The organism is Vibrio sp. 070316B, from assembly GCF_013114115.1.
Lineage (GTDB): Bacteria > Pseudomonadota > Gammaproteobacteria > Enterobacterales > Vibrionaceae > Vibrio > Vibrio chagasii_B.
This window is the reverse complement of sequence record NZ_VTYC01000006.1, coordinates 1-57,671: the sequence shown is the minus strand read 5'-3', so window position 1 is coordinate 57,671 and position 57,671 is coordinate 1. Positions and strand designations below refer to the sequence as shown.

The window sequence follows — 57,671 nt, the reverse complement described above, 5'->3', positions numbered from 1 at the left end:
TTCGTGTTACTGGAAAACCAAGTTTGGCACTTAACTTTGGTTTTGTGGGTATGGCGGTACACGCACTGAATATCATTTATCAAAGTGGTGGTGTGGTGGACTCGACGCAGGCCTATTGGGTGCCTTTGTTAGTGGTTGCTTTCTTTTTATCAGGAACCCGCATTGTCGCTTTGGTGTGGAGTGGACTGGTGATTGGGGTCTCCTTAGTGATGACGTCCGCTCATTTAAACGGGTTCATATTTCCGCAGTTAGTGCTTACTCCAGAAGCGTTGGTTGTTGAAACATGGTCAGGTGTGATTATGCCGCTGGTGGTGATCTGTATTGCCCAAGCATTTACAGCAAAGCAAAAAGAAGTGGCTATCGAGATGGCAGAAGAAGCCATTTCAGAGAGTCAGCAGGTCGCCAACAAAGCGACACAAAGTGAAGGACGTTTGTCAGTTGTGCTTGACCAAGCTAATTCAAACTCTGAAAGCCTACAGGACGTTTCTGTCCATTTAGAGCAACAGTCACAAGACTTACATGCGCAAGTCGAAGTGTTGAACATCAATTGCGAATCTCAGGCGAGTGCTGCCGAGGAGATGAGCCAGCAACTGCATCAAATGACGCAAGGTATCGCAGAGTCGAATTCGTTTGTCGGTGAGCTCAAAGAGCGCAGTGAAGCCGTTGGTACTAAAGCGCAAAAGAGTTCTGAATCTCTTGAGGCCTCGACCGGAGCCATCAGTCAAATCATACAAAGTAACCAAGAGATCATGAAAGTCGCTGACTTAATTACTTCGGTAGCAGAGCAAACCAATTTACTCGCGCTGAATGCCGCAATAGAAGCGGCTCGCGCAGGTGAGCAGGGCAGAGGCTTTGCTGTGGTAGCTGACCAGGTAAGGGAGCTGTCAGCAAAAAGTAGTCATTCAGCTATCGAGATCCGAAGCTTGTTGGATCGCAGTAAAGTGGAAGTGGAGCATGGCAGAGCGATCATCGAAACCACGGCCAATGAAATGAACAGCATTATTTCAGAGGTTCAGACTATCTCTACTGATGTGAACCAGTTAACCGATATTATGGCAATGCAGATGGACTCACTGAAAGAGCTGGATCTTGCGAGCTCAGAAGTGGCACAGAGCGTTGCGGAAACAAAATCGGTATCAGGTTTAGTGGCTAATTATGGTTCTGAACTGACAGGACATGTTACCTCTGTCAAAGATCTAGTCGAAAGCCTAAATAACGTGGTCTCCCAAGCTAAACAAGCGTAAATAAATCCCTCCAAAAAACATAAAGAACTGGATAAGCATCCAGTTCTTTTATATTCTGTCCCTCAAACTAAATTCCATCAAGAGAGCGAACTGTGATCGGACGTCTACGCGGTACATTAATAGAAAAACAGCCACCAGAATTATTGATTGAAGTCAGTGGTGTTGGTTACGAAGTACAAATGCCAATGAGCTGTTTTTATGAACTACCAAACGTAGGCGAAGAGGCAATTATCTACACGCATTTTGTAGTACGTGAAGATGCTCAGCTACTTTATGGCTTCAACACGGTTAAAGAGCGGGCGTTATTCCGTGAAGTCATCAAAGCAAACGGTGTGGGCCCTAAACTTGGCCTTGGTATTCTTTCCGGTATGACGGCGAGCCAGTTTGTTCAGAGTGTTGAGCGTGAAGACATTTCTACGCTAGTGAAGCTACCGGGTGTTGGTAAGAAAACCGCTGAACGTCTAGTTGTTGAGATGAAAGACCGACTAAAAGGTTGGGGTGCTGGTGACCTGTTTACGCCTGCGACTGACGCGGCGCCAATTGACTCTATGCCAACCGTTCACGATGCTGAAGAAGAAGCGGTAAGTGCACTGCTTGCATTGGGCTATAAGCCGACTCAAGCTTCTAAGGTGGTTTCTCAAGTGGCTAAAGAAGGTATGACGAGCGAACAGTTGATTCGTGATGCCTTGAAGTCGATGGTTTAATAAAAATCGACGCTGACGATGTAAGCTCAGTTATTGCATCGTGTTTATCTCTAGCGACTACTATCTCGTTAGAATATGCTTAGTATTCATTAGCTCGAATATTAGATAACGGCTAAGCAAGAATTAAAGAAAACAGAGTTAACACTCTCAAATTGGAACTCTCTATGATTGAAGCAGATCGCCTCATTGCTCCTGACAATCCGGTCTTTAAAGATGAAGATGTTATCGACCGTGCAATACGACCAAAGGCGTTAGCCGACTATCAAGGTCAGGACCACGTTCGTGACCAGATGGAGATTTTCATCAAAGCGGCGCAATTGCGTAATGAAGCACTTGATCATCTGTTGATATTTGGTCCTCCAGGCTTGGGTAAAACCACATTGGCGAATATTGTAGCCAATGAGATGGATGTAAACATTCGCACCACTTCTGGGCCGGTGTTAGAGAAAGCCGGCGACTTAGCGGCGCTGCTGACCAACCTTGAAGAAAATGATGTCCTATTCATTGATGAGATCCACCGCTTAAGCCCTGTGGTTGAAGAGGTGTTGTATCCAGCTATGGAAGATTACCAGTTGGACATCATGATTGGTGAAGGCCCTGCGGCGCGCTCTATCAAGATTGACTTGCCACCGTTCACTCTGATTGGTGCAACGACGCGTGCTGGTTCACTGACCTCTCCACTGCGTGACCGATTTGGTATTACTCAACGTCTCGAGTATTACAAAGTAGAAGACTTGCAAAACATCGTACAGCGCAGCGCTGACTGCCTTGGCCTTTCGATGGAAGCAGAAGGGGCGTTGGAAGTGGCTCGCCGAGCTCGTGGTACACCACGTATTGCAAACCGTTTACTGCGCCGCGTCCGTGATTATGCGGAAGTAAAAGGGGACGGACATATTTGCCCTGAGGTCGCAGACAGCGCACTGAACATGTTAGATGTTGATGCCAAAGGTTTTGACTATATGGACAGAAAGCTTCTATTGGCAATTATGGAGAAGTTTGGTGGCGGCCCAGTTGGTATCGACAATATGGCTGCAGCAATTGGTGAAGAGAAAGACACCATTGAAGATGTATTGGAGCCTTATCTAATACAGCAAGGTTATCTACAAAGAACACCAAGGGGCCGAATCGCGACTGATAGAGCCTATTTACACTTTGGGATAGACCTACCGTCTAATCGCTAAATTATTCATTTTTAAAGATCCCAGTTGCATAAGCGCTGGGATTTTTTGCATTTTACTGAATAACAACTCTTTGCGCGAGTCGCTATAAAGCTCAAATAGGGCTAATCAAAAATGAAAACTTTGATTTCAGCTTTGATTTGGCTAACAAAAATTGAAATAAGTTGTCATATTTCTTGTTAATACTTTATGGGTAGTTGTGACTTGAATGTTGATGGTGTGCTGAGGTTTTGTCACAGGTATCATGCACTGTTATTAAGACAAGCCGAATTGGTGTGATTTTAATCATATTTGTACAAAATTAACCCTATTTTGCACGAATAAATTTGATACAAATCAACGCAGGGTTCTCCCATAAACCTTTTGAAACATACTGATTTTACCAGTAATATTAGCGCCAGCTATATTAGCTCATGCTTAACAATAATCTAACTATAACGGTACGTTTTTGCTACAAATTTCAAGTTGTAATAACAATTCTACAAATTGTTTTAACATGGATTTTTGAGGTGAATAATCACACAAGTGTCATTCAGCCGACACAAAGGAGTTACCATGATTGATGTTGTTGATCTGTCGCGATTGCAGTTTGCATTTACAGCGATGTATCACTTCCTATTTGTTCCACTGACTTTAGGTATGGCATTTCTACTTGCCATCATGGAGTCTGTTTATGTAATGACTGGCAAGCAAATTTACAAGGACATGACCAAGTTCTGGGGTAAATTGTTTGGTATTAACTTTGCTCTTGGTGTAGCGACAGGCTTAACCATGGAGTTCCAGTTTGGTACTAACTGGTCTTACTATTCTCACTATGTTGGCGACATCTTTGGTGCTCCGCTAGCTATCGAAGCGCTTGTTGCATTCTTCCTAGAGTCTACTTTTGTTGGCCTTTTCTTCTTCGGTTGGGACAGACTGTCAAAGCGTCAACACTTAGCGGTAACTTGGTTAGTAGCACTTGGCTCTAACTTCTCTGCGCTTTGGATCTTGGTAGCAAACGGCTGGATGCAAAACCCAGTGGGTGCGGAATTTAACTTTGAAACCATGCGTATGGAAATGGTGAGCTTCGCTGAAGTTGTACTAAACCCGGTAGCGCAAGTTAAATTCGTACACACAGTAGCGTCTGGTTACACAACGGGTGCGATGTTCATCCTTGGTATCAGCTCATACTACATTCTTAAAGGTCGTGACCTTGCCTTTGCTCGTCGTTCTTTCGCGATTGCAGCATCTTTCGGTATGGCGGCGATCTTGTCAGTAATCGTACTAGGTGATGAATCTGGTTACGAGCTTGGTGAAGTTCAGAAAGTGAAGCTAGCTGCAGTAGAGGCAGAGTGGCACACGGAAGAAGCACCTGCAGCATTTACTGTTTTTGGTATTCCTAACCAAGAAACAATGGATACTGACTACGCAATAAAGATCCCTTACGTAATGGGTATCATTGCAACGCGTTCTCTTGATAAAGAAGTAACGGGTCTACGTGACCTACGTGATGACCACGTTGATCGTATCCGTACTGGTATGTACGCTTACGAGCTTCTAGAAAAATTACGTGCAGGCGATAAGTCTGAAGAAAACATGGCAGCGTTCGACGAAGTGAAAGGTGACCTAGGTTACGGTCTACTTCTTAAGCGCTACACAGACAACGTTGTTGATGCAACAGAAGACCAAATCCAAATGGCTGCGGATGATTCTATCCCAACAGTTTGGCCTCTATTCTGGTCATTCCGTCTGATGGTTGCTTGTGGCTTCATCATGCTGTTTGTATTCGGTGCGGCGTTTGTTCAAACGTGTCGTCAGAAGATCGAACAGAAACCATGGGTACTTAAAGCAGCACTATTCTCAATCCCACTACCTTGGATTGCGATTGAAGCAGGTTGGTTCGTTGCTGAATTTGGTCGTCAACCATGGGCGGTTGGTGAAATCCTACCGGTTAACGTTGCTGCATCAGCACTAACTATTGAACAGCTATGGACTTCTCTATTCGCTATCTTGGCACTGTACACAGTGTTCCTGATTGCAGAAGTTTACCTAATGCTGAAATTCGCACGTAAAGGTCCAAGTAGCTTGAAGACAGGCCGTTACCACTTCGAACAAAACGATAACTCTGTTGAAGACAAAGTTAGCCGTTCAGTTGAAGTATAAGTGAGGGAATATTAATGTTTGATTACGAAAGCTTACGACTTATTTGGTGGATCCTAATCGGTGTATTGCTGGTAGGTTTCGCAGTAACTGATGGCTTTGATATGGGTGTTGCAGCACTTTCACCGGTTATCGGTAAGAGTGACACTGAACGTCGTATCATGCTGAACACCATTGCCCCTCACTGGGATGGTAACCAAGTTTGGTTAATCACGGCTGGTGGTGCACTGTTCGCCGCTTGGCCACTGGTTTACGCAACGTCTTTCTCTGGCTTCTACTTTGCTATGTACGTGACTCTAGCAGCGCTTTGGCTACGTCCACTGGCTCTAGATTACCGTTCTAAGATTGAAGAGCCAAAATGGCGTAAAGCGTGGGACTACGCACTTTGCTTTAGTGGCACAGTTCCGCCAATCATCTTTGGTGTAGCATTTGGTAACCTTCTACAAGGTGTTCCATTTGACCTGAACGACCTAATGATGTCTAAGTACCACGGTACATTCTTCGCTCTGCTAAACCCGTTTGCATTGCTATGTGGTGTATTGGCTCTGATGTTGTTCGTGACGCAAGGCGCAACATGGCTACAAATGAAGACAACAGAAGCGCTGCACGCTCGTGCTCGTAACGTTGCTCAGATCACAGGCCTGATCTCAATTGTTCTATTTGTTATTGGTGGCTTCTGGGTTCAATCTATCGAAGGCTATGTAATTACAAGTACGATTGACACGTTCGCAGACTCTAACCCGCTAAACAAAGAAGTATCACTTCAAGTTGGCGCGTGGATGACAAACTTCGAGACGTACCCAGCAATGTGGGCAGCACCGATTCTTGGTGTGGTTATGCCACTGTTCGCTGTGATTGCATCTCGTCTTGAGCGCGGTGGTTTTGCTTTCTTATTCTCGAGCCTATCTAACGCTGGTGTTATCTTAACGGCTGGTTTTGCAATGTTCCCATTCGTAATGCCATCAAGCCTGAACCCTGACCATAGTTTGACTATGTGGGATTCAACAGCGAGTGAGCTGACACTTGGTCTAATGACTGCAGTTGCGGCGGTAATGGTTCCTGTGATTCTTGGCTACACAACTTGGACATACTACAAAATGTTCGGTCGCCTAGATAAGAAACACATCGAAGATAACGACGTTTCAGCTTACTAAGCTAGAAGTGAAATAACTTAGGAGAAATTTTATGTGGTATTTCGCATGGATTTTGGGTGTACTTCTAGCATGTGCATTCGGCATCATCAATGCTCTATGGCTTGAGCATTCTGAAATGATGGACAAAGACAGTGAGTAATCTCGCAGAACAAGTCGCTAAGCTGCATCGACCAATGGACAAGACTCTCTTAAGAGCTTTGTCCCTAATATTGGGTTTCATGCATGTTGGTTTAGTGATGTGGGATCCTGAAGCGTATGCAGCAAGCATCGGTGGATTTAACGCGATCATCGGGCCTATGTTTATTTGGGCAGTATGCTCAAGCATGGTTTACGGTGTTGGGTTTAAACCGAGAGCTTGGATGTGGCAACTACTGTTTAGCCCATACGTTTCACTCACCATTCTGCTCTACCTAACGGTGCTACGCCTTCTATAAAATAGGTGTGGTTTAGGTTCTCATTGAACGTGAGCCTTTGTACTTGTTGGGTTTTTAGTCAAAAAGAGGTCATCTTATACAGATGGCCTTTTTTTTCGTCTATTAAATCAAAAAATTCACAGCCATATACTATTAATGATAAGGAGTTAGGTTATAGTGATGTCTTTATCGATTTTTGGTTTGTGGTATCAATTTGCAGGGATTATCTAAGCCGTTTACGTGGCCAGTAACCGTATATTACGAAGACACCGACGCAGGTGGCGTGGTGTACCACTCGAATTATCTCAAGTTCTTCGAGCGTGCTCGAACTGAGATGCTGCGCTCAATTGGCGTTTCTCAACAAGTATTATTAGAACAAAACATCGGTTTTGTAGTCCGACATATGGATATTGATTTCATTCAAGGCGCACGTCTTGATGATTCTTTACAAGTCATTACAAATATTTACGAGTTAAAGCGAGCTACCTTGGTCTTCTGTCAAGAGATCGTAAATCCTGATGGCAAAGCATTGTGTAAAGCAATGGTTAAGGTAGCATGTATCGACAATCAAAAAATGAAACCCAAGGCAATGCCAACATTTATTCTTACGGAGCTAACGAATAGTGACTGCTGAAATCTCAATCTTAGGCCTAATTCTAGAAGCTAGTTTACTAGTGAAAATGGTCATGCTGACCCTTATGGGCATGTCTGTCGTTTCTTGGGCGATGATCATCAAGAGAAGTAAGGTACTATCTCAAGCTTCTAAACAAGCAGAAGTCTTCGAAGATAAATTCTGGTCTGGTGTTGATCTGGCTAAGTTGTACCAAGAGAGCAACAAGCGCAAAGACGAGCTTTCTGGAACAGAAGAAATTTTTTATGCAGGCTTTACTGAATTTGCTCGCCTTCGTAAATCAAACGCAACGTCTCCTGACTTCATCATGGAAGGCACTGGTCGTGCAATGCGCGTAGCAGTGGCTCGTGAAGTGGATGAGTTAGAAACCAACTTACCTTTCTTAGCAACCGTTGGCTCAATTAGCCCATACATCGGCCTGTTCGGTACCGTTTGGGGTATTATGCACTCATTCATCGCGTTAGGTGAAGTAAAGCAAGCAACACTCGCTATGGTAGCACCAGGTATTGCAGAAGCGCTTATCGCAACAGCGATGGGTCTATTTGCGGCGATTCCAGCTGTAATGGCATACAACCGCTTTAGTAGCAGTGTTGGTAAGCTAGAACATAACTACGCGACTTTCTCTGAAGAGTTCCACAGCATTCTTCACCGTCAAGCGATGGCTGGCAGGGAATAATAGATGGCTGGATACCAACCTAAAAAACGTAAAATGACAGCTGAGATTAACGTTGTACCTTATATCGACGTTATGCTCGTACTGCTGATCATTTTTATGGTGACGTCACCGTTTGTTACTCAAGGTGTAGATGTTGAACTGCCTCAGGCTTCAACCGCTAAGTCAGCGCAAGATTTATTAGGCGACGACAATGCGAGTTTCATTATCGTTGAAGTGAACAAAGATGGTGAGCTTGGCCTAAGCGTCAACGACGAAGAGGTGCAGCGTGGCTTGTCATTGGAAGACATTATCGTTCGAGTAAAAGCTGAACTGTCTTTGAAACCGAATTCTCCAGTGGCGGTGGGCGGCGATGCTGCTACTCCTTACGCTGAAGTGGTTTTGTTACTTGATGAATTAAGCCGTGCAGGTGTGCCAAAGGTTGGCCTTTTAACGGATATAAGGGAATAGCTCCGTAGCATTCATGAAAGCGAATAATAAAAAATCCAATAGTTTCAAAAAGCCGCTTCTAATTTCACTTGGGCTGCACGTTGTCTTATTCGTTGCTCTCATTTGGGGAGCGGACTTTACTATGTCTGAACCAAAACCTACGGGGCAGATGGTTCAGGCTGTCGTTATCGACCCTCAATTGGTTCGTCAACAAGCTCAACAAATCCGTCAACAACGTGAAGCGGCGAGTAAGAAAGAGCAAGAGCGCCTAGACAAGCTTCGACGCGAAAGTGAAAGGCTAGAAAAGAATCGTAAGGCTGAAGAAGAAAACATCCGTAAGCTAAAAGAGCAACAAGCGAAGGATGCGAAAGCCGCACGAGAAGCAGAAAAGCGACGTGTCGAAAACGAGAAAAAACGCAAAGCTGAACAAGCGCGTTTAGAGCAAGAGAAGAAGAAAGCTGCTAAAGCAGAAGCTGACCGCAAGTTAAAAGAGGCGGCTCTAGTGAAAGCCGAGAATGAGCGTAAAGCGAAAGAAGCAGCGATTGCAAAAGCGGAACAAGAACGCGTGGCAAAAGAAAAAGCCGCACAAGAGGCCGCTGAAAAAGCTCGTAAAGAAAAAGAAGCCGCTGAACGTGCTGAGAAGCAGCGTATAGCGAAAGAGAAAGAAGCCGCCGCTGCAGCTGAGAAAGCGCGTAAAGCAAAAGAGGCGGCAGCTAGAGCTGAGAAGGAGCGCAAACAGCAAGAAGCTGCACTGAACGACATCTTTGCAGGGCTTGAAACTGAAGCGACTCAAAACTCTTCAGCAAGACAACAATTTATTAGTGATGAAGCGCAGCGTTACGGTGCAATTTACACCCAATTGATTCAACAAAACCTATTGTTAGAAGACAGCTACCGAGGTCGCTCATGCCGAGTCAACCTCAAGCTTATTCCAACAGGATCAAACGCTATCTTGGGTAGCCTAAGCATATTGGATGGCGATAGCCGCTTATGTGCAGCAACCAAGCGTGCGGTGGCACAGGTACAATCTTACCCACTGCCTAAAGACCCAGACATTGTGAAGTCACTAAAAGACATTAATTTAACGGTATCACCAGAGTAAAAGGACGAACTTGTGTTAAAGAAACTATTACTGAGTTTTGTTTTTGTAATAGCGACAAGCAGCCAGTTTGCACATGCAGCACTGGAGCTAGTTATTACAGACGGTATTAACTCTGCACGACCTATTGCTATCGTACCTTTCCGCTGGGAAGGTGCTGAACCACTACCACACGATGTGTCAGCGGTTATCGCTTCTGACTTACAGCGTAGTGGTAAATTCAGCCCAGTTGCGACAAGCAAAATGCCTCAAACGCCTTACAGTGAAACAGAGGTAAACTTTGACGCTTGGACAAACCTAGGTGTTGATTCACTATTAACAGGTAGCATCACGAAGAACGCCGAAGGGCAGTACGTGGTGAATTACCAACTGATCGATATTGTTCGTGGTCAGCTGACGAAAGGACAAAGCCGAGCGTTAAGCGATGAAGGTCAATTGGTGCTTTCTAAAGATCACGTGTTGTTCAACAAGAAAGCGACCGTACCAGGTAAGCGCTTAAGAGAGTACGCACACCGTATCTCTGACTTGGTTTATGAAGAGCTAACAGGTGAAAAAGGCGCGTTTCTAACACGTATCTCTTACGTTGTTGTGAATGACAAAGACAAATACCCGTACCAGCTTCGCGTAGCAGACTACGATGGTTTCAATGAGCGCCTAGTACTTCGCTCTAAGCAGCCTCTAATGTCGCCGGCATGGTCACCAGACGGTAAAAAGCTTGCGTACGTAAGCTTCCAGAACGGCCAAGCTGAAATCTTCATCATGAATATTTACACGGGTGAGCGTGAGAAGGTGACGTCATACCCACGTCATAATGGTGCGCCAAGATTCTCTCCTGACGGTAAAAAGCTAGCGCTAGTATTGTCGAAAACGGGCAGTCTTCAGGTGTACACACTTGACCTCGCAACCCGTAAACTGACTCAAATTACCCGCGGCCGTTCGAATAATACCGAACCATTCTGGCATCCAGATGGCAAGTCTCTTATTTTTACGTCTGATCGTGGTGGTAAACCTCAGATATATAATGTAAATTTGTCCAATAATTCGACTTCTCGTATTACTTGGCAAGGTAGCCAAAACTTAGGTGGCCAGATTACCCCTGACGGACGATTCCTGATAATGGTAAATCGCAGCAACTCAGGTTTTAACTTGGCTAAACAAGATTTGGAAACCGGTGCGGTTCAAGTACTAACAAAAACATTGTTAGATGAATCTCCAAGTATTGCGCCAAATGGAGGTATGGTTATCTATAGCTCTATTTACAACAAGACGAACGTACTATCGATGGTGTCTATCGATGGTCGCTTTAAAGCTAGATTACCGGCTACCAACGGACGCGTAAGAGCGCCGGCATGGTCACCGTTCCTCTAGGAAAAGTCACAGATTCTTTTAGCTATTGATAGTGTTAACTATTGTGGCATTAACTATCTATAGCACTTAGTCGGCTGTAGAAACTAAGTTTGATAACGTAAGGAAAAAACGATGCAACTTAATAAAGTTCTTAAAGGCTTGATGATTGCACTACCAGTGATGGCAGTAACGGCATGTAGCTCAACTGATGAAGCAACATCTGCAACTTCTGGTACTGAAAGCAACCAAACAACTTCTGGTTCAGAAGGCAACGTAGATACAACTGTTGTAACGCCAATTGACGCTAACGGTCAACTGTCTGAGCAAGAGCTTAAAGAGCAAGCACTACGTGAAACTCAAACAATCTACTTCGCATTCGATAACTCTACTATCGCTGGCGACTACGAAGAAATGCTAGCAGCTCACGCAGCTTACCTAGTTAAGAACGTAGACATGAAAGTAACTATCGAAGGTCACGCTGATGAGCGCGGTACTCCTGAGTACAACATCGCACTTGGCGAGCGTCGTGCACAAGCTGTAGCAAAATACCTACAAGCTCTAGGTGTTCAAGCTGACCAAATCTCTATCGTAAGCTACGGTGAAGAGAAGCCACTTCTTCTAGGTCAATCTGAAGATGTGTACGCTAAAAACCGTCGCGCAGTACTAGTTTACTAATCTTAGTAAGCTATTTAATTGAGGAATTGCCTCATGTTCAGTAACACAAAGCGAGTTATTTTGCTTTCGTTACTGGCAAGTGCAGCGAACACTGCGTTCGCTGCACCAGCTCCAGTATCCGATCTCAATAGCACCGCAACCAATTCAACTTCTTCTTCCTCTCGATCAGCATCTAACGAATCAGATATTGAGCGTTTAGAGCGCCTGCTTCAAAATCGCAATCTTGTTCAGCTTCAAATGCAACAGCAAATCGACGACATGGCACTGGAAATCAGTGAACTTCGTGGTGAGCTAGAACGCAACAGTTACGATATGAAACAAATGCTAGAGCGCCAACGTGAACTCTTTATCGAGCTTGATCGCGTAAGAGGTGAGGTGAAAGCAGCAGGTACCGCAACAGTAGCAGTAGCCGCGAGCGAAGGCTCTAAAGAAGCTTCTGGTACGTTCAGTACTGATGTCGATGAGCAGACTGCTTATCAAAATGCTGTAGACATGATTCTCAAGCAACGAGACTACACGGGTGCAATTGCTGCATTCCAGAAGTTTCAAAAAGACTTCCCAGATTCTACCTTCACACCTAATTCTCATTACTGGTTAGGTCAGCTTTATTTTGCTAAGAAGCAAGATAAAGAAGCCGTGAAGAGCTTTGCCGCTGTTGTGTCGTACAAAGACTCAAACAAGCGAGCGGACGCACTGGTTAAGCTTGGTGACATAGCAGCGCGCAACAATAATGCGCCGCAAGCTAAGAAATATTACCAACAAGTCGTTACCGAGTACCCAAATAGTGCTTCGGCTAAAGTGGCGCAAACCCACTTATAAAACCAAATGGAGGTGCTAAGGCGCCTCTTTTTTATGCCTGTTTCAATATCTAACTGTACTTGCTTACAACCAATCCTTTTTGATCCTCATCGCTGTCCTGTGTAGAATACTCGGATTCTCGGAAGAAGTTGCGTAGAGCAAGAGCAATGAGTCATATACTAGATAAAATCGATACAGTTTACCCGTTTCCGCCTAAGCCAGTTCCATTGAGCGATGCTCAGAAACAGGCCCACATCGCAAACATCAAAAAACTACTTCAAGAAAAAGATGCAGTTCTAATTGCACACTACTACACAGATCCTGAAATTCAGGCTCTGGCAGAAGAAACTGGTGGTTTCGTTGGCGATTCATTAGAAATGGCTAAATTCGGTAACCGTCACTCAGCAAGCACTTTGATCATCGCAGGTGTTCGTTTCATGGGTGAGTCTGCAAAGATCCTTACTCCTGAAAAACGCATTCTCATGCCAACGCTTGAAGCAGAATGTTCACTTGACCTTGGCTGTCCTGCTGATAAATTCACAGAATTTTGTGATGCTCATCCTGACCACACTGTCGTTGTATACGCGAACACCTCTGCGGCTGTTAAAGCTCGTGCAGATTGGGTGGTGACGTCGAGCATTGCTCTAGAAATCGTTGAAAGCCTAGACGCTGAAGACAAACCAATTATTTGGGGCCCTGACCGCCACTTAGGTTCTTATATCGCGAATCAAACCGGCGCTGACATGTTGCTTTGGCAAGGTGAGTGTATCGTTCATGATGAGTTCTCTGCTGATGCATTGAAGAAAATGAAGTCGGTATACCCTGAAGCTGCAATTCTTGTGCACCCAGAGTCTCCAGCAAGCGTTGTTGAGCTGGCTGATGCCGTTGGTTCTACTAGCCAATTAATCAAGAAAGCGAAAGAGCTGCCTCATCCACAGATGATTGTCGCGACAGACAAAGGCATTTTCTTCAAGATGCAACAACTGGTTCCTGAAAAAGAGCTGATTGAAGCACCAACGGCTGGTGCTGGTGCAACTTGTCGTAGCTGTGCACACTGCCCTTGGATGGCGATGAATGGCCTTGAAGCGATTGAAAATGCGCTTGAGAATGGCGGTGAGCAACACGAAATCTTCGTTTCTGACGAGCTACGTGTTAAATCGCTTATCCCATTGAACCGTATGCTAGATTTCGCAGAGCAGCTAAACATGCAGGTAAAAGGCAACGCTTAAGCGGCTTATTTATCTGACTAAATTAAAAACCAGCCTATAGTGCTGGTTTTTTTGTGCCCAAAGATAAGCTGATAAATATCAATCTTGTGAGCATGTATCTTTTTCTGATGATTCATCTTGTTGATATCGTGTATTTTTTCTAGCATATAAGTAAGATCGAAGGATTCGAGGCTCGAATGATAATCTGGTTACAACTCAAACGTTGGGTCAAAGCAAATATCTTTGTTTTGAATGGAAAAAACTTACTATTCACCTTCTTAGGCTACGTATTTCTGTCATGGTCGAGTTTGTATCTAGCGGGTGAAACAGCTCTAACTGGCTCGTTTACCACGTTCGCCTATTACTTAGTGGTGACCGCTTCAACAGTAGGGTACGGCGACTTATCACCTACGACAGAAGCAGGGCAATGGATCGTTATACTGTTTGTTATTCCGGGTGGACTGAGTCTTTTCGCGGCCTTACTCGGCAAGGTAGCGACAGAAGGTGTTGAATATTGGCGAGCGGGCTTGCTAGGAAAAAGGAGAGTTAGAGTGGACAACCACATTTTGATGCTTGGATGGAATGAGCAAAGAACTATTCACCTCATTCGTATGTTGCAGCACGAAGAAACGGGCAGGCGACCAATTGTGTTATGTACTCGTTCAGATATTGAGAACCCGTTACCCGGCGAAATTAATTTCGTTAAAGTAAACAGCTACACAGATGGCAAAGAGATGGAAAAGACGGGTATTGAGTCAGCCAGTTGTATTCTGATTGATAACCCAGAAGATGATATTACCTTATCTGCCGCTCTTTACTGTGCCAACCGAAATCCAGAAGCACATCTGTTGGTTTACTTTAAAGATGAAGCATTGAGTGACTTGCTACATAAACATTGCCCGAACTCCGAATGTATTCCGGCAGTAGGCGCAGAGATGCTTGCAAAAGCTGCTGTTGATCCCGGTTCCAGTGCACTGCACCAAGAACTACTCAGCTCGACACGTGGCATGACACAGTATTCGACTTATTACCCTCAAGACGCTGAGCCTGTGACCGTTGCGCCGATTTTCTCTGTGTTTAAAGAGAAGTATCAAGCGACCTTGATTGCGATAGACTCCGGAAATGGTATTGAGCTCAACCCAGAATTGGATCAAGTTGTCAGCAGTGGTACTAAGCTGTTTTATATTGCCGACGAGCGTATTGATGACTTTGATTGGAAAGGCTTTTAAGTAACAAATCTTTTTGATGTGAGCGCTCTTCTATATATTTGGACTTTTTCGTGTTACTTAGCATGCTCGAATTAAAAAAGGCCTCATCGTGAGGCCTTTTGTTGTTTAGTTAAGTGCTTTTGTTGAATACTTTTTTATTGAGCTTCAGCCAGAGCAATACCACGCTGAGTCAGGCCGCAAAGCATTACAGGAACCGCATTGAAGATCTCTTCAAACTGCTCTAAACCTTCAATGCCTTGTTCTGCAAGCGTAGCGATTGAAGTTTCTGGATCGTAAAGCATGCTAAGAGAAAGTAGAACGCCGCCTACAAGCGCGTTGTCTTCGCTATCTTCAGGCATTAGCGTTTCCCAATCATCACGGGCAATCTGCCAGCCTTGAAGTAAGCCTTCACAGAAATCACGAGCAGCAGTGTTAACCACTTCCTCTTCGTCTAATTGACAAGCTTCAGGCCAAGCCCAAGTGCCTTCGATTAATTCTGGACGAGTTTTGTTCCAAAGCGCAATGATCACTTCAATGTAGCTTTCAAGTTGCTCGCCATCAGTGAAAGGAGCAACTTCTTCGCCACCCCAAAGGAACGGTAGCCACTCATGCGGGGTTAACACATTAGGCGCTGCAGCCATTGCAGTGACAAAGCCTATGGTTTTGTGTTCTGTGATTAGCTTTCCTTCCAACTCTGGAAGCGCAAGAATATCTTGTAAAGTCAAAGTGAGGTACCGTAAAAGGGAACATATTTGCGCTTATAGTACCAATGAACTTGTGCCAATCAAGCTTCAATCTAAAAAGGCTTGATGTCGTTGATGATAAACACTAGGTTTAACAGAAAAGAAAACAATAAAAGAATTATGCAGATACGGTCGTCCTTAAAGAAAAAAAGCATGGTAGCGCTTGGGTTATACCTTGCAATGTTTATTGCTATTGTCGGTAGTGTGACGTATTACGTCGTAGAATCCCCCGTGCGCGCCAAACTGCAGCAAAACCTCGACCTACGTACGCAATTGCTGTCTTCGTTGATTACAGAGCCACTCAGCAGCTCTCAAGGCTTTGTTGATAGTTTAGTTGGCTTTGCTCAGGCGCATCGTAAAGGCGAAGATGTTATCCCGCTGTTCAAGTCGATGTTAGCCGCGAGTGACGACACAATCGTCAGTGCTGGTATTTGGCCTGAACCTTACACGCTCGATCCTGATAAGTTGCTGAACAGTTACTTCTTCAACAAAGCTGACGATGGCACCATCGACCAACTGTTTTCTTACAACAATCCTAAAAATGCCCCTTATCACGAAGAATACTGGTATACCTCAGTGGTCGATGAACCGCAGGGAACCATCTCATGGAGTGATGTCTACATCGATCCATACACGCACGTTCGAATGATCACGGCGTCTTCGCCTTATTACTACGATGGCACCTTTGCGGGTATCGCGACGGTGGACCTCTCTTTGGAAGAGTTACTGGGTTTTATTAAGAACCATGCAGAAGAGTACAATCTTGGTATTACCTTGAGAGACAAGCTAAACCAAGTCTTGGTTTCTCATAACTTTAATCTCGTTGAAGGGATCTACATTAGTAGCAATCAATTCGGTGAATTTGGCTGGCAAGTCGATGTCGTTAACTCTAAATCGCGGGTAGCAGACGAAGTGTTTCGTCAGGTGATGAGTATCGAGGGAGGTATTGTGCCCTTGTTGCTACTCTGTGTTATGGCGGGTTACTACTTACTTAACCGTTATTTAATCACTCCAATCACTAACATAGCCACTCAGGTTAACAGTTCAAAAGCCGGTGAGGTGATTGACGTTGATTATTCAAGTCATGATGAGATCGGCCACTTAATCAAAACTTTCAATGAGAAGACGGTATATCTCGAAGCAGAAAAAGTGAAAGCGCAAGCATCAACCAATGCAAAGACCGCTTTCCTTGCGACCCTGTCACACGAAATTCGTACCCCAATGAATGGTGTCTTGGGTACTGCACAAATTCTGCTGAAAACCCCGCTCAATGCTGAGCAAGAGAAGCACTTAAAGAGTCTGTATGAATCAGGCGATCACATGATGACCTTGCTGAACGAAATCTTGGACTTTTCAAAGATTGAGCAGGGTCGGTTAGACCTTGATGAGACGCGTTTCCCGCTGGATTCGATCATCGGCAGTATCAACAGTGTTTACTACACATTGTCTTCAGAGAAAGGGCTTCAATTTAAGGTCTATTCGGAAGTGCCTTCCGGTCGTTGGTACTTTTCTGACAAAGCTCGCTTGCGTCAAATCCTATTTAATCTCTTAAATAATGCGGTGAAGTTCACCTCACGCGGTTTTGTTGAGGTTTACCTTAAAGAGATGGTCGAGGGCAGCGATACTTACCTCAGCATCCGAGTTCGTGATACCGGCATCGGTATATCGAAAGAGGCGCAAAAGCGTATTTTTAAACCGTTTGAACAAGCGGAGTCTTCGACGACAAGACGTTTTGGTGGTACAGGGCTTGGCCTAGCCATTGTGAAGAAAATCACTCAACTTATGGATGGCAACATTACCGTCACCAGTGAGGAGGGGATAGGCACTAGCTTTGATGTACGTTTGAAAATTCAACCTTGTCAGCCTGGTGAAATAGAGAGCCTGCCACACAAGAAGTTAGATTATTCTGGTTTGAAGGTGCTGATCGTTGAAGACAATCGAACCAACACGGTAATCATTGAGACCTTTATGAATAGCAAGGGCTTTACTTGCAAGAGCGTTGAAAATGGTGAACTGGCGATACAGGCGCTTGTTGCTGAACGATTTGACCTCGTGTTGATGGATAACCACATGCCAGTCATGGACGGCGTAGAATCAACAACAGCCATTCGAGCGCTAATTGGTGAAGTGTCTTCAGTATTGATATTTGGTTGTACGGCTGATGTCTTTAAAGAGACTCGTGAGCGTATGCTTGGGGCTGGAGTAGATTATATTATCGCTAAGCCGATTGATGAGCGTGAACTTGATGATGCCCTGTTCCGTTACTCTAATAAGTTGTATCAATATCATGAAACCAAAAGCCAGAATGAGAAAGGGCCTTTAGTTAAGCCTTTGAGCTTAAACAGTCTCGATGCGAACCTTCATAAGAATAAGAGCCCAAGCCGCTCACTACCGAAACCTGATCTGCGTAACAAGGACAATACCGAAGAGCTACTCGTGACACTCTATGTCGCGTTAGAAGACAATAATCTAGACCTGATTCAGTCTGCGTTAGAAAGCCTACGTAAGCAGGTCGAACCTATGGACAATGCTGAGCTTTCTTTTCAAGTCGATAAAGCGTTAGAACAGGTTTCTTTGGGCGCTCCGCCGACTCAAGATGTTATCAACATAATTACCGTGAACCTTCCCATGGCATAATTGTTGTTTAATTACGGAAAGTTAATAACGAATCGCCTATATTTTGACCTTTATGTAATTTCCTGGTTGAAGTGACTGGTTTTTAAATGGTTTTTGGTTGTTAATTTACAACTTGATTTTTAATTTGAAATATATGACTACTAATCTTGTGTTTTAATAGCGACATTATCTGGTGGGGTGCGAAAGTGCCTTGTTTATATGTTGCTAAATCACTAAATAGGTAGTGATATATTTTAGGTTTAACGCTCAATGAAGTCTCGTGGTCCATTTTGTATTCGTAACGCAGCGGCGGATACATTTGCTATGGTAGTTTTCTGTTTTATCTCCGGCATGATCGTAGAAGTGTTCATCTCTGGTATGACGTTCGAGCAATCTCTTGCTTCTCGAACGCTGTCGATTCCGGTAAATATTGCCATTGCATGGCCTTATGGCGTGTTCCGTGATTGGTTCTTGCGTAATGGTGCAAAGCTTTCACAAAGCTCGTTGATGAAAAACTTGTCTGATTTGATGGCATACGTTTTATTCCAGTCTCCTGTGTATGCGGGTATTTTGTTGGCAGTGGGGGCTTCAGGCGACCAGATCGTTACGGCTGTCACCAGTAATGCCGTTATCTCGTGCGGCATGGGCGTACTTTACGGCTACTTCCTCGATATGTGTCGTAAGTGGTTTAGAGTTCCAGGCTACTGTCAGCAAGCTTAAGAAAAGCAACAAGCTCAAGAATAGCGATAGCATCAAATTTGGTTTGTTTTTGATCTAATGAGTTAATTTGTAATCGAACAAACTTAAAAAGGCACTTTTTTTGATAATGCCCCTTGACCAAAGCAAGCAGAATCAATAAAGTAGCGCCTCGTTGAGTGACGCGCTCAACACACAATTTGTGGAAGGATGGCTGAGTGGCTTAAGGCGCTCGCCTGGAAAGCGAGTATACGTTTATAGCGTATCTGGGGTTCAAATCCCCATCCTTCCACCACTATTCAAAACCCTAGCAGAAATGCTGGGGTTTTCTCGTTTTTGGGTGCCCAAATTTTTATCCCCTTCTTCTTTTCGAAACATTCCTTTCTCAAATCCTTTTTGTGTTCGTCACTCCCACTGTTTATGTTGAAGCATTTTGATCCAGATTAGCGATTGATGTCACCGATAAACGCTTGATTTATCGCTGTGGATCTACAAGATTAAGAGTAAGCAACATTATGAATAACCTTAACTCTTAGGAATCTACCGCATCATGACAGAAACCCTCGTTTCTCCAATGCTCTCCTTTACTATAGCGATCTCATTACTGTTTATTGGTAAAGGCTTAATCGAGCGCTCTGAAGTATTAAGGAAGTATTCACTACCAGAGCCAGTTATTGGTGGCTTTGTTTGTGCCGCTACCGTCGCTGCGCTTTACTATCTCTTTGAAATCCAGATCACTTTTAGCCTCGATGTCAGAGACTTTCTGCTTCTCTACTTTTTTGCTGGTATTGGGCTACAAGCGGACATCAAGACGCTGGTAAAAGGTGGGCGGCCGCTGTTTATCTTGCTCTGTTTGGCGTCGACTTTTATCGTTCTTCAAAACGCGGTGGGTATGGCTGTCGCATCGGGTTTTGGTATGGATGCGAAAGCGGGCTTGTTGTCAGGCTCAATTAGCTTGATTGGCGGTGTTGGTACAACTCTAGCTTGGGCGCCAATGTTTGTAGAAGAGTTTGGTATTTCTAACGCGCTGGAACTTGGTGTAGCGTCCAACACGGTGGGTTTGATCGCGGCGTGTGTCATTGGTGGCCCGATTGCCAACTACCTTCTCAATAAACATAAAGTGAGCCCTTCAAATGAAGAAGAGGTGACCGTTGGTGCATACCAAGAGAGTGAAACAAAAATTGAGCTTAGTCACTACGGCGTTCTGTGGGCATGGTTGATTTTAAACCTGACGCTCATGCTGGGTTACAGCTTGAGTGAAGTTATCGACTCAATGGGTCTAAAGCTGCCGTTATTCGTGAGCTGTTTAATTGCGGGGATCTTAATCGGAAACGTTGGTCGGGCTTTGTTCAAGAAGCGTCGCACACAAGAAAAAATTGCCCAAGGTCGTAAAGGGTTGGCAATGATCTCTGATATCTGTCTGGGCATGTTTTTAACCATGGCATTGATGGGGCTGCGTATCTGGGACCTTGATGGGTTGTTTGGTTACATCTCAGTGATCATGAGTATCCAGATTCTACTTTCACTGCTGTTTACTATCTTTGTGGTTTATTACTTGATGGGAAGAAACTACGACTCAGTGGTGATATGTTCTGGCTTCGGAGGCATCACTTTAGGCTCGACTGCAACAGCGATTGTAAACATGACAGCCGTGACTCACCGCTATGGTGCAAGTCCACAAGCCTTTATCGTGGTGCCATTGGTATGTGGCTTCTTCGTCGATTTGATCAACGCGCTAGTGATCAGTTTCTTTGTTGGGATGTAGTATTTCTCCCGTCTGTCTTGCTGAATAAAATAAGCCTAGCGTTGAAGCTAGGCTTTTTTCTATCTATGTTTTTCATCTTTATTGGTGTGCTTCGTCTTCGACCAAATGTATGTTCAATTCCGATGGCAGCTGAGTGTTGTTGGTGTAGATGCGGTCAAAATCATTCAGTGACGCTACCTTTAGAGCAGCAAAGCGGCCCCATTTACTGGCATCCGCGACAAGCCAGCTTTCGCGGCTGTTTTTTATGATTGACTTGGATAGGTCAGCCTCAACTTGCTCATGCTCCATAGCGAAATGACTGTCTGTTACTGAGCCACACCCACAGATGCCGATGTCTGCTTCAAAGTCGGAAAAGAAGTGGACCACGCTACTTCCCACCATGTCTTGATGCTCTCGTCGGAACAAGCCACCCGCCAAATACACTTCAATCTGCTCATTTGCCTCAAGGATGCGAGCCACCTGAAGGTTATTAGTGATCACTCTTAGCGCTGGCTTTGCCAATAAGTACTGTGCGATTCGAGTGACGGTGGTACCAATGCCCATCATAACCGTTGAGCCTTCAGGTATCGCATCGGCAACTGCGATAGCAATACTGTCTTTTGTTTCTGACTCAACGCCAGCGCGGAATCGATAACTCGTGTTCGTGAGCGTAGTAGGTAGGCTCACGCCTCCGTGCACTCTACGCGCTAGACCTTGCTCACACAGGTGGTTTACGTCACGGCGAATGGTTTGAGTAGTGACAGAAAACAACTCGGCTAAGTGGTCAATCTGAATATCTTGGTTTGCTTTAAGCGTTGCGAGTATTTCTTTCTGGCGATGGTTCAGTTCCATAGAAGCCCACTAAAATTGGTTTGGTACGTCAGTGATGATGTTATCGACACCTAGGTTGAAATATTTAGCCGCCAATTTTGGATCGTTCAGAGTCCATATTTTAAGAACTGCGCCTGAAGCTTTGATCGCTTTGGCCGTTTTCTCGTCAAGAATTCGGTGGTCGATATGAATGCTGTAAAGGTCGAGTGATTTAAGTGACTCGAGGCTGAAATCGTTCCACACTTCGCAGATAAAACCACGTTTAACCTCTGGCTTCATCTCTTGGCAAAGACTTAGCGCCTCTTTTTTGAAGCTTGAGATGAGCAGTTTTTCAATAGGGAACTGCTTTTGCTCAATCAGTGCGATCACTGTTTCAACTAGAGGCTGAATAGCCTTATCGTCATAAATTTTGATCTCAAGGTTCAGAGTTACGTCAAGTTCTAGACACTTGTCGAACGCTTCACTCAAAGTAGGAATCGTTGTCCCCGCGAATTCGCTACCAAACCAACTACCAGCATCTAAGGTCTTGAGTGTAGTTAAGTCTAAATCGGCGATATTGCCCGTTCCGTTAGTACAACGATTGATTGTCTTGTCATGAAAAACCATAGGGATGCCATCAGCGCTCAACTGGGTATCAATTTCAATCCATTTAGCACCAGCTTTCGCTGCGTGTTCAATACTCACTAACGTATTTTCAGGTGCTAAAGAAGCGGCACCGCGGTGGCCTGTGATCATAATTCAATCTCGATGTTCATTTGAAAACTCAGGAAACAGTAGCTCTACTTTATTACAGATTTATTAACTCTCCACCATATTGCGCTGTTTTAAATGAGAACTAGTTAAAAAGAGTTGGATAGAGTTTGTACAATAGTGAGACCTTATACTCACTATGTTCAAATCACTAAGATAAATGTTCATATGAATGTAATAATTCACTCACATACTCTACGAAAACTTAATAACACCCTCTATATTTAGAAAACGATAGCCACATAAAGGTGATTAAAAATGAAAAAGCTATTAGGTACAGTAATTATGGCGGCAACGCTGCTTGTTGGTTGTGGTGAAGCTGACAAGGCTGGTTCTGAAGCTAAAGACGAGCCGATCAATATCAACATGAGCCTTGTGTTCACTCAAAATGAGCTGCTTACACAAGAGCTAATTAAAGCGACCGACAAAATTCGAGAAAGAACCGATGGCTCGGTAAACATTAAGGTCTTCCCTGGGGGCCAATTACCTGTTTACAAAGATAACTTGGAACAAGTGGTTAACGGTGCAAACTGGATTGCGGTAGAGGATTTGACTTATCTAGGTGATTACGTGCCTGACTTCGCGGCACTGGCAGGTCCAATGCTATACAACACCTACGATGAATACTTAGCGATGATGGACACTGATTTCGTCACTGGCCTTAAAGCTAAAGCGGAAGAGAAGGGCATCAAAGTATTGAACGCAGACTACATGTTTGGCTTCCGCCACATGATCACCAATAAAGACATCGTTAACTCGGATGACATGAAAGGCATGCGTATTCGTGTTCCACAAAGTCAGCTTTTCATTAGCACACTTTCAGCAATGGGCGCAGCTCCAGCTTCTCTTCCATTCCCTGAGACCTATGCAGGTGTTCAACAAGGCGTTGTTGACGGTCTTGAAGGTTCTATCCTGACAATGTACTCAACCAAGATCTACGAAGTGGCTAAGAACATGTCTTTGACTAAGCACTTCCTTGGCACTGTGGGTATCTACATTTCACCAACGCTTTGGGACAAATTTACGCCAGAGCAACAACAGATCATCAACGAAGAGCTAGAGGCTGGTGCTGAATCTAACACTGCTGAGCTAGTTAAACTGGATGTTGAATATACTCAGAAACTTGAAGAGTTAGGTGTTACTTTCAATGAAGTGAATTCTGAAGAGTTCAACCAGTTGACGGCAGATGTGTACAACCAGTTCCCAAGCTGGAGTGAAGGCATACACGCGACGATCATGAAAGAGCTAGAAACGATCCGAGCTGCACAGTAGTTCTGCATAAATTAATTAGTTAATGATTACGGCCTAAATATTCTTAGGCCGTTTTATTCCTGAAATACCCACGTTGTATTAGGTATTTCGCTGGAGAAGTCTTTTGTTTTTATTGAAAAATATTGAAGAAATCCTCGCTTCTATCGCTATTTCGATCACCGTTTTGGTTGTTATCGTTAACGTCGTCTTGCGTTATGGGTTTGGCTTTGTTGTCCCGTGGAGTGAAGAGCTGTCGGTTATTTGCTTCATTTGGGCTGTCTACTTAGGGATTAGCTCCTGTTACAAACACAAGCTTCACATGGGTGTGGATGTGGTGGTTGCCATGTTGCCAGAAAAAGCAAAAATCCCATTTAGATTGTGTGTTTCCGTTTTCCTACTGGCTCTGAACATTTTAATGGCAGTTCTGAGTTATCAATATCTCATGCTATCTAACAAGGTAACGCCGGTCATGGGCGTATCATATTTTGTTATCAATGGCGTGTTGTTGCTTTGTTTCTCATTGATGGCGATCCACACCGTTCGATTTATCGCGAACGATGTCGCTTCTCTAAAGTGCTCTTCTAAGTAGGTACGATTCATGGAAAGCTATCTTCCAATCCTTATTCTGTTTGTTCTGTTTCTTTTGAACATCCCCATCGCGTTTTCTTTGATTGCATCGGCGATGGTTTACTTTCTTTTTATCAATGACTCTATTCCGGTGAGCTTGGTGATGCAGCGCTTTATTAGTTCTGCTGAGTCTTTTCCGTTGTTGGCCATTCCGTTCTTTATCATGGTGGGTTCGGTGATGAACTATGCGGGGATCAGTAAGAGCTTACTCGCCTTTGCCGATTCAATGATTGGTCATAAAACCGGTGGTCTTGCTCAAGTGAATGTGGCATTGAGTACTCTTATGGGGGGTATTTCTGGATCTGCAAACGCGGATGCGGCGATGCAGTCGAAGATTCTCGCTCCCGAGATGACTAAGCGTGGTTATGACTTGCCATTCACCGCCGCTGTAACCGCTGCGTCATCAAGTATCAGCCCTGTGATTCCACCGGGTATTAACCTAATCATTTTTGCTTTATTAGCGAACGTTTCGGTCCATCAAATGTTTATAGCGGGTTACGTTCCCGCATTTTTGATGGCGCTGTCGCTGATGGTGACGATCGCGTTCATCGCGCGTAAACGCCGTTACAAACCGTCACGCTCTGAGCCAGCTTCTGCCAAAGAGCGTTTTCACTACTTCTTGAAAGCGATTCCGGCACTGTTGATCCCATTTGGCATTATTTTAGGCATGCGTTTTGGCTTGTTCACGCCTACTGAAGCGGGCGCGATCGCAGTATTACTTTGCGCGATTATTGGCATCTTCGTTTATCGTCAACTGGGTTTGCGCCATATCCCACTGATCATGCGTGAAACAGTGCAGGGCACCAGTAGTGTTATGTTCATCATTATCGGTGCCATGGTGTTTGGGTATTACATGACGCTAGAGCAGATCCCACACAATGTTGCTTCGGCTTTGATTGAGCTTACCGACAATAAGTTAGTCTTGCTGTTGTTGATTAACGTGCTGCTGTTAGTAGTCGGCATGTTCATCGAAGGTGGCGCTGCAATGATCATACTCACGCCATTGTTGCTGCCTGCTGTGCTTAACCTAGGCGTTAACCCGGTTCACTTCGGTATTATCGTGATTGTGAATATCATGATTGGTGGTGTGACTCCGCCATTTGGCTCGATGATGTTTACGGTTTGCTCGATTTTAAAAGTTCGTATGGTCGACTTCGTAAGAGAAGTGGCTCCGTTGTTGCTAGCACTACTCACGGTTCTGATGTTGCTGACTTTCTCTGAAAGCTTAGTGATGTTTTTGCCGAATTTGCTTTAACACTGTTTAGTGATTGATTATTTAGAGGTGTAGAAATGAATTCGGTATCGAATGAATTGAACCAAAATTGGAAAAAGATAGATTGGGTGTTAACCGATGTGGATGACACCTTAACGTGGCAAGGTCAATTGCCGCCTGAAACCTTGATCGCTTTAAGTAAGCTCCGAGATTCGGGCAAGAAAGTGGTTGCGGTAACGGGGGCTTGTGCAGGTTGGTGTGATCATATTGCTCAGCTGTGGCCTGTTGATGCGGTTCTCGGCGAGAATGGCGCTTTCATTATGGAAAAGAAAAACGGTTATCTGACATTGCGCTCAGATATTCCTTTGCCAGAAGTCAGTGCTAATCAGAGCAAACTGAAACAACAAGTCTTAGCTATTTTGAGTGATTATCCAGAGCTCAGTTTAACGCTCGATCAGTCGTACCGCTTATGTGAAGTTGCGATAGACATAGGTCAGAACCGTCCCAAAGTCGACGATGCGATTATTGAAGAGATAGTCTCTAAGATTCATGCGCTAGGTGCACATGCTACAGCAAGCTCTATTCACATTAATGCTTGGTATGGTGAGCACTCTAAGAAAGCAACATCGACCGCTTTTCTCAAAGAGAAGGGGCTGTCTGACCAAGAAATAGTTGAGCGTAGTTGCTATGTCGGTGACTCGATGAACGATCAATACATGTTTGAAATTTTGCCGAACAGTGTCGGTGTCGCCAATATTCAGTATTACTGGGAACGACTAGAGCATCACCCATCAGTGGTGATGAGCAAACCCGGCGGATACGGTTTCTCAGAGTTTGTCGATAAGCTACTTGCTTTAAAATAGCGACTGGTTATCGGCTTAAAACAGCCGATAGTGAACATCAAACACAGCTCTTTTCTTCGTTGGATTCAGCTGTGTTTTTGTTTTATTAGAGGCGAATAAATACTTCTCCTATATGGCATCTAACGCTCTTCAAGCGCTTGTGTTGGTGACTCAGCCCACAACTTGCAAACTTGTTCTGTCGGTATCTCAATTCCTAGATGGGCAAATGAGAGATTTATGAGAGGCTTGCTTTGTGCCAGTCGAATCACAAGGAAGTTGCATGCATCACTTTAATCTCCGTGCGCTTGAGTATCTGAATGCGTTATCAAAATATGGGTCGCTACGTAAGGCATCTAAGATGATGAACGTTGACCCTGCAGCAATGAGTAGGATGCTGACACAGCTCGAAGCACAAGCAGAAATGAAGGTGTGGGAACGCAATAATCGTCAATCACTGCTGACTGAGGCGGGCAACGAATTATTGAACTATTACCGCTCCATCGTTCGCAGTGAAACGGCGGTGCTGGCTCGCCTAACTAAGCTGAAAAACCTTAAAGGAGGCAATGTCAGCATCGCGATTGGGGAAGGGTTTATCACAAATTTGGTTTCTAAACCTATGCAGACTTTCATGGCTCGTTACCCTGATATCAATTTATCGATTGAAATTGCGGGCGCGTTGGATGCCGTAAAAATGTTGGAAGATCAACAGATTGACTTCGCGATTACCTATGCGTCTGCACCTCACCCTAAACTGCATTCACATGTCGAGCGTAGCCACCCTCTAGAGCTTATCGCTCCAAAAGGGCATGTACTAACGACCCAACCAGCACCAGTGACATTGCAAGATATTAGAGAGGCTTCTATTGCTTTGATCGACAACTCGACAGGTATGGGGAGGTTAGTAAAGCAGGCTGAACAAAACTCTCATCTCACCTTGCAACCTAAGCTTCAAACTAACTCGGTTACCGCACTCACTAACTTTGTTTCGGCAGGCCTAGGTGTAACCTTTATGCCTAAGCTCACCGTGCTTGATGAGATCAAATCGGGACAAATTGAAGTGGTTGCGACTGAGTTAGGCACCTTCTCTAAAGCGACGGTGAAAGTTCAATCTCTTAAAGGCCGAGCACTGTCATTGCAAGCCGAAACCTTTTTAGACTTTCTCATCGAGAACGCCGCATTCTTAAGTCATGATGCTCATAATATCTAGGTCGAGGTACGCTGGTGCACATTTAGGTTAAGCAATTCGATAACTGGTAGGTATTAAAAAGCCAGTGATTGATTCACTGGCTTGTATCTTAATCGTCCTATTTTTTGTAATGATAGAGCCCGGTTAACCACTACTTATTTGGATATTCAATCCAACTAGATCCATCTAATGTTACGTAATATTTGCCATCGACTTCAATTACTGTTGAGCCAGAATTTTGGGCGACGAGGCGTGTTTCTGGCAAGTTTTGAGTTAGTTTCTTTGGACTGAACTGTGTATCACTGTAGATATCTTCCTCTAGAATATTGGATACTAATTGCGAGAGTGCTAGGTAGCTTGAAGGAGCTGTGACATGTATTGTCTCTCCGTCACGTTTGATATTTTCCCCGAAAAGCTTAATGCCTACTGGAGTATGCACGATACCAGGGGCTGGTATTTCTCTCATACCTTGTATTTGCATTCTATCGCCACGCATACCTGCTCCGTGTTCAGGTACTAGAGCAACAACAATATTACGTTTTGATGCTTCAAGCTGTTTGAAAAAATCATAAAGATCGTCAAGCAGGTTTTTCAAACGCTTTTTATAACTGATCATTGACGTACTGGACTTAGAATTTATGATTCGATTGCCATCATGTAGTGAGATCGAGTTATACAACGCTACGACTTTTTCATCACTGCTGTTTAGCCTTTGTTGTAGCCAGTTATCTAGGACTTGTTTGTCTCGGAATATTGAAGAGCCGTCAAATGACTTTTGGTAAGGCTTAAAGCCATCCTGAGGCATGAGTTCTGCTGCTATGTCACCATCCTTTTTAATTAGTTCAAGGAAGCTGTCAAAGACACCGTTATGGTTCATTAATAGGTTTTCTTCGAAGCCTAGGTTTTTGAGATTATCAAACAAGTAACATTGGTTTGAAGGTGCTGATGCGAACAGCTGGCTGTGTTCTTGTTGACCACAACTCGCTCTTAATAGACGAATAACAGCAGGGCCACTGTATGATGTGCCGGCACTAAAGTTGTCGAACATGATGTCGAATTCTTTAAACAGCGGGTGATCTGCTAACCCTGCAATCTCGATGTCGTCCCACGCGACTGAGCAAATACTTAAAAATAGTAGGTCAAAGGGGGCTGATGCTTGGCTGCTTTTACTAAAATCGACAGAACGAGACGCTTCATTCTCGAAAAAATTTGTAGTCATTTTATTCAGGGATTGGTCATTTATTTCAGTTATTTGTGGTTGCGACGGCGTTGGCAGGGTTGACTCATTTTTTTGTGTTAAGTCATTGCTAACAACCTGAACTGAAGGTTCAGGACTGTCTGGTAGGCTGACATAAAGCATCGCGATAACGACAAAGACCGAGATACGTAGAAATCTACTTAGGATGTAGTAACCTGCACATAGCGTAAATAAGCCTAGCAGTGCTTCAACTGAAACAAACCGCCCTATCAGCTCAATAAGATATCCAATCTCAAACTGTGCGAGTTGTCCTACTTGCGCCCAAAGCCTATCCAGCGGCGGAAGGTAAGAGTCATAATGCAGTAACCAAGCAGCTATCACAACCGCGATAAGATGGCGAGCTACATTGATTGGTTTTAGTGTCACGGGAAGTAATATAAATAGTAATAAAGCGAAGTTTTCAATTGGGTGGAAGTCAATCGTCCCTTGAACGAAAAGAGCCACTTTTGCGATAAAATAGATGTTCCACCAACCCAAACTTAGGTTTGAAAGAATGGAATCCTTAAGATGTGGTTTCATTATTTTAGCTTCTTATTTTTAGTGATAGTGGCATCTTGTTCGAAATACCGTGAACGTGTGAAGTGACGTTGATAAACACGTATACTAAATTCCACAGCATCACGAAGAAAGTAACCGAGTAGCCCCCCAATTAAGGCGCTGATAGTTGCCGTGAGTAGAAAGTCATTAATGTTCATATGGTTCCCTTTGAGGCGATAACTTTTTTTATTGCAAATAGGGGGGTGACGTCTGTTACGGGGTGAGTAGCCTCTGAAAAAATCTTTTCTTCTGTCGTTAATTGTGACACTTCAGATGAGATTGTGGCCTGATCTTTTATGATGTATTGCAATTCTGCTTCGATATCATGTTGAGTGTCATAAGTTTGAACCGTATAAAACAGATCGCGAATAGGAAACTCGAAAACGTTACTCAGTGCAACGTTGATGTCGTTGTGGCGGATCGCACTAAAAAGGATATAAAGAGCATTATTACATGCAGTGACAACATCGCCATCCCTACGGATATGGCAGAGACGTAGGCACTCTTCAGCCGTCATTCCAGGTAACAAACTAAGCTTGATTAGCGCAAACCTAACATTGGAGCGTGATGACATAGCAATCAACTCACCACAATAGTCTTTAAACTCAGTGTTTAGCATATAACCTTTATTTCCGAACTTTAGGTCATACTTGAGGAGAGACTCGATATTCTTCGGTAATGGGCGAGTGGATAACTGGCCTTGTATTGCCTCGACTTGTGTCATAAAGCGCATGTGAGGAAGTTGAACAGGACAGATCAAATTAACTCCTGCGCGAAGTAGAAACTTTTCGTCTGTGTATCTTAGGCACTGCTCAGTCTCGCGAATAACTATTTTTAATTGGTTCCCCGCTTTAGCACGTAACCTAAAGCAGTCAATAGCTAACTGCCTAACTTCTTTCTGATTGTTGCAACTAAAGATAACGGTTGAAGCTCTTGGACTATCGAGCATCTTTAGTAGCGTTTGGTTGTCATTCGCTACATGTACGCTTTTGGGAACCTTAACGCCCTCACCCAAAACTTCTTTGCTCACATAGATTCGATCGTTGTCCGCTTTATCTTCGATTATGTCTAGCGAGCTTAGGTTCTGGTTTAAGGTAGCCTCTAATTGACCGTTACTTGAACTCGTAAGAATAAATTCACTATCAGACTTAACACCATGTTTATTGCACCAAAAATCAACAAGGTAGTTATAACTAGACTCATCGATTGGAGTCATAGTTGCAAGCCCTGCGATGTAGCGGTTATTAGTGAGCAATTTTGGTTTTAATATTGACGTTGCAAGGTTGCCGTAAATACATAAATTGATGGATAAGTGCTTTTTATGAGCAATACTTTGTATATTGTATAGAAATTTATCAATTTCTTTGTCATCACAGTGAGCGAGCAAGCTGTCATGAATAAATAAAATATAAGTAGAATGGCTTTTTATATTGATATTGTGAATATCAAGTGACAGTGAAATTGGATTGATTGTTTTTTTCGACTGATGGCTATTAACAAAATACATTTTTTCTAATGATTTTTTTGCTAAGTGATTGATTTTTGATATTGCTTCTTCAGTGAGCCCTGTCAAAAAAGTTTCTTTGTCAGTAAATATTGTAAGTGAAGTGTTATCTTTGTTTTTTAATAAGTTGAATAAGGAATCGATTGCTAGTCTTTTGTGTGTGAATAAATTGACGTATACAGATTCATATTCTCTTTCACTGGTCGTTGCCGGTAGTCCATGAATCGAGTGCATAAAATTCCTTAGTTTCATGTGGTTAAGTTTTTTGATAGCTAGCATATAACACAGAGCATTATGCGTTGAAGCTTTAGAACTGAGTTGTGACAATAAAATGACGCGGATATCTTAATCAAGTTTGATCGAAAATTAAAATAGATATATTATAATTTTTCAGATGACTATGTGTTATACGATAAATCATAGTCAGTTTAAATAAATGTTTCCATGTCATTGATTTTAAATATAGATGTTTCGTAAGTAGTTACAACTTGTCTTTATGTTGCTAATTCCTTATTACCTAAGAAGACACCATTTATTGAACGAAAGTAGTGTGAGTCAAGATTTCATTGCTCATATGTACATCCTATTCATGTTCTGCGCATAGGTTCGTGCGTTAAATAGTTATCAGCGTAATGTATACAGGTTAAAGGAATTGACAGGAACGTCTTTGCCTCTGTGTTTTTGTGCTTTTATTTTGGAAAGATCTAGTGGCTGAACCAGCAAAAGACATTAATTCGATCTACGCTTCATATAATCTAACTCAACATCAGTACATTGAAATGACAGAGAATGAGTCTTATACACAAGCTAAAAGTAAGTGGTTAATATTTCAATCAAAGCAAGTACGCACTACTGATAAATTGGTCGGTAAGAGACAGGCAGGTATAGAAACGGAAGCGATATGAAGCGCCTTCTTTTTGCTAGCTTACGTGGTGGTTGTGGATCTACGACCATCACAGCAAACCTTTCGCAGGCTTTAGTGAAAATCAATAAGCAGGTATTAGCGATAGACGCTTCACCTGAGAACCTTTTAGGGCTCCATTTAGGTCTTCCATATGAAGAGAATGACGGGTGGGCAGTAAGAACGCTGAATCGACTAAACTTGTTTGACGCGGGCTATCAGAGCCCACAAGGTGCTATGTTTCTTCCCTTCGGGAAGTTATCTTTCGACCAGCACTTTGAATTTGAAAAAAACAAAGAGCAACACCTTAACTCGTTAGTAGAAACGACTTTAAATACCCGCGAAGATAAGGGCGAACAGTGGCAATTATTTCATGCAGCGCTATCAGACCTAAACAATCTAGCGGTCCACGGCACTATTGATGCAATAGACATGGTATTTATTGCCGTTACGGCCGATGCCGTTAGCTACAGCGCGCTTCAGTCATGGATTCAAAGCTGTCCTTTCTTCGATGAGTTATTAGAGAGGAATAAACTACGACTTGTCATCAACCATTATCAACCAGAAACCGAAGTTGGTCGTGACTTCATGCTTGTATTGAAGAAAGAATTTGGTTCGATACTAGTGCCAGTATTACTCCACCGTGATACCGCTCTGTTAGATTGTGTTGCTAACCTTACTACGGTTCAGCACTTTTCTCCGTTTAGTCAAGCTGCTAAGGACTTTCAATCCTTGGCTTTTTGGTGTGTTTCAACGTTTTCATCTCATTATTCTCAAGGCTAACTAATGCGTAGCCTGAATTTGATTTTCCAACCTTGGATAGCTGAGCAATTTAAGTCTCAAACGAGAACTTACGAGAAGTACAAGAACTGCAATAGTACAAGAGTTGGCAGGATGCTTTTGTCGATATGGTTTTCTTTCTGTTTTGTTCTTTTGAAACCTAAAATAGCAGGGGTTGCCACATGGAAGCTGCCTCTGTATTTGTACCCACATATAAACTTTGCTGCTCCAAGGCTGTTTGATTCTGTTCGATTTATGGTTCAAACGCTGTGGCTAGCTTTTTTTAAGCAAACCCCTTGTAAATTCTTGTCTAAGAAAGTGGTTAAAATCGTCAATGACACATTTAACTTACTGAAAAATTTATTTTATATACCGTTCTCTCAAATATCTAAATTGGTCGCCTGGCTCGAGAAGGCTGCGGATCAAACCAACGGATCCGAAATACGTGAACGGATGAAAGAAAGCAAATTGGTTATGTTGTTGAACTACATACTACTTTTCTTGGTCGTTTTTATTGCGTTGCTTTGTTTTACTGTCCCTTTTGGCTATCAGGCTCAAACTGTATTTATATTGTTGCTTTGGGGGTTGGCAATGATGGTGCGTCGTATGCCGGGGCGCTTCCCCACTATGTTGCTGATTATTCTTTCAGTGACGGCTTCGTGTCGTTATCTGTGGTGGCGTTACTCATCGACTTTAAATTGGGATGATCCGATTGCTCTTTTTTTGGGGAGTATTTTACTTTTGGCAGAAACTTACTCTTGGATTGTGCTTTTACTCGGCTATTTTCAGAATATATGGCCTTTGAGTCGCAAACCAATCTCTATGCCCAAAGATGAATCGAGTTGGCCAACAATCGATCTGATGATTCCCACTTACAATGAAGATTTGGATGTTGTTAAAGCGACAGTATATGCGTCGCTTGGTGTTGACTGGCCAAAAGATAAATTGAACATTCATATTCTTGACGATGGTAAGCGTGATAGTTTCCGAGACTTTGCGAAAAGTGTCGGAGTTAATTATATCCGTCGCCCGACTAATGAGCATGCCAAAGCGGGCAACATCAATTACGCGTTGAAGCAAACCCATGGTGAATATGTCGCTATTTTCGATTGTGACCATATTCCGACGAGAGCTTTTTTTCAGCTGACCATGGGAATGTTTCTTAAAGATCCCAAGCTTGCGTTGATACAAACGCCGCACCATTTCTTTTCTCCGGACCCGTTTGAGCGCAACTTATCGAATTTTCGAAATGTGCCTAATGAAGGGAGTTTGTTTTATGGCTTGATTCAAGACGGTAATGATCTTTGGGACGCGACTTTTTTCTGTGGTTCTTGTGCTGTACTAAGGCGTGAGCCGTTAGAAGAAGTTGGTGGTATTGCTGTCGAAACGGTGACAGAAGATGCGCATACCTCTCTCAGGATGCACCGCCTTGGTTATCGTTCGGCGTATTTAAAGCAGCCAATTTCAGCAGGCTTAGCGACCGAAACGTTATCGGCACACGTTGGACAACGTATTCGATGGGCTAGAGGTATGGCTCAGATATTCCGGGTAGATAATCCTCTGATAGGGAAAGGGCTTAAGTTGTCACAGCGGCTTTGTTATCTAAACGCGATGATGCACTTTTTATCCGGTATCCCAAGGATTGTGTTTTTAGTAGCTCCACTCGCGTTTTTAATTTTACATTCGTATGTTATTTACGCTCCGGCACTTGCCATTATTCTCTATGTGTTACCGCATATGATACATGCAAGTATGACTAACTCCCGAATGCAGGGTGACCATCGTTACTCATTTTGGGGGGAGGTCTACGAAACAGTGTTAGCTTGGTACATCGCAAGGCCAACGACTGTAGCACTTTTTGCTCCACACAAAGGCACTTTTAATGTTACAGCCAAAGGTGGATTAGTTGAGAATTCTCATTACGACTGGGTGATCTCAAGGCCGTATTTAGTTCTCGTTGCTCTAAATATTTTAGGGGCTGGTGTTGGTTTCTATCGCTTGGGCTGGGGACCAAATGATGAGATTGGTACTGTTATCGTTAACTTGATCTGGACCCTGTACAATTTGTTGATACTGGGTGCAGCGGTTGCTGTAGCGGTTGAGGCGAAGCAAGTACGTAAGGATCACCGAGTCGAAGTATCTATGCCAATTTGGGTTAAGCTTCGTACAGGGCATTTAATTCAGGCAGAAATGAAGGATTTTTCTTTAGGTGGGATTCGAGTCGTGATCAACGATGCTGATGAAAAAACTTGTGAGCGGTTACTTGGTCAATGTTTAGACGTTGTACTCAAACGTGGGGGACAAGAATTCGTTTTCCCTATGACTGTTGCTTATGCATCTAAAGGCATTTTTGGGCTTCGACTGGAGGAGTTGTCTCACCAACAGCAAGTTCAATATGTCCAATGTACATTTGCTCGAGCTGATACATGGGCCAAATGGCAGCAAGGATATCAGTCAGATAAACCTTTATCGAGTATGCGAGCAGTACTCCAGGTTGGTTTTAACGGCTATAAACGCTTATTGAAACACAGTCCTAACTTTATAAGAGTTACCGCGGACTTATTTTTACAGAGCTTCATATTTATTTGGTCGTTAAGACCACGCTATGTCCCAATCAGGACCCAAAGTCATGCTAATCAATAAAACAATAACGGCGTTGACAGCACTTTCTATCGCGTGCTTGTCGAGTAATGTCGCCGCAAACAATACAAGTAAATATCAACCAGAAGAGTCTGCAGAAGCGTTGTTGAGCCGGAGCGAAAGCGCTGAAGTAGTGCAACGTGTCATTCCATTTAGTCAACTGGGCTATAACGGTTCGATTGCGATCCAAGGAAGTGAGGCAAGCGCTTATGTTGGGTTTGGCTCACGTCTTGATGAGGTCGTTTCAAAGGCGACTTTATATTTTGATATCACCCCATCTCCAGCACTTCTATCTTTGGTTTCTCACGTAAAAGTGTATTTGAATAATGAATTGATGGGGGTGACGTCCATTGTTGATGGGCAGCAAGGGCAAAAGCTGAATTTATCGATGCCATTAGATACGCGTTATTTTAGCAATTATAATCAAATACGCTTTGAGCTGATTGGCAACACGAAAACAGATTGCGCAAATCCCAATGATTCGAGTATTTGGGCTGAGATTAGTCAAAGTAGTCGAATTGAAATGTCTGTTCAGAAAACATTGATCAAGAGTGATTTGAGCTTATTGCCAGCCCCATTTTTTGATGTTCGCGATTTTAATAAGTTGGATCTGCCCGTTGTTTTAGGTGACCAATATAGCCTTGACGATATTAAAGCGGCGGGCGTGCTCAGTTCATATTTTGGCGCGTTGGCTGGTTGGCGTGGGGCAAATTTTCCTTTGAGTTTTGATACTTTGCCAGATCGTAATGCAGTAGTTTTTGTTACGAATGACAATAAACCCAACTTTTTACGAGATTTCCCTGATACAGATGGTCCTTATCTACAAGTGATCACTCACCCTACGGATCCTTATGTAAAACTTCTTTTAGTCGTTGGCCGTGATAGCGACGACTTAAACACGGCAGTCCAAGGGTTAGCATTAGGTCATCAAGTCTTGACGGGGCCGATCGCGAAGGTTAACGATGTTAAACAGATCAAACCACGAGTTCCTTATGATTCGCCAAACTGGGTTAGTACAGATCGCCCTGTAGCTTTGTCTGAGCTTGTTGAGCAGAAAAGTGTGCTTCAAGTTGAAGGTCGTACGCCTCCGCCAATTAGTGTCAGCCTACGCTTACCACCGGATCTGTTTACTTGGCAGAGCCGTGGTATACCGATGGATTTAAACTATCGTTACTCTCCGCCAACCGATGATCACTCTGGGTCTCGTTTGACGTTAAGCATTAATGACCAGTTCATTCAAGCCTTTAACTTAACAACAGAAGGGCAGGGTGGCGATTCCAATCGTGTAAGGGTCCCATTGCTTGATGACAGTTTTTTAAGTTCGGGTGATCGAGTAAGAATCCCCGCATTTAAGGTTGGTAGTAAGAACCAAATCGACTTTGAGTTTGGCTTTGCTTCTGTAACTGATGGACAGTGTCAAGTGACACAACCTAGTAAGCAATACGCGGTGGTTGATGGCGATTCAACTATCGATTTTAGCGGTTTCCCTCATTACATTGAAATGCCTAATATGCGTGCATTTGCGACTTCGGGTTTTCCATACACAAGGATGGCAGATCTGTCGGAAACAGCGATTATTTTGCCAAAGGACGCACCAAGAGAAGCATTACAAACTTTTCTCAATATTATGGGGTCTTTAGGCAGCGACTCTGGTTACCCGGGTCTTCAGGTTATGCTAACCGATAATTGGGATAGTGAGTCTTTGGCAGATAAAGACATACTAAGTATTGGTGTTGCTAGTGAGCTTCAACAAGCAGGCTATGCTCCAGAGCAGTTGAATATTGTTATGGAAGCTGGAGAGCGTCAAATCCGATTGCCAAGTAAAAATGAGGAACAACTTGGCATGAACTGGATGAGTCCTTCGAATACAGAGCAAGATGCAACCGACTATGTTTCAGTAGAAGCTCATGGTTCATTCGCCGCAATTTATGGGATGGAATCGCCATTTACAAGCAATCGTAGCTTAGTGTCAATTATGGCAGCACAACCGTCTGATTTTGCTGCTATAGACAGTGCGTTAAGCGATTCAGGTAAAGTCCAACACATGTTTGGTTCGCTTATTACGGTCAGAAATGACGAGGTTGCAAGTTACAATGTAGGTGCCCATTACTACGTTGGCGAGCTACCAGTCTGGCAGTTGATTTGGTATCACTTTTCGAGTCATCCGATTCTTATTGCCTGCTTTGCTGCGTTGATGATGGTTATTGTAACCATCGTGTTATGGCGAGTATTACGTCAAATCGCGGCTCAGCGCTTAGAAAAAACAGAGGGGGATGAACAATGAAGAAGTTAATGTTTTTGTTGTCGCTCTTATTGTCTCCTCAGCTTATGGCTGCGACATGTGAGTGGCCTCAATGGAGCAATTTCAAATCAATATACATTGAGAATGGGAGAGTAATTGATGGCAGTGATGAACGTTTGATCACGACGTCTGAAGGTCAGTCTTATGCTTTGTTTTTTGCGTTGGTAGCTAACGACCAGCAGACATTTGATCAAGTATTGAAATGGACACAAGCGAACCTAGCTGGTGGTGATTTAACGGCTAGGTTACCTGCGTGGTTGTGGGGAAAAAGACTTGATGGGCAGTTTGGCATACTCGATACAAACCCAGCTTCAGATTCTGATTTGTGGATTGCTTATGCGCTGAGTGAAGCAGGACGTTTATGGAATAACTATTACTATCAGTCATTAGGGCATCTTTTAGCCGCTCGTATATTGAGAGAAGAGTCGGTTGATGTAGCAGGTGTTGGGACGACTTTGCTTCCAGCTCCAAAAGGCTTTGATCTTGGTAAAGGTAGCTATCGTTTGAACCCTAGCTACGTTCCTTTACAGTTGATCGCTCGGATGAAAGAGCTCTATCCACAATACTCGTGGGATTCAATGTACCAATCGAGTACTTTGATACTTGGTCAAACATTGACTGCGGGTTTTAGTCCTGATTGGGTAACTTTGAATGGCAAAGGATTTAGTGAAGACAAAGTCACAGGGCCAATTGGGAGCTATAACGCAATTCGAACATACTTGTGGGTCGGTATGCTCAATGAAAAAAATAAAGAGAAAGAACATTTAGTTAAGAAAATGGGGCCGTTTGCTACCGCTATTGAGCGGTTAGGCGCGCCCCCACGTGAGGTCCATACAAAAACAGGTAAGTATTCTCAACCCGGTAGCGCCGGCTTTTCAGCTGCCGCGTTACCTTTACTTGCTTCAATGGATTATTCCAATCTTCTTGAGGCACAGGTTACTCGCGCTCAAAATCAACTGGTGACGAGCAGGAACGATCATTATTACGACAATGTGTTGAGTTTATTTGGTCTTGGTTGGTACAACGAACGCTTCAGATTTGGCGAGTATGGTGAGTTGCAACCGGCATGGGGCAAGCAATGTCAGTAAGGGTAGGTTCTTATTGGTTAGCTCCCGTTATTGTAGCGAGTAGTATTTGTTCTGCTGGCACAGCACTGGCGGTTGGCGTTGATTCGACACCTCTATCTGAGGCGGAACGTGAGTTGGTATATCAACCAGTTCAGTTGGTTCAGCTATCTTCTTCTCTTGAACGAGTTGATTCTGTGGATTGGCTAATCAAACAGCTAAAACTTGCAGACGCAATTGGTCGTGACGATATTGTAGAAAGTACTCTACAAAGGCTGTTTGCTATTGAAAGAGCTAACTTGTCCGGGCTTTATTATCAGGGAACTATGTTCTTGAAACGTAAGCAGCCTGAATTGGCAGAGCAAAGCTACGAACGCTTAAAAGACATTGCTCCTAACGCTCCACAAACCCAGTCTTTGTCTTCGATAATGGCAATTCAAGGTGAAAAGCGAGCTGATTATCAACGAGCAAGGTTATTGGCTAAATCAGGTCGCTATGTAGAAGCCATCGAAGCTTATCGAACTGTTTTTCCTAACGGGATGCCTTCTGCTGCGCTTGAACTTGAGTACTTGCAACTTCAAGCCAACCTAGATGATAACTGGGATAAAGTGAAGGTTGGGCTTGAACGTCTTAATGCTGATTACCCGGGTGTTCCTCAATTTCAGCTTGCATTGGCAAACCATATACGAAAAGTAGACCCGGGTGACCCTTGGATTTTGGATACGTATCGAGAACTGGCGTTGGCTCCTATTGTAGGAACGAGTGCTGCGACTTCTTGGTTAAGAGCTTTAGATCAATTACCTATTTCAAAGCAAGTGACGGAGCAATATGCAGTCCTCGCGAGTTATTACCCTTCAGACTTAGAGATTCAAAAAGCAAATCAATCGGCTAGGAAGCGTTGGATCCAAGAGCAAGAGCTACGTAAAGACCCTACTTACCTTGCAAAGCTAAAAGGGTTAGGGCTGCTTGAACTGGGGAAAACTGAACAAGCAGAGGCGCAGTTGCGTTATGCCATTACCACGCGTCCCAATGACCCGGAGATTTTAGGTGGGATGGGGAAGGTGTACCTGCGAAAGGGGCAACAACAAAAAGCACTTGAATATTTCAAGCAAGCCCAATTATTGGATAAGAATCCAGATACTTCTTCTAAATGGACCACGTTGGTTGAAACGTCTCAGTATTGGGCATATTTAGATCGGGGAGATCACCAGTTAGCTAAAGGAGAACTTGAAGAAGCTGAACGTTTATACCGTAAGGCGATAGCGCTAGATAATACACAGCCATATGCTTTTGTCGCTTTAGGTGCTCTCTTCCTTGAGGAAAAAAAGTACTCGTTGGCAGACAAGGCTTACTCGCAGGCTTTGTCGCTTGATTCGCTGAATGGTTCGGCATTGCGTGGAAGACTTGACGTTGAGGTTTATCAAGGGAATTGGCATGAAGCTAGAGAAGTGGCTAACCAATACTCACCAGCTCAGAAGCTAGTGGTTGAAGAAAAAATTAGTAGTATTGATTCTGAGATTATTCTGAGTCGCTTAAGAGACGCCATTGCTAATAATGATGACAAGGCGATGGCTGAATCTGTCGAAGCGCTAATCAAATTAAATCCGGACTCTCCTTGGCTTAGGTTAGATATTGCAGGCGTTGTGCGTTCTATGGGGAATAAATCTCGTGCAGATCAATTTATGGAAGGTTGGGCGAAAGATACCTCAGATCCTGAGATGAAGTTCGCTTATGCGCTGTACCTTGCACAGAGCTTTAGAGTTGACCAAGCTATTGCTGAACTAGAAAGTGTTCCACTACAAGATATAACCGCCTCCATGCAGCGAAACCTTACCCGCTTAAGGTTAGACTCTGAACTTCAGGGTATAGAAATACGTTACCAGGAATCGCCTAAATCGGTCTCAAAAGAATTACTGAGTCTAGAAGCTCAATATCAAAGTCAGATTCAACCACTATCTCGTATTGCTAGCGCTTGGGTTGATGTTGGTGAAACCGAGGAGGCGGATAGGATTTACAGGAGCATTGATTCGTCTTCATTTCTCTCTACTGATGAGCAGCTTGCTTACGGTGAGTTGATGGTTAGTTTGAATAAATTTGAAGATTTTGATGCTTGGTTTAATGAATTGGCTCCGAGTTTTGATGAGCAAGAGTTTACTGCATCAGAATTTATACAGTTCGACGAACTCAGAACTCGACGTATTTTGTCTGAGGCTGACTTAATGCTAGAAAGTGAAAACTTAGATCGTTCTTTAGCGCTTTACAGTAGAGTACTGTCAGAGCCCGAACCTTACAAAACTCGGGCTGAAATTGGCATGCTGCGTGCTAGTGCTATGAGTGGAGATTTATCTGTCTATGACCAATATCGCCCGATTTTAATCAAAAAGGCTGGCGTGTTATCGGCATCGCAGTTGATGACAACGGCGACTGTATTTAATCAACAAGGTAATGTGCAGGATGCAAATCAGCTCAATGCGTTACTAGATACTAAGGCAGATGCGGGCGCGCTTGAATACCGAGACGGAATGGCAATTGCGATGGAAAATCGCCAGTGGGTACTAGCGGAAGAGAGAGCCTATCAAGCATTGAACAGCGACCGAATAGAAAAAACGAGTCAACAAGGCACTTTAGAAACGCTAACTCCGTCGCTACGAGATTTGTACAATGAAAGTGATGATTATTGGTTAACACGAAATGTAAAATCGGATTTAGATGCGTTACATGATCGTAGTGATGGTCACATTATTGTTGGTTGGGATTACAGTGCTCGGGATGGACAAAATCAATCAAATCAAATACCGATTGAAGCTAGATTGCCTATTGAAGAGTGGGAAGGCCACCTGTTGCTTAGAGCTGATTATGTGTCAATAGATTCAGGTGCCCTTGAGTATTATGACAAATCAACGAATCAAGACGTTACCTCGTTTCAAAATAGCGCATCGGGCATGGCTTTGGGTATTGGTTGGCAAGCTAAGAATTGGAGCGCTGATATAGGCACTACACCTGTCGGCTTTGATCATACGACGTGGGTTGGTGGTGTTAGTGTGAGTGGTGACTTAGGGCAGTTCGGCTGGAGTGCGGTTGCTTCTCGCCGTCCAGAAACAAGTAGCACACTCTCTTATGCGGGCATGTCAGTTCCCAAGTACTCGTTGCCGTCTCCTGAAATGCCTGACCCGGAGGGAATTAAATGGGGAGGTGTTGTAAGAACGGGAGTTAAATTCAATACGAGTTGGGATATTGGAGGGCCTTATGGTTTTTGGAGTAGCCTTCAGTACCATACGCTTACGGGAGAAAGTGTTGAGGATAACAATCGACTTGGTGTTCTTGGTGGGGCTTATTACAAGTTGATTTCTAACGATCACGAGCGTTTGAGTATTGGAACAAACCTGATTTATCTTGGGTATGATAAAAACCTGGGTGAGTACTCGCTTGGCCATGGCGGCTATTATAGTCCCCAAAGTTATCTGTCGGTTTCGTTACCGGTTAATTATTACGGTCGATACGGTAACACTTGGTCATATTTATTAAGCGGGTCTATTTCCAATTCATGGACACAAGAAGATGCCCCTTATTTAAGTGAAAATGGCGTAAGTGATTCCGGTGGAGGCTTTGGGTCATCTTTCCAAGCTGCAGTAGAAAAACGGGTGAGTAAGCGTTGGTATTTAGGGGCTTTGTTAGATTTACAGCGCTCTGAATTTTATACACCAAACCATTTTATGTTGTATGCAAAATATACATTCAATGACCGTTGGCAACCTATTGAGTTTCCTCCTGCAACGCCAATCCTCTACAGTGATTTTTACTAGAAACCAAGACTAAACAATCCCAAAGCGGCTCAAGAGAGTCGCTTTTGTATTTTCTGCAAATAAACCTTCACTGATTATTAAGCTGCTTTATAACCTCTCCAACATCACACTTCTAAACTCATTCTACGGATTTACGATCAAATTGACTTTTTATCAACACAATATGGATTGTTGAGTCAACACTTGCTGAATAAGTTACAAATTATTAACGAAGGTAGTTTGAAACAGGCAGTAATGCTCGGCAGATTTGGTCGGGCGTAGGGGAAGAGAATGGAAGTAATTGTAATTGGCAGCGGTGTGATTGGCTTGACCAGTGCTTGGTATCTGGCGAAAGAGGGCCACTCGGTGACGGTTATCGACCGCCAAGATAGCAGTGGTAAAGAGACCAGTTTTGCGAATGCCGGGCAAATTTCTTACGGTTATTCATCGCCATGGGCGGCGCCGGGTATTCCTTTGAAAGCGATGAAATGGCTCACCCAAGAGCATGCTCCCTTGAAAGTGAAGCCGTCACTTTCCCCTGATTTAGTTTCTTGGGCGACTAAGATGCTCGCCAATTGTAACGAAGCTAAATACGCCGTGAATAAGTCACGGATGTTGAGAGTGGCAAACTACAGCCGAGACTGTCTAACCCACCTTCGAACCAGTGAAAATTTGGCATACGAGGGCAGGCAGAAAGGTACCCTGCAGGTATTCAGAAGCGAGAAACAACTGGATGCGATTCAGCAGGATATGAAGCTACTAACAGAAAGCGGCATCGAGCACTCGTTGTTTGGTGTGGAGCAGTGTCTGTCGGTGGAACCGGGATTAGCTGACGTGAAAGACAAGCTGGTGGGCGGTTTATATTTACCGGATGATGAAACCGGTGATTGTCATCAATTCTGTTTAGCTCTGACTGAGAAAGCCAAGGCGCTAGGCGTTCAGTTCGTGTTTGATACTGAAGTGGTGAGTTTGAATCATCATAACCAAACTATAGAGAGCATTACGACAACTCAAGGTGAATTTAGAGCGGACGCTTATGTGGTGGCTTCGGGAAGCTACTCTCGTGAACTGCTCAAGCAAGTGGATTTATCGATTCCTGTATATCCCGTGAAGGGCTACTCCCTGACATTGCCGATCGTGAGTGCGGACAAGTCACCAACATCAACCGTTATGGATGAAACCTATAAGGTAGCGATGACGCGTTTCGATGACCGAATTCGTATAGCAGGGACGGCAGAGCTTGCTGGTTTCAATTATCTAATTCCTGAAAAGCGCAAAGCGACGATTGATATGGTGATTAAAGACCTGTTCCCGCAGGCTGGGGACTTCTCTAAAGCAGAATACTGGACTGGGTTAAGGCCAATGACGCCAGATGGTACGCCTATCATCGGCAAGACGCCAATCAAGAATCTGTTTACCAATACTGGTCATGGGACGTTGGGCTGGACGATGGCGTGTGGTTCAGGAAAGTTGTTAGCGAGTGTGGTTAGTGGCTCAAATAGCGATATTCAATCAGACGACTTGAGTATTCATCGTTATATGTAAAGGCAAGTTGTTAGTTATATTACCTATGACTTGAAGAAATCGGCATTAGGAGCATAAGCGGATGCTCCTAATGTCGTGATTCTAGGTGCTGGTTTTATGATAATCACGAGATGAATTGAGACTTAAATGACCTTAGCTCTGGCGGTAGTTCCTGATTTACGAGGTTAATAGCTTGACGGTGTTCTAATCCAATGGAGCTCACGACGTCCCCAAAATGTTGGTTAAACAACAAATCAAACTTACCACTGAGCATGTGTTCTTGCAGTTTGTCATCCAGTAATTGAGCTAGTTGTGTTTTGTCTGGGTGGACATAGAAGACCAGTGGGAGAGGGTAATAAAGCACAATACTTTTTTCTATGACTAACCCATCCAGGGAATTGGTATGTTCTTGGTATATGCTTTCTACTTCATTGGCACCGAGTGACACATAATCACATTTATTATCTGAAAGCAGTTTAAGAATCTCTGGTAAGCTTCCTTGCTCTAGTACTCGATATCCATTTGCTCTAAACAGCTCAGCATCAGCCCATGTGGCAGGAATTCCAGCGATAAGTGATTTCAGTTTATTGCTGTTGATATTATGGAATGTGGGTTGATCTTGTTCCCTAATTATTAGGATACGGTGCCCTAGTAAGCCTTTACAAATTGGAGAGTTGAGTTTGATTGTAGGCTTATCCGAAAATTTACGGTTTCCCGCCACCGTGACGAGTACATCATAACTCTTGCGGAATATATTTCCTTCATCCTCAGCCCTTGGAAAGTCAGTATTATCGCTGTGAACGACAATAGGTTCGTTCGGATCCCAATTCAACAAGCTATGAATTAGCTCCAACTCATAGTGCTGTCTTTTACCTGATTTATTGCCATTCCAAAAGTTTAACATAGTTGTCCTAAGGGGGAACTTACATTTCATGACTGGTATGCTGACATAGGTTTGGTAATAGAGAAAGCGCTTTCTTTTGTTTTTGAGAGAATCTTATATAGATACAGTTTATGAATATTGAGAATCGCGACGGAAAGGCCATTTTAAAGAAAGCATATAAGTTCATTGATGGGTGAGAGACTCGACGATTAGCGTAGACGATGGAGGTACCACTGTTGTATTTTAACTTATTGTTTTTAATTTGTTTTTTGTATTGATTAACAATTAATGTGACGAATGGCACTGTTGCGTGTTTCTATTCTCAATCTATTTTAAATTTGTGATCTATGGTTCGTTTCCCCGAAATGTAAGTTGAAGAATCATTCTATCGGATTATTATCCACCTAAAGAAAGCGGTTTCTTGATGCAAGTAACCGATAGTGAATACGAAAACACCCCCTTTTTTTAAAGTTAAAAGAAAGCGCTTTCTTTCTGGTTATTATCATTAAAAGGACAACGTGATGCACAAAAAGACATTGATTGCTTCGCTCGCCATTGGAGCGTTATTCGGAGCCTCTGTACAAGCAGATGAAGTTAAGCAGGGTGGTACACTAACGGTGCCAATTATCAATACTGGCTTTGTTGAAAACTTTAACCCTTATACAACTAAAGACTTACTGCATGGGGTAATGTTTGAGCCATTGGTCGTATTCAACAACATGACAGGTGATGTTGATTATCGCCTGGCTGAGTCGGTTGAGTATTCAACTGACCTGAAAACATTGACGCTTAAGTTACGAGAGAATTTGAAGTGGTCTGATGGTTCAAAGTTAACTGCAGACGACGTTGTTTTTAGCTTTATGTTGACTAAAGAGGCACCAGCTTTTGACCAAAAAGGTATTTGGTCTTCAGGTAACTTAAAAGAAATCAAATCTATTGACGCGCGAACCGTCGTGTTTGAGCTGACGGAAGCGGATTCTACATTTGCTTGGAACTTAGAGCGTTACCATATTGTACCAAAGCATATTTGGTCGAAAGTTGAAGATCTGACAACGTTTACCAACCTTAACCCGGTAGGTAGTGGCCCAATGACGACGGTTAAATACATTAAACCGCAACAGATGGAGCTGTGCCGAAACCCAAATTACTATTTAGAAAATAGACCTTATTTAGATTGCATCAACTTCCGTTCTTACAATGACAACTCTCAGATTCAACCTGCCTTAATCAAAGGTGAGATTGATTGGGGTTCAAATTTTATTGCTGACGTTGAGTCAACATTTGTCGATATGGATAAAGAAAATAACCATTTTTGGTATCCAGCGAATGATGCGATCCACCTTTACGTAAATACCAAAGAAGCGCCATTTGATGACCTAAGAGTACGACAAGCACTTTCTATGGCACTTGATCGTGAAACCATCGTTGATATTGCTGCCTACGGTTATCCGACTGCAAACTTCAATGCTGGTGGCATCGGTGAGCTATACGAAACGCACATTGATAAAAATGTATCTAAGAAATATGGCTATCTAACTAAGTACGATGTTGAAAGAGCAAACGCTTTACTTGATGAAGCGGGCTTAGTTGACAAAAACGGTGATGGATTCCGCGACAAAGCAAACGGGGAAACGGTTGAGTTTGATATTGAGGTTGTAAACGGTTGGACCGACTGGATCCAAGTGGTTCAGATGGTATCTGAATACTTTGAAGAAGTGGGTGTGAAAGCAAACGTTAAGACCGTGGATTGGGCGGTATATGACAGCAATTTGAAAGAAAGCAAATATACCATGTCAATTAACTGGTCAATGGTAGCGACAAACCCAATCTTGGCGTACCAAGAGTACTTCTCAACGTCTCGAATCGGAAAAACTTGGCATGCTGGTCACGGTGTTAATTCACCAGAAATCGACGCATTGATCGACAGCTTTGGCAAAATAGGTGATGCAGTGCAGCAAGAGAAAGTGTTGAGTGAACTTCAGGAGTTTACCGCTGAAAACCTTCCCTTTATCCCTCTATTTTCTAACCCAACTTGGTTCCAATACAGTACTAAACATATTGTTGGTTGGCCAAGTGAAAAAGACCCATACGTACAGCCAGTATGGTACGACGGTGGTAAGAGAGTAATTATTCTCAACAATCTACACCTTAAGTAAGTTATTTTTGAGAGGGCTACAGCTTAGGTTGTAGCCCCTAGGTTAAAAGATTTTTATGTCGTTTTTAATTCGCCGATTTGGCTTCTATTTTACCGCTTTCTTAATCGCTATCTCGTTTAATTTTATGTTGCCTCGTCTAATGCCAGGTGATCCTGTTGATGCTCTTTTCGCTGCTGCTCAAGGTCGAATGGATCCTGCTCAGATGGATGCTGTTCGTGAAATGTACGGTTTTGTTGATGGTAATGTTTTCGAACAGTACTTCGCTTATATGAAAAGCGTATTCACTCTTGATTTGGGACCTTCAGTACTTATGTTTCCTGTAAGTGTCTCAGATGTCCTTGCTATGGCACTGCCGTGGACTATGTTTCTAGCGCTTGGATCGTTGATTGTCGCTCTCATCATTGGTGTCAGTATTGGTACGTATGCATCGTATCGACGTGAAGGGCTATTTGGACAAATTGTTCCGCCAGTTTTGGCATTTATTAGTAATTTCCCGTACATCGTGACCGCATTACTGTTGTTCTATTTCTTTGGTTTAAAACTTGAACTATTGCCTTTGGCATATACCTATGACCCATCGCTAGAGCCAGGTTTTACATGGGAGTTTATTTCCAGTGTGGCCAAACACGCTATGTTGCCTATGGGCTCAATGGTCTTGGTTGGTATCGCAACATGGGTCTTCAATATGCGTAATGCGATGATCAACGTGTTGGGCGAGGATTACGTAACGATGGCTGAGGCCAAAGGCTTGAGTAGTTATCGTGTTATGTTTCGTTATGCTGGTCGAAATGCCATCCTTCCTGTTGCGACCGCTATTGCAATGGCAATCGGGTTCTCATTCGCAGGTTCAATTATGACTGAAGTGGTTTTTAACTACCAAGGTTTGGGGAACATCCTTCTTAAAGGCATCGTTGCTCGTGATTACCCACTTATCCAAGCCATTCTTCTTATCTTGGTGACAGCGGTACTAACCGCTAACTTTATTGCCGACCTCCTATATGTCTGGCTTGACCCTAGAATCTCGAATTGAGGCGCATGATGGATAATTTAATCGATACTCAAAATAAAGCTAACCAGAAGAAAACACAGGTACGTGAACCAAAATGGTCGTGGAAAAATGTAAAGAAAACTCTCGGTAAAGTTTACGCATTTTTCTACGGTAACCCTCCTGCAATTATAGGTACTTTTTTACTTACGATTGTCTTAGCCGGGGCGTTATTTGCGCCTGTATTGTCGACTCACAACCCAGAAAAGCGCGTGGCTCGTCCACATGTTGCACCAAGTTCTGAGCATATTCTGGGTACGACTCGTAGCGGACGTGATGTATATAGCCAGGTTCTATTTGGAGCAAGAAAGTCGCTTACTGTTGCGATCTCCGCGGGTGTAATTGCAATGACTATCGCAGTTTTAGTGGGTGTTTCTTCTGGCTACTTTGGTGGAAAAGTCGATGAACGCTTGAACTTCATTACTAACGTATTTCTTGTTTTTCCACAATTACCTTTGCTGATTGTTCTCGCCGCATTCTTAGGGCAGGTCGGTTCGCTGGTTATTACCGTATTGTTAGGGATAACCTCCTGGCCTTGGGGTGCTAGGGTGATTCGTGCACAGACCATGGCAATTAGAAGCAAAGAGTTCATCATTTCTGCAGAGGTGATGGGGGAATCAAAAATCCGCATTATTTTAGTCGAGATCTTACCAAACTTAGTTTCGATTGTTTTTGGTGGCTTCCTAGGCACGGTTATCTACGCAATGGGCTCCGAAGCTGGTCTAGGTATTTTAGGTTTAGGTGATGCAACAGAGGTGAGTTGGGGCTCTATGTTGTATTGGGCACAGACCTCTTCATCGTTATATACCGGTGCATGGTGGGAAATGCTGGTACCTGCACTAGCGTTAGCGATTACTGGTGGTGGACTCGCATTGATTAACATGTCTATTGACCAAGTGAGCAACCCTAAATTACGTACGGGCCCACACATCAAACTGTGGCACAAACTTAAAAAAGAAGCAGATAAACGCCGAGGCCTATAATGAGCAATCTCTTAGAAATTAATAACCTGTGTGTTGATTACGTTTCTCCTAATGGCGTAGCAAGAGCCGTTAATGACGTTAGTATTTCCATTGCGCCCGGTGAAACGCTCGGTATTGCCGGTGAATCTGGTTGTGGTAAAAGTACATTGGCTTTTGCTATATCACGCTTACATAAAGCACCAGCGCTTATCTCTGAGGGTGAAATACTCTACAAAGGGCAGGATGTTTTAAAGATGAATCACAAGCAGTTACGTGACTTCCGTTGGAATGACGTTTCTATTGTTTTTCAAAGCGCAATGAATTCACTTAATCCCGTTATTACCATCGGTGAGCAGCTAACGGACGTTATTCTAGCGCACAAAAAAATACCTTATAAACAGGCTCACGATCGTGCGGTCGTGCTGTTAGGAACGGTTGGGATTCATGGCGATAGAATGTCGAGCTTTCCCCATCAACTGAGTGGAGGGATGCGTCAGCGAGTTGTTATTGCGATTGCTTTGGCGCTGGAACCTAAATTGATCATCATGGATGAGCCAACAACGGCACTTGATGTGGTGGTCGAACGTGAAATCTTGAATGAACTGTATGAGCTGAAGAGTAAGTTTGGATTCTCTATTCTGTTTATTAGTCACGACTTAAGCCTAATGGGCGAAATTGCTGATCGAATTGGCGTGATGTATGCGGGTAACCTTATCGAATTAGGTGATGCGAAAACGGTATTTAGTGAACCTAAGCATCCTTATACAAAAGGGCTTATCTCTTCATTTCCGACTATTCATGGGCCAAAAGAACGTCTCTACGGGATCCCCGGGAATCCTGTCAACCTTTTGGATACACCTCAAGGATGTAACTTCCAAGAGCGATGTGGCGAATGCATTTCAATGTGCATTAAAAGTGAGCCTCGTTTGGGCGCTATTGCGACCGGGCATCACGTATCTTGTCACCTAGTTTGAGCGAAAGATTATGAATACTTTAAAGAACGTTGATAAAAGCGAAGTTATTTTATCAGTTAAGAATTTGGTAAAAGACTTCCCACTTGGCCAGTCAGTCAAAAGCAATATGATGCGAGCCGTAAATGATGTTTCATTTGATCTACGTAAAGGAGAAGCATTAGCGATTGTTGGCGAATCTGGCTCAGGGAAAAGCACAGGAGCTCGAATTCTTACTCGAATTTACGATAAGACGGCTGGAGATATCGAATTCAAAGGTGAGCCTCTGTCTGACTATATTGAAAAATATGGTGAGCTTGAATATGCACGCCAAGTGCAAATGATTTTTCAAGATCCGTTTGGCTCGCTGAATCCTGTACACACGATTTACCACCATATTGCGCGACCTTTACTTATCCATAAACGAGCAGACAAAGAAGCGATCCCGAACCTTGTTTATGAATTGCTTGAAATGGTTGGGCTTACACCAGTTAAAGAGACCGCAGAGAAGTACCCACATGAATTAAGTGGTGGACAACGACAGCGTGTCGCAATTGCACGTGCAATTGCTGTTAGCCCGGAAGTTATCCTAGCTGATGAACCTATATCTATGCTTGATGTGTCTGTGCGATTAGGAATCCTAAACCTAATGGCTGACTTGAAAGACAAGCATGATATTTCGTTCATGTACATCACTCATGACATTGCGACGGCACGTTATTTTGCTGAGAAAACGGCGGTGATGTATGTAGGGCATATGGTCGAATGGGGTAATAGCGACAACGTCACTCAGAACCCGCAACATCCGTATTCTCAGTTGTTGTTGTCAGCTGTGCCAGAAGTCGGTAAATCGGGCAAGCGTGACATGAACGTGAAAAAAGGTGATATCCCTTCTTGGAAGCCAAGTAGCGTAGGTTGCCCGTTCGCAAGCCGTTGTCTGAAAGCTGACAAACTTTGCACGCAATCAATACCAGAACCGACTCAAATTGCAGAAGAGCATTTTGCTCGTTGCCATCATTTGTAAACTTTAAATCCTTTTGAAACGCAAAAGAAAGCGCTTTCAAAACTTAAGTGTAAGAATTTTTGGAATTTTGATATGAAACAAGACTACAACTTAACACCAGAGGTCGATGGCAAGTTCGTTGATTTAGATGGTGAGCGTTACTACCAAATCTCTAATGTTGACCAAATGACGCCTTTCTTTATTAGCGTTGTATCGTCGAGCGATCACTGGTTATTTATTTCATCAACAGGCAGCCTTTCAGCTGGACGCATTCGTCCGGAAAATGCGCTTTTTCCTTACAAGTCTGTTGACCATATTCATGAAAATGCGGAAAACACTGGGTCAAAATCCATCTTCCGTATTGAACATGGCGATAAGGTGGTACTTTGGGAACCGTTTAATACATTCCATGATGGTATTTTTGATGTTGAACGCAATCTTTACAAAAATACGATTGGAGACAAAATCGTATTTGAAGAGATAAACCATACTTTGCAACTACAGTTCCAATACAGCTGGAATACGAGTGAAAAATACGGATTTATTCGTCGTTCAAAACTGACCAATCTAGCGAGCCTCGAGCGTAAAGTCGAAGCACTAGATGGCTTACAAAATATACTTCCTTCAGGTGCTCCGTTATCAGCTCTTCAAACAAGAAGTGCATTAGTTGATGCGTACAAGTGGAATGAACAAGTTGATGGTAGTTCATTGGCTCTGTTCAGCATGTACGCGAAATTGAGTGATAGAGCCGACCCTGCTGAATCTTTGCTAGCGACGACAGTCTTCAGCTTAGAAACGGAAAGCAGCCAAATTTTATTGACGAGTGCTCAAGTTAATGCGTTCAGAAAAGGTCGAGCGGTTAAGAGTGAACCTTTAACGAAAGGGATTAGAGGAAGTTATTTAGTTCATAAGTCTCTGACGCTGCGAGCACATCAAACCAAAGTTTGGTCGATTGTCGCTGATATAGACAAGACTCATTCCGATATCTGTCAGCTTCAATCTGAGCTCTCTGTTCCTGCTAACCTAGCACTAGCTTTAGAAAAGAGCATTGCAGATAATCAAAATGAATTAATCACATTAATGTCTGGCGCGGATGCGTGGCAAATAACAGCCGAAGAAAATACCAGCGTTCACCATTATGCCAATGTGTTGTTCAATAACATGCGTGGTGGCGTTTTTGAAAACGGCTATATGTTAGAAAAGGCTGACGTAGTTAAAACTATGGAAAAGGCCAACTCTCAGGTAGCAGGCCGCCATCAAGACTTTTTTGATCTGTTAGGGGATGTTTTCAGCCATTCCGAATTAGTTTCGCACGCTAAAGCGACAGGAGATTCTCAATTAGTTCGATTGAGCTACGAGTATCTACCGCTTACTTTTGGACGTCGTCATGGTGATCCTAGCCGCCCTTGGAACCACTATGAGATTAAGCTCAAAGATGAAAATGGCGAACGCTTACTTTCTTATCAAGGCAACTGGCGTGATATTTTCCAAAACTGGGAAGCGATGGCTCTTAGTTATCCAGGGTTCATCAAATCATTCATCTCTAAGTTTGTTAATGCTTCAACGGTGGATGGTTACAATCCGTATCGAATTACTAAAGATGGTGTAGATTGGGAACTCTTAGAGGCGGATGACCCTTGGAGTAACATTGGTTACTGGGGCGATCATCAAATCATCTATCTATTAAAATTCCTTGAGTTGGCAGACAAATTTGAGCAAAGCGACCTTATCGAATTACTAGAAAGTGACATTTTTAGTTATGCCAATGTGCCTTACGAGCTTTGTGGAGTTCAAGGTCTCTTTGACAACCCTAAAGATACCGTAGAGTTCAACCAAGACCTGCAGGAATTGACAGAGCAACGTGTCAAGAGCTTAGGCAGTGACGGTCGCTTGTTGATGACGGGTGACCAAGAAGTTTATATGGTCAACTTAATGGAGAAGATACTCGTACCTTTGTTGGCAAAATTGAGTAACTTAGTGCTTGATGGTGGTATTTGGCTGAATACACAACGTCCAGAATGGAATGATGCAAACAACGCTATCGTTGGCAACGGTCTGTCAATGGTAACCTTGTACTACATGCGCCGCTATGTTGCCTTTATGCAGCGCCTGTTAGAGAAGTCACCATCTTCATACAGTATTTCCAAAGAAGTGTTTGAGTGGATGTCTTCTGTTACACAGATTGTTTCAGAGGCAAATACAGAGATTCGTCAAGATACGGTAACTCGTCAAACTCGTAAAGCAATGCTGACTAAGCTGGCTAAATCTGCTGCTAACTATCGTGAGCGTGTTTACCGAGTCAATGGATTCTCAGGGAAAACCAAAGTTGAGAAAGAAGCGATTGTTCAATTGATGGGTGCGAGCTTAAAAGTCCTAGATTCTACGATTGCAAACAACTTGCGTGAAGACGGTTTGTACAATGCGTATAACATCTTGAGTTGTTCTGGTGAGAGCTTAATGGTTGAAGAGCTTTACCCTATGCTAGAAGGGCAAGTTGCAGTATTGAGCTCGGGTCTATTATCATCTAAACAAGCGGTTGAGTTGTTGGATAAATTGTTTGCCAGTGACATGTATCGTGCTGATCAAAATAGCTTCATGCTTTACCCTGACCGTGAGCTGGCTTCTTTTATGGACAAAAACTGTTTAGACGCTAAAGACATTGACCAGAGCAAATTGTTAAGCATGATGGTTGTTGCCAAAGATAACCGATTAGTAAACCAAGACAGCAAAGGTTCTTACCACTTCAATTCAAGCTTTGAAAACAAAGGTTTCCTTCAGGCTGCGATTGATGAAATTAAAGCCGATTACCCGTCAATTAGTGATGATGAATTTTGTCATGTATCTAGTTTGTATGAGCGTGTATTCAACCATAAAGCCTTTACTGGGCGTTCGGGAACCATGTTTGGTTATGAAGGTTTAGGTTGTATCTATTGGCATATGGTTTCTAAGTTGCTGCTAGCTGTGCAAGAAAACTATCAGCATGCTTGGAGTATGGACTCTAATAGCCAGGAAACTCTTAAATTAGCGGATTACTATTACAAAGTGAGAGCTGGTATTGGTTTCAACAAAACGCCGGAAAACTACGGTGCGTTTCCGACGGATCCGTATTCTCATACGCCAAAGCACTCTGGAGCACAGCAGCCAGGGATGACAGGGCAAGTTAAGGAAGAAGTGATTACTCGTTTTGGAGAGCTAGGTCTAGAGGTCGTTGATGGCACAATTGTAATTAACCCTTCACTTCTTAGTCCTAAAGAGTTCTTACAAAAAGCGGCGACTTTTGACTGCCAAAATATTGAAGGACAAATGCAGAGCTTTATTGTTCAGGCTGGGCAACTGGCTTTTACTTACTGCCAGGTACCGTTTATTTACCAACTCAATGATGAGCCAACACAGGGTATTGAAGTTCAGTTTAAAGACGGAACAAGTGAGGCATTTGCATCGTTAACGCTAAACCATGAAATGGCTTCACAGCTCTTTTCTCGTAGTGGTCTTATTGAGAAAGTCGTTGTCGTGTTGTCAAAGCACCAGTTACTCTAATTCTAATTTAAAGTGAAATAAAAAGGCTCTAAGTGAATACTTAGAGCCTTTCTTTTAAGTGTAAAAAATGGGGTGCTTGATATACAAAAATCAAAGCTTAGCCACGGACTCTCTTACAATCAATGTCGGGGTTAGTTTGTGCTTCAATGGGTAGTCGCGTTTATTAATTAACGATAAAACACCTTTTGCAGCTTCTTCTCCCATCTCATGAACTGGAAAGTCGACCGTCGATAAGCGAGGACGAATATGCTGGCTATGAGTATCGTTATCGAAGCCTACGACTGAAAGGTCTCGCCCAATAATGAGGTTTCGCTCTGCTGCTACGTCATATACAGCAAGCGCGATATTGTCATTTTGACAGAAAATCGCGGTGATCTCAGGGTCTCGGTCTAACAAGCGTCGCGCAGCTTCGTGGTTGCCTTGATGATCAAAGCGTCCCTCTACAAACAGCCCTGCGTCGTATTCGATACCGAACTCTAACAAGGCATTTCGATACCCTTGAAAGCGATCTCTACTATCAACTTTACTCAACTGGCCTGTGATACAAGCGACTTTTTTATGGCCGTTCTCAAGTAAGTGCTTCGTTGCAAGGTAGCCACCAAGCTCATTATCAATGTAAATACAGCGATCAGAAATCTCAGGAATAAAACGGTTGAGAACAATCATTGTTTCACTGTCTTTCGCTATTTTGATCAGTTCGTCATCACTGAGCTTGTCTGAGTGAACAATGAGGCCATCCACAAGTTTAGATTGCAAAAACTGGATAGAATCGAGCTCTTTGGTTCGTGATTCCTGGCCACTTGTAACGATTAAGTGAATATTATTTTGGCGAACGGTATCTTCAGCGGTATGCATTAATGGCCCATAGAAAGGCCCATCAAGCGAACCAACTAGCATGCCAATGCTATTTGAACGGCTGGAAGCAAGAGCTTGTGCAAAAGCATTAGGCTTGTAGCCCAGTTGCTCAATAGCTTTAAATACTTTTTCGCGATTGGCTTCCTTCACCGTAGGGTGACCATTTAATGCTCGTGAGACGGTTGATTGAGAAACTTGAGCAAGTTCAGATACTTCTTTAATGGTGATCAATGGTAGTGGCCTTATCTCTACAAGGAGTGACTAAGCTATATTACCTTCGTGATCAATAAGAGCCTAGTAATCCAATGATTAATATTTAAAAACTCTGAACTGCTTAACGCTAAATTTGAAGGTTAAGCAGACAAAGTAAGGTCTCGAATATTTCCATATACTCGTTCAAACATCAAGCAAGCGCTTTCTTTTTGTTGTAATAAAAGTGAATCTGTTTTTCTGAGCTTAGTTGTAAGCTATAAAAAATAGAAGCCTGAGAATAAAGGGGTTCTAGGATGGTATTCAGATAATCAGGTCACAAAAATTCTTGAGAATCTACACGAACCACAACGAATTTTAGCAAAATGTGAAACTTAACAAGAAAGCGCTTTCTTAAGGTGAGCATTGTCTCTTTTTTGAACTATGCACTTTTATATACTCATTTTGAAACGGTCGTGCATGGCATATTGGGTCCATGCTCGCGGAGTTATTCATTTATCGACTTTCTGTTATGGGCTCCGATACTACGTGTCGCCTGCTTAGAAAGTCGTGATACAAGGAGTTGTAATGCAAGATCTAACCAATCAGGTAAAGATATTAACGTCTTTTATTTCTGCCGCTTTGATGTCTGGCTGCACGGCGATAGAGCTGCCGGTATCCGAAAGTGCTGACTTAGCTCAAACTGAAAAACCGATAGTGCTATCCCATGCTCCAGTTACTTTAAGTCCAGACTGGCAATTGGTGTGGGAAGACCAGTTTAAAGGCGAGCAAATAAATAAACGTAATTGGTCATTAGAAGTGAACTGTTGGGGGGGCGGGAACAATGAACAACAGTGCTACACGGATGATCCTAATAACGCATTTGTTAAAGATGGCTTTTTACACATTGTCGCGCTGAAGCAAAGTCATACTGGGCCTGACAATGCTGAAGGTACGATTGGCGGAGCAACTAAGACACTCCCTTATACTTCTGCGAGGCTTAGCACAAAAGACAAGCGTGACACCAAATATGGCCGTTATGAAATCAGAGCAAAGTTACCTGGTGGACAAGGTTCATGGCCCGCAATTTGGATGCTGCCAACCGACAATATATATGGCACATGGGCAGCTTCTGGCGAAATCGATATTATGGAAGCGGTTAACCTAAACACACTTTCAGATGCGGCGGGGGCGAAAAATGATGATCTAGAGAGCCGAGTCTATGGGACGTTACATTACGGACGAAATTGGCCAGACAATGTTTATAAAGGGCAGGCCGCGATATTGCCAAATGGTGTGAACCCAACTGATGGCTTCCATACATACGCGATTGAGTGGGAAGAAGGTGAAATTCGTTGGTATGTCGACAATATTCATTACGCGACTCAAACTCAAGAGGGCTGGTACAGCCAATATGAAGCAGAAGAAGGGAAACTCATTAATGCGAGTGGAGCAGCTCCGTTTGATGAAAAGTTTCATTTGTTATTGAACTTGGCTGTCGGTGGGGCGTGGTCAGCGAACGCAAATGATAAAGGCATCGACGAAGGTTTGTTTCCGAAAACAATGCTAGTTGATTCAGTAAAAGTATACCGTTGTAAGGTTGATCGTTGGAAAGGAAAAGGGTGTGCAAGTCGCTCTGAACATGCAATACAAGTGATAGGGCACGAAGCTCCAGAGATCTTAGCAACCGATGATAGTTATGCTGATGGACCAACGTTGGAAATTTTTACCGAAACTCTTAACGCAAGCTTGGCTTATGCAAGTTATGACCCATTGGATATTGTTGACTATCAAGAGGTGACCGAACCAGATCGTGGAACAGTGCTACAAGTGAATAAGAAAGAAGGTTCAGGAAATATCTATTTTCGTTCTCCTGTAACAGATGTGACACATTGGCAAGAAACGGGTGAACTGGTCTTTGATTTGAAAGTTGAGAGTATGGCCGACGGGGTTGAACTATTGGTTAAGATGGACAGTGGCTGGCCGAAAACAAGTGACTATACCGTGCCGCTATCAGCAATGAATGAATGGAAGACGGTACGTATTCCAATCGCTGACATTTTAAAGAGAGACAACCGTTTTTCTGCTGGGAATCAAGCAGATCCAACAATGATCACTAACCTTTTAGTGTTTGAGCCTCAAGGAGAAATGAGTTTTAAACTAGATAATATTCGATTTGAAAAGTAAGCCTGTTAACAAAAGGGCTTGAATAAAAGTCTGAATATAAAGGGAACATACAATGTATGTTCCCTTTTTTATTTCGACGATTATTTGAGGAAGACAACCGACGGTGTATTTTGATCTGCTCCAGTAAGACTGGACACCGCATTAAGCGACATATTGTTTTTCAAAGTTAACTGGGCTTAGATACCCAAGAGCACTGTGCCTTCTTGTTCGATT

44 protein-coding genes and 1 tRNA gene (1 of these 45 running past the window's edge) are annotated in these 57,671 nt (G+C 43.3%); 38 read left to right on the top strand and 7 right to left on the bottom strand.

Going from position 1 to position 57,671, the window contains the following annotated elements:
- The 16 genes from F0251_RS07305 to F0251_RS07230 form a co-directional block, all read left to right on the top strand.
- Positions 1 to 1,244 carry the 3' portion of a methyl-accepting chemotaxis protein gene (locus F0251_RS07305; protein WP_171730690.1) on the top strand. It extends 217 nt beyond the left edge of the window, so 1,244 of the gene's 1,461 nt are visible here — the last part of the coding sequence; the start codon falls outside the window, past its left edge; its stop codon occupies positions 1,242 to 1,244.
- 92 nt (positions 1,245 to 1,336) lie between these two features.
- Entirely contained in the window at positions 1,337 to 1,948 is a 612-nt protein-coding gene (gene ruvA, locus F0251_RS07300) for a Holliday junction branch migration protein RuvA (protein ID WP_008219934.1), read from the top strand.
- A gap of 164 nt (positions 1,949 to 2,112) precedes the next feature.
- Positions 2,113 to 3,129, top strand: a complete 1,017-nt coding sequence (ruvB, locus tag F0251_RS07295; protein ID WP_008219931.1) for a Holliday junction branch migration DNA helicase RuvB — start codon at positions 2,113 to 2,115, stop codon at positions 3,127 to 3,129.
- Positions 3,130 to 3,681: 552 nt separating this feature from the next.
- The gene (gene cydA, locus F0251_RS07290) at positions 3,682 to 5,268 is read left to right on the top strand and encodes a cytochrome ubiquinol oxidase subunit I (protein WP_061032863.1); all 1,587 of its coding nucleotides are present in this window, start codon (positions 3,682 to 3,684) and stop codon (positions 5,266 to 5,268) included.
- 14 nt (positions 5,269 to 5,282) lie between these two features.
- Positions 5,283 to 6,419: a cytochrome d ubiquinol oxidase subunit II gene (gene cydB / locus F0251_RS07285; RefSeq protein WP_008219929.1), complete on the top strand. Its 1,137-nt coding sequence runs from the start codon at positions 5,283 to 5,285 to the stop codon at positions 6,417 to 6,419.
- A 31-nt stretch (positions 6,420 to 6,450) separates the two neighbouring features.
- On the top strand, positions 6,451 to 6,558 hold the full coding sequence (gene cydX / locus F0251_RS07280) for a cytochrome bd-I oxidase subunit CydX (RefSeq protein ID WP_000270284.1): 108 nt from the start codon (positions 6,451 to 6,453) through the stop codon (positions 6,556 to 6,558).
- Positions 6,551 to 6,853 carry a cyd operon protein YbgE gene (gene ybgE / locus F0251_RS07275; RefSeq protein WP_032498481.1) on the top strand — a complete coding sequence of 101 codons (303 nt, stop codon included), beginning with the start codon at positions 6,551 to 6,553 and terminating at the stop codon, positions 6,851 to 6,853. The genes cydX and ybgE overlap by 8 nt, the downstream gene beginning before the upstream one ends.
- A gap of 175 nt (positions 6,854 to 7,028) precedes the next feature.
- Positions 7,029 to 7,466: a tol-pal system-associated acyl-CoA thioesterase gene (gene ybgC / locus F0251_RS07270; RefSeq protein ID WP_061032861.1), complete on the top strand. Its 438-nt coding sequence runs from the start codon at positions 7,029 to 7,031 to the stop codon at positions 7,464 to 7,466.
- Positions 7,456 to 8,139: a protein TolQ gene (tolQ, locus tag F0251_RS07265; RefSeq protein ID WP_008219926.1), complete on the top strand. Its 684-nt coding sequence runs from the start codon at positions 7,456 to 7,458 to the stop codon at positions 8,137 to 8,139. The genes ybgC and tolQ overlap by 11 nt, the downstream gene beginning before the upstream one ends.
- Positions 8,140 to 8,142: 3 nt before the next feature.
- Positions 8,143 to 8,586 (top strand): protein TolR, encoded by a 444-nt coding sequence (gene tolR, locus F0251_RS07260; RefSeq protein ID WP_004741086.1) that lies wholly within the window; start codon positions 8,143 to 8,145, stop codon positions 8,584 to 8,586.
- Between the two features lie 13 nt (positions 8,587 to 8,599).
- The gene (gene tolA / locus F0251_RS07255; RefSeq protein WP_105057371.1) at positions 8,600 to 9,667 is read left to right on the top strand and encodes a cell envelope integrity protein TolA; all 1,068 of its coding nucleotides are present in this window, start codon (positions 8,600 to 8,602) and stop codon (positions 9,665 to 9,667) included.
- A 12-nt stretch (positions 9,668 to 9,679) separates the two neighbouring features.
- Positions 9,680 to 11,032, top strand: coding sequence for a Tol-Pal system beta propeller repeat protein TolB (gene tolB, locus F0251_RS07250; protein ID WP_061032859.1), 1,353 nt, complete (start codon positions 9,680 to 9,682; stop codon positions 11,030 to 11,032).
- A gap of 111 nt (positions 11,033 to 11,143) precedes the next feature.
- Entirely contained in the window at positions 11,144 to 11,686 is a 543-nt protein-coding gene (gene pal / locus F0251_RS07245) for a peptidoglycan-associated lipoprotein Pal (RefSeq protein WP_004741083.1), read from the top strand.
- A 33-nt stretch (positions 11,687 to 11,719) separates the two neighbouring features.
- Positions 11,720 to 12,505: a tol-pal system protein YbgF gene (gene ybgF, locus F0251_RS07240; RefSeq protein WP_008219921.1), complete on the top strand. Its 786-nt coding sequence runs from the start codon at positions 11,720 to 11,722 to the stop codon at positions 12,503 to 12,505.
- A gap of 146 nt (positions 12,506 to 12,651) precedes the next feature.
- A complete protein-coding gene (nadA, locus tag F0251_RS07235; RefSeq protein WP_171730689.1) occupies positions 12,652 to 13,713 on the top strand; it encodes a quinolinate synthase NadA in 1,062 nt (353 codons plus the stop codon).
- A 176-nt stretch (positions 13,714 to 13,889) separates the two neighbouring features.
- Positions 13,890 to 14,921: a potassium channel family protein gene (locus F0251_RS07230; protein ID WP_008219919.1), complete on the top strand. Its 1,032-nt coding sequence runs from the start codon at positions 13,890 to 13,892 to the stop codon at positions 14,919 to 14,921.
- Between the two features lie 134 nt (positions 14,922 to 15,055).
- Here the strand turns inward: F0251_RS07230 and F0251_RS07225 are convergent, their stop codons facing one another.
- Positions 15,056 to 15,625 carry a UPF0149 family protein gene (locus F0251_RS07225; RefSeq protein WP_171730688.1) on the bottom strand — a complete coding sequence of 190 codons (570 nt, stop codon included), beginning with the start codon at positions 15,623 to 15,625 and terminating at the stop codon, positions 15,056 to 15,058.
- Between the two features lie 171 nt (positions 15,626 to 15,796).
- On the opposite strand from F0251_RS07225, the gene F0251_RS07220 reads away from it, so the two are divergent.
- The 4 genes from F0251_RS07220 (at position 15,797) to gltS (ending at position 20,720) form a co-directional block, all read left to right on the top strand.
- Entirely contained in the window at positions 15,797 to 18,280 is a 2,484-nt protein-coding gene (locus F0251_RS07220; RefSeq protein WP_171730687.1) for a hybrid sensor histidine kinase/response regulator, read from the top strand.
- 249 nt (positions 18,281 to 18,529) lie between these two features.
- Complete coding sequence (locus F0251_RS07215) at positions 18,530 to 18,979, top strand: L-alanine exporter AlaE (protein ID WP_050651514.1); 450 nt, start codon at positions 18,530 to 18,532, stop codon at positions 18,977 to 18,979.
- Positions 18,980 to 19,159: 180 nt separating this feature from the next.
- Positions 19,160 to 19,250 (top strand) — tRNA-Ser (locus F0251_RS07210).
- Positions 19,251 to 19,505: 255 nt separating this feature from the next.
- Entirely contained in the window at positions 19,506 to 20,720 is a 1,215-nt protein-coding gene (gene gltS, locus F0251_RS07205) for a sodium/glutamate symporter (RefSeq protein WP_171730686.1), read from the top strand.
- A 78-nt stretch (positions 20,721 to 20,798) separates the two neighbouring features.
- On the opposite strand, the gene F0251_RS07200 is transcribed toward gltS, so the two are convergent.
- Both F0251_RS07200 and F0251_RS07195 read right to left on the bottom strand, forming a co-directional pair.
- On the bottom strand, positions 20,799 to 21,551 hold the full coding sequence (locus F0251_RS07200) for a DeoR/GlpR family DNA-binding transcription regulator (RefSeq protein ID WP_171730685.1): 753 nt from the start codon (positions 21,549 to 21,551) through the stop codon (positions 20,799 to 20,801).
- A gap of 9 nt (positions 21,552 to 21,560) precedes the next feature.
- A complete protein-coding gene (locus F0251_RS07195; RefSeq protein WP_171730684.1) occupies positions 21,561 to 22,265 on the bottom strand; it encodes a glycerophosphodiester phosphodiesterase family protein in 705 nt (234 codons plus the stop codon).
- Positions 22,266 to 22,538: 273 nt separating this feature from the next.
- Here F0251_RS07195 and F0251_RS07190 point away from each other — a divergent pair, with 273 nt between their 5' ends.
- The 5 genes from F0251_RS07190 to F0251_RS07170 all read left to right on the top strand — a co-directional run bounded on the left by F0251_RS07190 (position 22,539) and on the right by F0251_RS07170 (position 27,420).
- On the top strand, positions 22,539 to 23,552 hold the full coding sequence (locus tag F0251_RS07190) for a C4-dicarboxylate TRAP transporter substrate-binding protein (protein WP_171730683.1): 1,014 nt from the start codon (positions 22,539 to 22,541) through the stop codon (positions 23,550 to 23,552).
- Between the two features lie 103 nt (positions 23,553 to 23,655).
- Complete coding sequence (locus F0251_RS07185) at positions 23,656 to 24,120, top strand: TRAP transporter small permease (protein ID WP_050653984.1); 465 nt, start codon at positions 23,656 to 23,658, stop codon at positions 24,118 to 24,120.
- A gap of 9 nt (positions 24,121 to 24,129) precedes the next feature.
- Positions 24,130 to 25,413 carry a TRAP transporter large permease gene (locus tag F0251_RS07180; protein ID WP_004741611.1) on the top strand — a complete coding sequence of 428 codons (1,284 nt, stop codon included), beginning with the start codon at positions 24,130 to 24,132 and terminating at the stop codon, positions 25,411 to 25,413.
- 35 nt (positions 25,414 to 25,448) lie between these two features.
- Complete coding sequence (locus F0251_RS07175) at positions 25,449 to 26,234, top strand: HAD-IIB family hydrolase (protein ID WP_171730682.1); 786 nt, start codon at positions 25,449 to 25,451, stop codon at positions 26,232 to 26,234.
- 259 nt (positions 26,235 to 26,493) lie between these two features.
- Positions 26,494 to 27,420: a LysR family transcriptional regulator gene (locus F0251_RS07170; protein WP_171730681.1), complete on the top strand. Its 927-nt coding sequence runs from the start codon at positions 26,494 to 26,496 to the stop codon at positions 27,418 to 27,420.
- Positions 27,421 to 27,550: 130 nt separating this feature from the next.
- Here F0251_RS07170 and bcsG read toward each other — a convergent pair whose 3' ends face one another.
- Both bcsG and bcsE read right to left on the bottom strand, forming a co-directional pair.
- On the bottom strand, positions 27,551 to 29,176 hold the full coding sequence (bcsG, locus tag F0251_RS07165) for a cellulose biosynthesis protein BcsG (protein WP_171730680.1): 1,626 nt from the start codon (positions 29,174 to 29,176) through the stop codon (positions 27,551 to 27,553).
- 172 nt (positions 29,177 to 29,348) lie between these two features.
- Entirely contained in the window at positions 29,349 to 30,932 is a 1,584-nt protein-coding gene (bcsE, locus tag F0251_RS07160; RefSeq protein WP_116871855.1) for a cellulose biosynthesis protein BcsE, read from the bottom strand.
- A 667-nt stretch (positions 30,933 to 31,599) separates the two neighbouring features.
- On the opposite strand from bcsE, the gene bcsQ reads away from it, so the two are divergent.
- From bcsQ to F0251_RS07130, 6 genes are all read left to right on the top strand, one after another.
- The gene (gene bcsQ, locus F0251_RS07155) at positions 31,600 to 32,382 is read left to right on the top strand and encodes a cellulose biosynthesis protein BcsQ (RefSeq protein ID WP_081090338.1); all 783 of its coding nucleotides are present in this window, start codon (positions 31,600 to 31,602) and stop codon (positions 32,380 to 32,382) included.
- A gap of 3 nt (positions 32,383 to 32,385) precedes the next feature.
- Positions 32,386 to 35,022, top strand: coding sequence for a UDP-forming cellulose synthase catalytic subunit (bcsA, locus tag F0251_RS07150; protein ID WP_116871856.1), 2,637 nt, complete (start codon positions 32,386 to 32,388; stop codon positions 35,020 to 35,022).
- Positions 35,009 to 37,303 (top strand): cellulose biosynthesis cyclic di-GMP-binding regulatory protein BcsB, encoded by a 2,295-nt coding sequence (gene bcsB / locus F0251_RS07145; protein WP_116871857.1) that lies wholly within the window; start codon positions 35,009 to 35,011, stop codon positions 37,301 to 37,303. The genes bcsA and bcsB overlap by 14 nt, the downstream gene beginning before the upstream one ends.
- The gene (bcsZ, locus tag F0251_RS07140; protein ID WP_171730679.1) at positions 37,300 to 38,409 is read left to right on the top strand and encodes a cellulose synthase complex periplasmic endoglucanase BcsZ; all 1,110 of its coding nucleotides are present in this window, start codon (positions 37,300 to 37,302) and stop codon (positions 38,407 to 38,409) included. The genes bcsB and bcsZ overlap by 4 nt, the downstream gene beginning before the upstream one ends.
- Positions 38,400 to 42,188 carry a cellulose synthase subunit BcsC-related outer membrane protein gene (locus F0251_RS07135; RefSeq protein ID WP_171730678.1) on the top strand — a complete coding sequence of 1,263 codons (3,789 nt, stop codon included), beginning with the start codon at positions 38,400 to 38,402 and terminating at the stop codon, positions 42,186 to 42,188. Before bcsZ ends, F0251_RS07135 begins: the two co-directional genes overlap by 10 nt.
- 270 nt (positions 42,189 to 42,458) lie before the next feature.
- The gene (locus F0251_RS07130) at positions 42,459 to 43,712 is read left to right on the top strand and encodes a D-amino acid dehydrogenase (RefSeq protein ID WP_171730677.1); all 1,254 of its coding nucleotides are present in this window, start codon (positions 42,459 to 42,461) and stop codon (positions 43,710 to 43,712) included.
- A 103-nt stretch (positions 43,713 to 43,815) separates the two neighbouring features.
- Here the strand turns inward: F0251_RS07130 and F0251_RS07125 are convergent, their stop codons facing one another.
- Entirely contained in the window at positions 43,816 to 44,595 is a 780-nt protein-coding gene (locus F0251_RS07125; RefSeq protein WP_061032842.1) for an ABC transporter substrate-binding protein, read from the bottom strand.
- Between the two features lie 500 nt (positions 44,596 to 45,095).
- Here F0251_RS07125 and F0251_RS07120 point away from each other — a divergent pair, with 500 nt between their 5' ends.
- From F0251_RS07120 to F0251_RS07095, 6 genes are all read left to right on the top strand, one after another.
- On the top strand, positions 45,096 to 46,730 hold the full coding sequence (locus F0251_RS07120; RefSeq protein WP_171730676.1) for an ABC transporter substrate-binding protein: 1,635 nt from the start codon (positions 45,096 to 45,098) through the stop codon (positions 46,728 to 46,730).
- A gap of 55 nt (positions 46,731 to 46,785) precedes the next feature.
- On the top strand, positions 46,786 to 47,760 hold the full coding sequence (locus F0251_RS07115; protein WP_061032840.1) for an ABC transporter permease: 975 nt from the start codon (positions 46,786 to 46,788) through the stop codon (positions 47,758 to 47,760).
- Positions 47,761 to 47,768: 8 nt separating this feature from the next.
- Entirely contained in the window at positions 47,769 to 48,758 is a 990-nt protein-coding gene (locus F0251_RS07110) for an ABC transporter permease (protein ID WP_116871858.1), read from the top strand.
- Positions 48,758 to 49,711: an ABC transporter ATP-binding protein gene (locus F0251_RS07105; protein WP_116871859.1), complete on the top strand. Its 954-nt coding sequence runs from the start codon at positions 48,758 to 48,760 to the stop codon at positions 49,709 to 49,711. Before F0251_RS07110 ends, F0251_RS07105 begins: the two co-directional genes overlap by 1 nt.
- 10 nt (positions 49,712 to 49,721) lie before the next feature.
- Positions 49,722 to 50,711, top strand: a complete 990-nt coding sequence (locus F0251_RS07100) for an ABC transporter ATP-binding protein (RefSeq protein WP_171730675.1) — start codon at positions 49,722 to 49,724, stop codon at positions 50,709 to 50,711.
- 72 nt (positions 50,712 to 50,783) lie between these two features.
- The gene (locus tag F0251_RS07095) at positions 50,784 to 54,227 is read left to right on the top strand and encodes a hypothetical protein (RefSeq protein ID WP_171730674.1); all 3,444 of its coding nucleotides are present in this window, start codon (positions 50,784 to 50,786) and stop codon (positions 54,225 to 54,227) included.
- A 90-nt stretch (positions 54,228 to 54,317) separates the two neighbouring features.
- Here F0251_RS07095 and F0251_RS07090 read toward each other — a convergent pair whose 3' ends face one another.
- The gene (locus F0251_RS07090) at positions 54,318 to 55,313 is read right to left on the bottom strand and encodes a LacI family DNA-binding transcriptional regulator (RefSeq protein ID WP_019821076.1); all 996 of its coding nucleotides are present in this window, start codon (positions 55,311 to 55,313) and stop codon (positions 54,318 to 54,320) included.
- 546 nt (positions 55,314 to 55,859) lie between these two features.
- Between F0251_RS07090 and F0251_RS07085 the strand changes: the two genes are divergently transcribed.
- Entirely contained in the window at positions 55,860 to 57,458 is a 1,599-nt protein-coding gene (locus tag F0251_RS07085) for a glycoside hydrolase family 16 protein (RefSeq protein WP_171730673.1), read from the top strand.
- Positions 57,459 to 57,671: the final 213 nt, after the last annotated feature.

Excerpts from the sequence above, each read along its gene's own strand:
- nadA (WP_171730689.1), top strand. The coding sequence starts at position 12,652 with ATGAGTCATATACTAGATAAAATCGATACAGTTTACCCGTTTCCGCCT.
- ybgF (WP_008219921.1), top strand. The coding sequence starts at position 11,720 with ATGTTCAGTAACACAAAGCGAGTTATTTTGCTTTCGTTACTGGCAAGT.
- F0251_RS07110 (WP_116871858.1), top strand. The coding sequence starts at position 47,769 with ATGGATAATTTAATCGATACTCAAAATAAAGCTAACCAGAAGAAAACA.
- F0251_RS07230 (WP_008219919.1), top strand. The coding sequence starts at position 13,890 with ATGATAATCTGGTTACAACTCAAACGTTGGGTCAAAGCAAATATCTTT.
- F0251_RS07215 (WP_050651514.1), top strand. The coding sequence starts at position 18,530 with ATGAAGTCTCGTGGTCCATTTTGTATTCGTAACGCAGCGGCGGATACA.
- bcsB (WP_116871857.1), top strand. The coding sequence starts at position 35,009 with ATGCTAATCAATAAAACAATAACGGCGTTGACAGCACTTTCTATCGCG.
- tolR (WP_004741086.1), top strand. The coding sequence starts at position 8,143 with ATGGCTGGATACCAACCTAAAAAACGTAAAATGACAGCTGAGATTAAC.
- bcsQ (WP_081090338.1), top strand. The coding sequence starts at position 31,600 with ATGAAGCGCCTTCTTTTTGCTAGCTTACGTGGTGGTTGTGGATCTACG.
- F0251_RS07105 (WP_116871859.1), top strand. The coding sequence starts at position 48,758 with ATGAGCAATCTCTTAGAAATTAATAACCTGTGTGTTGATTACGTTTCT.
- F0251_RS07100 (WP_171730675.1), top strand. The coding sequence starts at position 49,722 with ATGAATACTTTAAAGAACGTTGATAAAAGCGAAGTTATTTTATCAGTT.
- bcsG (WP_171730680.1), bottom strand. The coding sequence starts at position 29,176 with ATGAAACCACATCTTAAGGATTCCATTCTTTCAAACCTAAGTTTGGGT.
- bcsE (WP_116871855.1), bottom strand. The coding sequence starts at position 30,932 with ATGCACTCGATTCATGGACTACCGGCAACGACCAGTGAAAGAGAATAT.
- F0251_RS07190 (WP_171730683.1), top strand. The coding sequence starts at position 22,539 with ATGAAAAAGCTATTAGGTACAGTAATTATGGCGGCAACGCTGCTTGTT.
- F0251_RS07135 (WP_171730678.1), top strand. The coding sequence starts at position 38,400 with ATGTCAGTAAGGGTAGGTTCTTATTGGTTAGCTCCCGTTATTGTAGCG.
- F0251_RS07130 (WP_171730677.1), top strand. The coding sequence starts at position 42,459 with ATGGAAGTAATTGTAATTGGCAGCGGTGTGATTGGCTTGACCAGTGCT.
- F0251_RS07200 (WP_171730685.1), bottom strand. The coding sequence starts at position 21,551 with ATGGAACTGAACCATCGCCAGAAAGAAATACTCGCAACGCTTAAAGCA.
- F0251_RS07095 (WP_171730674.1), top strand. The coding sequence starts at position 50,784 with ATGAAACAAGACTACAACTTAACACCAGAGGTCGATGGCAAGTTCGTT.
- F0251_RS07195 (WP_171730684.1), bottom strand. The coding sequence starts at position 22,265 with ATGATCACAGGCCACCGCGGTGCCGCTTCTTTAGCACCTGAAAATACG.
- cydA (WP_061032863.1), top strand. The coding sequence starts at position 3,682 with ATGATTGATGTTGTTGATCTGTCGCGATTGCAGTTTGCATTTACAGCG.
- cydX (WP_000270284.1), top strand. The coding sequence starts at position 6,451 with ATGTGGTATTTCGCATGGATTTTGGGTGTACTTCTAGCATGTGCATTC.
- bcsA (WP_116871856.1), top strand. The coding sequence starts at position 32,386 with ATGCGTAGCCTGAATTTGATTTTCCAACCTTGGATAGCTGAGCAATTT.
- F0251_RS07120 (WP_171730676.1), top strand. The coding sequence starts at position 45,096 with ATGCACAAAAAGACATTGATTGCTTCGCTCGCCATTGGAGCGTTATTC.
- F0251_RS07175 (WP_171730682.1), top strand. The coding sequence starts at position 25,449 with ATGAATTCGGTATCGAATGAATTGAACCAAAATTGGAAAAAGATAGAT.
- F0251_RS07170 (WP_171730681.1), top strand. The coding sequence starts at position 26,494 with ATGCATCACTTTAATCTCCGTGCGCTTGAGTATCTGAATGCGTTATCA.
- gltS (WP_171730686.1), top strand. The coding sequence starts at position 19,506 with ATGACAGAAACCCTCGTTTCTCCAATGCTCTCCTTTACTATAGCGATC.
- F0251_RS07125 (WP_061032842.1), bottom strand. The coding sequence starts at position 44,595 with ATGTTAAACTTTTGGAATGGCAATAAATCAGGTAAAAGACAGCACTAT.
- F0251_RS07180 (WP_004741611.1), top strand. The coding sequence starts at position 24,130 with ATGGAAAGCTATCTTCCAATCCTTATTCTGTTTGTTCTGTTTCTTTTG.
- F0251_RS07085 (WP_171730673.1), top strand. The coding sequence starts at position 55,860 with ATGCAAGATCTAACCAATCAGGTAAAGATATTAACGTCTTTTATTTCT.
- pal (WP_004741083.1), top strand. The coding sequence starts at position 11,144 with ATGCAACTTAATAAAGTTCTTAAAGGCTTGATGATTGCACTACCAGTG.
- F0251_RS07220 (WP_171730687.1), top strand. The coding sequence starts at position 15,797 with ATGGTAGCGCTTGGGTTATACCTTGCAATGTTTATTGCTATTGTCGGT.
- bcsZ (WP_171730679.1), top strand. The coding sequence starts at position 37,300 with ATGAAGAAGTTAATGTTTTTGTTGTCGCTCTTATTGTCTCCTCAGCTT.
- tolA (WP_105057371.1), top strand. The coding sequence starts at position 8,600 with ATGAAAGCGAATAATAAAAAATCCAATAGTTTCAAAAAGCCGCTTCTA.
- F0251_RS07115 (WP_061032840.1), top strand. The coding sequence starts at position 46,786 with ATGTCGTTTTTAATTCGCCGATTTGGCTTCTATTTTACCGCTTTCTTA.
- cydB (WP_008219929.1), top strand. The coding sequence starts at position 5,283 with ATGTTTGATTACGAAAGCTTACGACTTATTTGGTGGATCCTAATCGGT.
- ruvB (WP_008219931.1), top strand. The coding sequence starts at position 2,113 with ATGATTGAAGCAGATCGCCTCATTGCTCCTGACAATCCGGTCTTTAAA.